The organism is Nocardioides sp. S-1144, assembly GCF_005954645.2.
Lineage (GTDB): Bacteria > Actinomycetota > Actinomycetes > Propionibacteriales > Nocardioidaceae > Nocardioides > Nocardioides dongxiaopingii.
Window position 1 is genome coordinate 966,186 of sequence record NZ_CP040695.2, and the last position, 53,956, is coordinate 1,020,141.

61 protein-coding genes and 4 tRNA genes (2 of these 65 only partly in view) are annotated in these 53,956 nt (G+C 73.9%); 44 read left to right on the plus strand and 21 right to left on the minus strand.

Translation table 11 applies throughout. The features are described 5' to 3' along the window. Window positions 1-285, minus strand: partial view of an Lrp/AsnC family transcriptional regulator gene (locus FE634_RS04625; protein ID WP_137292498.1) — the 5' portion only. 171 nt of this gene lie to the left of the window's left edge; the window shows 285 of its 456 coding nt (coding positions 1-285); its start codon is at window positions 283-285; the stop codon falls past the left edge of the window. A gap of 82 nt (window positions 286-367) precedes the next feature. On the opposite strand from FE634_RS04625, the gene hppD reads away from it, so the two are divergent. From hppD to FE634_RS04655, 6 genes are all read left to right on the plus strand, one after another. Then, window positions 368-1,561, plus strand: coding sequence for a 4-hydroxyphenylpyruvate dioxygenase (hppD, locus tag FE634_RS04630; RefSeq protein ID WP_148240384.1), 1,194 nt, complete (start codon window positions 368-370; stop codon window positions 1,559-1,561). Between the two features lie 195 nt (window positions 1,562-1,756). Continuing rightward, complete coding sequence (locus FE634_RS04635) at window positions 1,757-3,676, plus strand: S9 family peptidase (protein ID WP_148240385.1); 1,920 nt, start codon at window positions 1,757-1,759, stop codon at window positions 3,674-3,676. 31 nt (window positions 3,677-3,707) lie between these two features. Beyond that, window positions 3,708-4,511: an ABC transporter ATP-binding protein gene (locus FE634_RS04640; RefSeq protein ID WP_137292501.1), complete on the plus strand. Its 804-nt coding sequence runs from the start codon at window positions 3,708-3,710 to the stop codon at window positions 4,509-4,511. Window positions 4,512-4,519: 8 nt separating this feature from the next. Further along, window positions 4,520-5,563, plus strand: a complete 1,044-nt coding sequence (locus FE634_RS04645) for an iron-siderophore ABC transporter substrate-binding protein (protein WP_137292502.1) — start codon at window positions 4,520-4,522, stop codon at window positions 5,561-5,563. Between the two features lie 91 nt (window positions 5,564-5,654). Beyond that, the gene (locus tag FE634_RS04650; RefSeq protein ID WP_148240386.1) at window positions 5,655-7,751 is read left to right on the plus strand and encodes an iron ABC transporter permease; all 2,097 of its coding nucleotides are present in this window, start codon (window positions 5,655-5,657) and stop codon (window positions 7,749-7,751) included. Between the two features lie 115 nt (window positions 7,752-7,866). Then, window positions 7,867-8,388, plus strand: coding sequence for a DUF1697 domain-containing protein (locus FE634_RS04655; RefSeq protein WP_138875235.1), 522 nt, complete (start codon window positions 7,867-7,869; stop codon window positions 8,386-8,388). On the opposite strand, the gene FE634_RS04660 is transcribed toward FE634_RS04655, so the two are convergent. Continuing rightward, window positions 8,351-9,598, minus strand: a complete 1,248-nt coding sequence (locus tag FE634_RS04660; protein WP_262347576.1) for an MFS transporter — start codon at window positions 9,596-9,598, stop codon at window positions 8,351-8,353. The two genes, FE634_RS04655 and FE634_RS04660, sit on opposite strands and share 38 nt — an antisense overlap. Next, window positions 9,595-10,173 (minus strand): ArsR/SmtB family transcription factor, encoded by a 579-nt coding sequence (locus FE634_RS04665; protein WP_148240387.1) that lies wholly within the window; start codon window positions 10,171-10,173, stop codon window positions 9,595-9,597. The genes FE634_RS04660 and FE634_RS04665 overlap by 4 nt, the downstream gene beginning before the upstream one ends. A 160-nt stretch (window positions 10,174-10,333) precedes the next feature. Between FE634_RS04665 and FE634_RS04670 the strand changes: the two genes are divergently transcribed. After that, entirely contained in the window at window positions 10,334-10,885 is a 552-nt protein-coding gene (locus FE634_RS04670) for a hypothetical protein (protein ID WP_148240388.1), read from the plus strand. Window positions 10,886-10,911: 26 nt separating this feature from the next. Here the strand turns inward: FE634_RS04670 and FE634_RS04675 are convergent, their stop codons facing one another. Continuing rightward, a complete protein-coding gene (locus tag FE634_RS04675) occupies window positions 10,912-11,682 on the minus strand; it encodes an enoyl-CoA hydratase-related protein (RefSeq protein ID WP_137292507.1) in 771 nt (256 codons plus the stop codon). Window positions 11,683-11,708: 26 nt separating this feature from the next. On the opposite strand from FE634_RS04675, the gene clpS reads away from it, so the two are divergent. The 3 genes from clpS to FE634_RS04690 are packed head-to-tail and all read left to right on the plus strand — an operon-like array spanning window position 11,709 to window position 13,180. Further along, the gene (clpS, locus tag FE634_RS04680; protein WP_137292508.1) at window positions 11,709-12,017 is read left to right on the plus strand and encodes an ATP-dependent Clp protease adapter ClpS; all 309 of its coding nucleotides are present in this window, start codon (window positions 11,709-11,711) and stop codon (window positions 12,015-12,017) included. Window positions 12,018-12,024: 7 nt separating this feature from the next. Further along, complete coding sequence (locus FE634_RS04685; RefSeq protein WP_137292509.1) at window positions 12,025-12,627, plus strand: DUF2017 domain-containing protein; 603 nt, start codon at window positions 12,025-12,027, stop codon at window positions 12,625-12,627. Between the two features lie 31 nt (window positions 12,628-12,658). Continuing rightward, entirely contained in the window at window positions 12,659-13,180 is a 522-nt protein-coding gene (locus FE634_RS04690; protein WP_138875237.1) for a hypothetical protein, read from the plus strand. Window positions 13,181-13,197: 17 nt separating this feature from the next. Here the strand turns inward: FE634_RS04690 and FE634_RS04695 are convergent, their stop codons facing one another. From FE634_RS04695 to FE634_RS04710, 4 genes are read right to left on the minus strand one after another with little or no spacing between them, the layout of a single operon-like run. Further along, window positions 13,198-13,584: a universal stress protein gene (locus tag FE634_RS04695; RefSeq protein ID WP_137292511.1), complete on the minus strand. Its 387-nt coding sequence runs from the start codon at window positions 13,582-13,584 to the stop codon at window positions 13,198-13,200. Then, window positions 13,581-15,134, minus strand: coding sequence for a tripartite tricarboxylate transporter permease (locus FE634_RS04700; protein ID WP_137292512.1), 1,554 nt, complete (start codon window positions 15,132-15,134; stop codon window positions 13,581-13,583). Before FE634_RS04700 ends, FE634_RS04695 begins: the two co-directional genes overlap by 4 nt. After that, window positions 15,134-15,655: a tripartite tricarboxylate transporter TctB family protein gene (locus FE634_RS04705; RefSeq protein ID WP_137292513.1), complete on the minus strand. Its 522-nt coding sequence runs from the start codon at window positions 15,653-15,655 to the stop codon at window positions 15,134-15,136. The genes FE634_RS04700 and FE634_RS04705 overlap by 1 nt, the downstream gene beginning before the upstream one ends. After that, a complete protein-coding gene (locus FE634_RS04710) occupies window positions 15,652-16,692 on the minus strand; it encodes a Bug family tripartite tricarboxylate transporter substrate binding protein (RefSeq protein WP_137292514.1) in 1,041 nt (346 codons plus the stop codon). Before FE634_RS04710 ends, FE634_RS04705 begins: the two co-directional genes overlap by 4 nt. A 56-nt stretch (window positions 16,693-16,748) precedes the next feature. On the opposite strand from FE634_RS04710, the gene FE634_RS04715 reads away from it, so the two are divergent. Genes FE634_RS04715 through FE634_RS04740 form a run of 6 tightly spaced genes read left to right on the plus strand, consistent with a single transcriptional unit; the run spans window position 16,749 to window position 21,256 of the window. Then, window positions 16,749-18,458, plus strand: coding sequence for a sensor histidine kinase (locus tag FE634_RS04715; protein ID WP_222847670.1), 1,710 nt, complete (start codon window positions 16,749-16,751; stop codon window positions 18,456-18,458). A 5-nt stretch (window positions 18,459-18,463) separates the two neighbouring features. Continuing rightward, window positions 18,464-19,141, plus strand: coding sequence for a response regulator (locus FE634_RS04720; RefSeq protein WP_262347577.1), 678 nt, complete (start codon window positions 18,464-18,466; stop codon window positions 19,139-19,141). 28 nt (window positions 19,142-19,169) lie between these two features. Next, complete coding sequence (locus FE634_RS04725; protein WP_137292517.1) at window positions 19,170-19,625, plus strand: M67 family metallopeptidase; 456 nt, start codon at window positions 19,170-19,172, stop codon at window positions 19,623-19,625. 14 nt (window positions 19,626-19,639) lie between these two features. After that, window positions 19,640-19,924 (plus strand): MoaD/ThiS family protein, encoded by a 285-nt coding sequence (locus tag FE634_RS04730; protein WP_137292518.1) that lies wholly within the window; start codon window positions 19,640-19,642, stop codon window positions 19,922-19,924. Between the two features lie 13 nt (window positions 19,925-19,937). Next, complete coding sequence (locus FE634_RS04735; RefSeq protein WP_138875240.1) at window positions 19,938-20,495, plus strand: NYN domain-containing protein; 558 nt, start codon at window positions 19,938-19,940, stop codon at window positions 20,493-20,495. Then, a complete protein-coding gene (locus tag FE634_RS04740; protein WP_137292520.1) occupies window positions 20,495-21,256 on the plus strand; it encodes a GTPase domain-containing protein in 762 nt (253 codons plus the stop codon). Before FE634_RS04735 ends, FE634_RS04740 begins: the two co-directional genes overlap by 1 nt. 151 nt (window positions 21,257-21,407) lie before the next feature. On the opposite strand, the gene FE634_RS04745 is transcribed toward FE634_RS04740, so the two are convergent. Further along, the gene (locus FE634_RS04745) at window positions 21,408-22,232 is read right to left on the minus strand and encodes a class I SAM-dependent methyltransferase (RefSeq protein WP_138875241.1); all 825 of its coding nucleotides are present in this window, start codon (window positions 22,230-22,232) and stop codon (window positions 21,408-21,410) included. Between the two features lie 122 nt (window positions 22,233-22,354). Here FE634_RS04745 and FE634_RS04750 point away from each other — a divergent pair, with 122 nt between their 5' ends. The 8 genes from FE634_RS04750 to FE634_RS04785 all read left to right on the plus strand — a co-directional run bounded on the left by FE634_RS04750 (window position 22,355) and on the right by FE634_RS04785 (window position 30,963). Continuing rightward, window positions 22,355-23,983: a LuxR C-terminal-related transcriptional regulator gene (locus tag FE634_RS04750; protein WP_148240389.1), complete on the plus strand. Its 1,629-nt coding sequence runs from the start codon at window positions 22,355-22,357 to the stop codon at window positions 23,981-23,983. A gap of 137 nt (window positions 23,984-24,120) precedes the next feature. Then, complete coding sequence (locus FE634_RS04755) at window positions 24,121-25,068, plus strand: PLP-dependent cysteine synthase family protein (RefSeq protein ID WP_137292523.1); 948 nt, start codon at window positions 24,121-24,123, stop codon at window positions 25,066-25,068. Between the two features lie 54 nt (window positions 25,069-25,122). Further along, window positions 25,123-26,244: a DUF3152 domain-containing protein gene (locus FE634_RS04760; protein WP_187366823.1), complete on the plus strand. Its 1,122-nt coding sequence runs from the start codon at window positions 25,123-25,125 to the stop codon at window positions 26,242-26,244. A gap of 99 nt (window positions 26,245-26,343) precedes the next feature. Continuing rightward, complete coding sequence (locus FE634_RS04765; RefSeq protein WP_138875243.1) at window positions 26,344-27,330, plus strand: ribose-phosphate diphosphokinase; 987 nt, start codon at window positions 26,344-26,346, stop codon at window positions 27,328-27,330. 61 nt (window positions 27,331-27,391) lie between these two features. Then, complete coding sequence (murI, locus tag FE634_RS04770; RefSeq protein WP_262347578.1) at window positions 27,392-28,237, plus strand: glutamate racemase; 846 nt, start codon at window positions 27,392-27,394, stop codon at window positions 28,235-28,237. Next, the gene (locus FE634_RS04775) at window positions 28,234-29,010 is read left to right on the plus strand and encodes an MBL fold metallo-hydrolase (protein ID WP_138875244.1); all 777 of its coding nucleotides are present in this window, start codon (window positions 28,234-28,236) and stop codon (window positions 29,008-29,010) included. The genes murI and FE634_RS04775 overlap by 4 nt, the downstream gene beginning before the upstream one ends. A gap of 88 nt (window positions 29,011-29,098) precedes the next feature. After that, entirely contained in the window at window positions 29,099-30,130 is a 1,032-nt protein-coding gene (locus FE634_RS04780) for an ABC transporter ATP-binding protein (RefSeq protein ID WP_187366824.1), read from the plus strand. A 77-nt stretch (window positions 30,131-30,207) separates the two neighbouring features. Further along, entirely contained in the window at window positions 30,208-30,963 is a 756-nt protein-coding gene (locus FE634_RS04785; protein ID WP_137292528.1) for an ABC transporter permease subunit, read from the plus strand. A 48-nt stretch (window positions 30,964-31,011) separates the two neighbouring features. Here FE634_RS04785 and FE634_RS04790 read toward each other — a convergent pair whose 3' ends face one another. Both FE634_RS04790 and FE634_RS04795 read right to left on the minus strand, forming a co-directional pair. After that, on the minus strand, window positions 31,012-31,668 hold the full coding sequence (locus FE634_RS04790) for a response regulator (protein ID WP_137292529.1): 657 nt from the start codon (window positions 31,666-31,668) through the stop codon (window positions 31,012-31,014). Continuing rightward, a complete protein-coding gene (locus FE634_RS04795; RefSeq protein WP_262347579.1) occupies window positions 31,665-32,825 on the minus strand; it encodes a sensor histidine kinase in 1,161 nt (386 codons plus the stop codon). Before FE634_RS04795 ends, FE634_RS04790 begins: the two co-directional genes overlap by 4 nt. A gap of 127 nt (window positions 32,826-32,952) precedes the next feature. On the opposite strand from FE634_RS04795, the gene FE634_RS04800 reads away from it, so the two are divergent. From FE634_RS04800 to FE634_RS04815, 4 genes are all read left to right on the plus strand, one after another. After that, window positions 32,953-33,903, plus strand: a complete 951-nt coding sequence (locus FE634_RS04800) for an ABC transporter ATP-binding protein (protein ID WP_137292530.1) — start codon at window positions 32,953-32,955, stop codon at window positions 33,901-33,903. Next, on the plus strand, window positions 33,900-34,715 hold the full coding sequence (locus FE634_RS04805) for an ABC-2 transporter permease (protein ID WP_137292531.1): 816 nt from the start codon (window positions 33,900-33,902) through the stop codon (window positions 34,713-34,715). The genes FE634_RS04800 and FE634_RS04805 overlap by 4 nt, the downstream gene beginning before the upstream one ends. An 83-nt stretch (window positions 34,716-34,798) precedes the next feature. Continuing rightward, the gene (rph, locus tag FE634_RS04810; protein ID WP_137292532.1) at window positions 34,799-35,515 is read left to right on the plus strand and encodes a ribonuclease PH; all 717 of its coding nucleotides are present in this window, start codon (window positions 34,799-34,801) and stop codon (window positions 35,513-35,515) included. A 49-nt stretch (window positions 35,516-35,564) separates the two neighbouring features. Further along, window positions 35,565-36,137 (plus strand): non-canonical purine NTP pyrophosphatase, encoded by a 573-nt coding sequence (locus FE634_RS04815; protein ID WP_148240962.1) that lies wholly within the window; start codon window positions 35,565-35,567, stop codon window positions 36,135-36,137. 23 nt (window positions 36,138-36,160) lie between these two features. On the opposite strand, the gene FE634_RS04820 is transcribed toward FE634_RS04815, so the two are convergent. The 3 genes from FE634_RS04820 to bcp form a co-directional block, all read right to left on the minus strand. After that, the gene (locus FE634_RS04820; protein ID WP_138875247.1) at window positions 36,161-36,910 is read right to left on the minus strand and encodes a hypothetical protein; all 750 of its coding nucleotides are present in this window, start codon (window positions 36,908-36,910) and stop codon (window positions 36,161-36,163) included. A 39-nt stretch (window positions 36,911-36,949) separates the two neighbouring features. Further along, a tRNA-Leu gene (locus FE634_RS04825) sits at window positions 36,950-37,030 on the minus strand. Between the two features lie 19 nt (window positions 37,031-37,049). Then, window positions 37,050-37,526 carry a thioredoxin-dependent thiol peroxidase gene (bcp, locus tag FE634_RS04830; protein ID WP_148240390.1) on the minus strand — a complete coding sequence of 159 codons (477 nt, stop codon included), beginning with the start codon at window positions 37,524-37,526 and terminating at the stop codon, window positions 37,050-37,052. A 161-nt stretch (window positions 37,527-37,687) separates the two neighbouring features. On the opposite strand from bcp, the gene FE634_RS20905 reads away from it, so the two are divergent. The 8 genes from FE634_RS20905 to FE634_RS04865 all read left to right on the plus strand — a co-directional run bounded on the left by FE634_RS20905 (window position 37,688) and on the right by FE634_RS04865 (window position 42,258). Beyond that, window positions 37,688-38,380 (plus strand): energy-coupling factor ABC transporter permease, encoded by a 693-nt coding sequence (locus tag FE634_RS20905; RefSeq protein WP_187366825.1) that lies wholly within the window; start codon window positions 37,688-37,690, stop codon window positions 38,378-38,380. Beyond that, window positions 38,377-38,796 carry a PDGLE domain-containing protein gene (locus FE634_RS20910; protein WP_187366826.1) on the plus strand — a complete coding sequence of 140 codons (420 nt, stop codon included), beginning with the start codon at window positions 38,377-38,379 and terminating at the stop codon, window positions 38,794-38,796. The genes FE634_RS20905 and FE634_RS20910 overlap by 4 nt, the downstream gene beginning before the upstream one ends. Further along, window positions 38,796-39,464: a cobalt ECF transporter T component CbiQ gene (gene cbiQ, locus FE634_RS04840; protein WP_138875248.1), complete on the plus strand. Its 669-nt coding sequence runs from the start codon at window positions 38,796-38,798 to the stop codon at window positions 39,462-39,464. Before FE634_RS20910 ends, cbiQ begins: the two co-directional genes overlap by 1 nt. Further along, window positions 39,461-40,216: an energy-coupling factor ABC transporter ATP-binding protein gene (locus FE634_RS04845; protein ID WP_137292536.1), complete on the plus strand. Its 756-nt coding sequence runs from the start codon at window positions 39,461-39,463 to the stop codon at window positions 40,214-40,216. The genes cbiQ and FE634_RS04845 overlap by 4 nt, the downstream gene beginning before the upstream one ends. Next, on the plus strand, window positions 40,213-40,461 hold the full coding sequence (locus FE634_RS04850) for a DUF3618 domain-containing protein (RefSeq protein WP_137292537.1): 249 nt from the start codon (window positions 40,213-40,215) through the stop codon (window positions 40,459-40,461). The genes FE634_RS04845 and FE634_RS04850 overlap by 4 nt, the downstream gene beginning before the upstream one ends. Before the next feature lie 4 nt (window positions 40,462-40,465). Beyond that, complete coding sequence (locus FE634_RS04855) at window positions 40,466-40,801, plus strand: GroES family chaperonin (RefSeq protein ID WP_138875249.1); 336 nt, start codon at window positions 40,466-40,468, stop codon at window positions 40,799-40,801. 147 nt (window positions 40,802-40,948) lie between these two features. After that, on the plus strand, window positions 40,949-41,947 hold the full coding sequence (locus FE634_RS04860) for a hypothetical protein (RefSeq protein ID WP_138875250.1): 999 nt from the start codon (window positions 40,949-40,951) through the stop codon (window positions 41,945-41,947). Between the two features lie 29 nt (window positions 41,948-41,976). Next, complete coding sequence (locus tag FE634_RS04865) at window positions 41,977-42,258, plus strand: hypothetical protein (RefSeq protein WP_137292540.1); 282 nt, start codon at window positions 41,977-41,979, stop codon at window positions 42,256-42,258. Between the two features lie 64 nt (window positions 42,259-42,322). Here the strand turns inward: FE634_RS04865 and FE634_RS04870 are convergent. Beyond that, window positions 42,323-42,395, minus strand: a tRNA-Lys gene (locus tag FE634_RS04870). Window positions 42,396-42,465: 70 nt separating this feature from the next. After that, window positions 42,466-44,058, minus strand: a complete 1,593-nt coding sequence (locus tag FE634_RS04875; RefSeq protein WP_148240391.1) for a phytoene desaturase family protein — start codon at window positions 44,056-44,058, stop codon at window positions 42,466-42,468. A 63-nt stretch (window positions 44,059-44,121) separates the two neighbouring features. Between FE634_RS04875 and FE634_RS04880 the strand changes: the two genes are divergently transcribed. Then, the gene (locus FE634_RS04880; RefSeq protein WP_138875251.1) at window positions 44,122-46,005 is read left to right on the plus strand and encodes a penicillin acylase family protein; all 1,884 of its coding nucleotides are present in this window, start codon (window positions 44,122-44,124) and stop codon (window positions 46,003-46,005) included. 8 nt (window positions 46,006-46,013) lie between these two features. Here the strand turns inward: FE634_RS04880 and FE634_RS04885 are convergent, their stop codons facing one another. The 3 genes from FE634_RS04885 to orn form a co-directional block, all read right to left on the minus strand. Next, a complete protein-coding gene (locus tag FE634_RS04885; protein WP_262347580.1) occupies window positions 46,014-46,886 on the minus strand; it encodes a bifunctional helix-turn-helix transcriptional regulator/GNAT family N-acetyltransferase in 873 nt (290 codons plus the stop codon). A 117-nt stretch (window positions 46,887-47,003) separates the two neighbouring features. Further along, window positions 47,004-47,079, minus strand: a tRNA-His gene (locus FE634_RS04890). Between the two features lie 42 nt (window positions 47,080-47,121). Continuing rightward, complete coding sequence (gene orn / locus FE634_RS04895) at window positions 47,122-47,736, minus strand: oligoribonuclease (RefSeq protein WP_246060552.1); 615 nt, start codon at window positions 47,734-47,736, stop codon at window positions 47,122-47,124. A gap of 104 nt (window positions 47,737-47,840) precedes the next feature. Here orn and FE634_RS04900 point away from each other — a divergent pair, with 104 nt between their 5' ends. The 4 genes from FE634_RS04900 to FE634_RS04915 all read left to right on the plus strand — a co-directional run bounded on the left by FE634_RS04900 (window position 47,841) and on the right by FE634_RS04915 (window position 51,050). After that, on the plus strand, window positions 47,841-48,332 hold the full coding sequence (locus tag FE634_RS04900; protein WP_148240392.1) for a DoxX family protein: 492 nt from the start codon (window positions 47,841-47,843) through the stop codon (window positions 48,330-48,332). Next, window positions 48,333-49,052, plus strand: a complete 720-nt coding sequence (locus FE634_RS04905; RefSeq protein WP_138875253.1) for a DsbA family protein — start codon at window positions 48,333-48,335, stop codon at window positions 49,050-49,052. It begins immediately after the preceding gene. A 34-nt stretch (window positions 49,053-49,086) separates the two neighbouring features. Next, window positions 49,087-50,106 (plus strand): adenosine deaminase, encoded by a 1,020-nt coding sequence (locus tag FE634_RS04910; protein WP_222847671.1) that lies wholly within the window; start codon window positions 49,087-49,089, stop codon window positions 50,104-50,106. Between the two features lie 377 nt (window positions 50,107-50,483). Further along, window positions 50,484-51,050, plus strand: a complete 567-nt coding sequence (locus tag FE634_RS04915; RefSeq protein WP_137292547.1) for a manganese efflux pump MntP — start codon at window positions 50,484-50,486, stop codon at window positions 51,048-51,050. 37 nt (window positions 51,051-51,087) lie between these two features. On the opposite strand, the gene FE634_RS04920 is transcribed toward FE634_RS04915, so the two are convergent. Beyond that, window positions 51,088-51,161 (minus strand) — tRNA-Arg (locus FE634_RS04920). 110 nt (window positions 51,162-51,271) lie between these two features. Here FE634_RS04920 and FE634_RS04925 point away from each other — a divergent pair. Together FE634_RS04925 and FE634_RS04930 are read left to right on the plus strand one after the other, a co-directional pair. Beyond that, window positions 51,272-51,682 carry a hypothetical protein gene (locus FE634_RS04925; RefSeq protein ID WP_138875254.1) on the plus strand — a complete coding sequence of 137 codons (411 nt, stop codon included), beginning with the start codon at window positions 51,272-51,274 and terminating at the stop codon, window positions 51,680-51,682. Between the two features lie 58 nt (window positions 51,683-51,740). Continuing rightward, entirely contained in the window at window positions 51,741-52,340 is a 600-nt protein-coding gene (locus FE634_RS04930; RefSeq protein WP_138875255.1) for a hypothetical protein, read from the plus strand. Window positions 52,341-52,410: 70 nt separating this feature from the next. Here FE634_RS04930 and FE634_RS04935 read toward each other — a convergent pair whose 3' ends face one another. Further along, window positions 52,411-53,835 carry an aminopeptidase P family protein gene (locus FE634_RS04935; RefSeq protein WP_262347581.1) on the minus strand — a complete coding sequence of 475 codons (1,425 nt, stop codon included), beginning with the start codon at window positions 53,833-53,835 and terminating at the stop codon, window positions 52,411-52,413. 69 nt (window positions 53,836-53,904) lie between these two features. Between FE634_RS04935 and FE634_RS04940 the strand changes: the two genes are divergently transcribed. After that, on the plus strand, window positions 53,905-53,956 hold the 5' portion of the coding sequence (locus tag FE634_RS04940) for a PrsW family intramembrane metalloprotease (RefSeq protein ID WP_138875256.1). It continues 1,070 nt past the right edge of the window; the window shows 52 of its 1,122 coding nt (coding positions 1-52); the start codon lies at window positions 53,905-53,907; the stop codon falls past the right edge of the window.

Here is a 53,956-nt window from a genome sequence, read left to right on the forward strand (position 1 = left end):
CGTGTAGGCCTCCAGGACCTCGGGGATCGAGGCCAGGTGGCCGGCGGCCGCCTCGTGGCCGGCCGACTGGCTGATCTCGAGGGTGAGGAAGGCCGTCACCGGGAAGCCGAGCGCCTCCGGCGAGAGGTCCGGGCCCCAGCCGGTGACGACGCCCGAGGCGACGAGCCGGTCCAGGCGGGCCTGCACGGTCCCGCGGGCCACGCCGAGGCGGCGCGACGCCTCGAGGACGCCGACCCGCGGCTCGGCGGCGAACAGGTTGATCAGGGTGCGGTCGAGATCGTCCACGGGCGGGCCTCCGACTGGTCAGGTTGTCCAACGTGCTGGCGCACTGTTGCACAGATTGTCGAGACCGGTGACGCTGACGGGCATGACGCTGACCCCGGACGAGCTCAAGGCAGACCTCACCCTCGACCAGCTCAAGGAGCTCGTCGGCCTCGTCGAGTACGACGCCAGCCGCGACCCCTTCCCCGTGACCGCGATGGACGCCGTCTGCTTCGTCGTCGGCAACGCCACCCAGACCGCGACCTTCTACCAGCTCGCGCTCGGGATGGAGCTCGAGGCCTACCGCGGCCCCGAGACCGGCGTGCGCGACTCGAAGTCCTACGTGCTGCGCAGCGGCAGCGCCCGGTTCGTCTTCACCGGCGGCGTGCTGCCCGACAGCCCGCTGCACGACCACCACCGCAAGCACGGCGACGGCGTCGTCGACCTCGCCCTGGAGGTGCCCGACGTCGACAAGTGCATCGACCACGCGCGCGCCGTCGGGGCGAACGTCCTCGTCGAGCCGCACGACGTCACCGACGAGCACGGCACGGTGCGGATCGCCGCCATCGCGACGTACGGCGAGACCCGGCACACCCTCATCGACCGCAGCCGCTACTCCGGTCCCTACCTGCCCGGCTACGAGACGCGCACCACGACCGTGACGCGCCAGCAGGGGCACCCCAGGCGGCTCTTCCAGGCCGTCGACCACTGCGTCGGCAACGTGGAGCTCGGCCGGATGGACGAGTGGGTCACCTTCTACAACAAGGTCATGGGCTTCACGAACATGGCCGAGTTCATCGGCGACGACATCGCCACCGACTACTCCGCCCTGATGAGCAAGGTCGTCGCGAGCGGCAACCACCGGGTGAAGTTCCCCCTCAACGAGCCCGCGGTGGCGAAGAAGAAGTCGCAGATCGACGAGTACCTCGAGTTCTACGACGGCGCCGGCTGCCAGCACATCGCCCTGGCGACCAACGACATCCTGCGCAGCGTCGACATCCTGCGCGCCAACGGCATCGAGTTCCTCGACACCCCCGACTCCTACTACGACGACCCCGAGCTCCGCGCCCGGATCGGCGAGGTGCGGGTCCCGATCGAGGAGCTGAAGAAGCGCAAGATCCTCGTCGACCGCGACGAGGACGGCTACCTGCTCCAGATCTTCACCAAGCCGATGGGCGACCGGCCGACGGTCTTCTACGAGTTCATCGAGCGGCACGGCTCGCTCGGGTTCGGCAAGGGCAACTTCAAGGCGCTCTTCGAGGCCATCGAGCGCGAGCAGGACCTGCGCGGCAACCTCTGACCGACCCGCGCGCGTGGGTGTGACGCCGGCCGGTCCGGTGTCACACCCACGTCGTCGTGGGGGACCGGTTTCGTGGGGGATCCGCGGCGTCGGGCGTCCCGGTCGTCGGGGATCCCGGTCGTGTGGGATCCCGGTCGTGGGGAACCCCCGACGTCCGGACCCCCGACCCTGGTCGGTTCCTCCTAGGGTGCCGGGATGAGCCACGCACTCGAGCCCGAGACGATCTCGTCCCTCTGGTGGCCCTCCGAGCCACGGCTCTCGCCGGACGGCCGGCGGGTCGTGTGGACGGCGGCGCCCCTCGGTCGCGCGGGCGAGCACGCCGAGCGCAGCCTCTGGGTCGCCGAGGTCGGCGGTGACGGCGCCGGCCGGCGCTGGACCCGGGGGTTCGAGGACTCCGGCCCGCAGTGGTCACCCGACGGCACGCGGATCGCGTTCCTTTCCGACCGGGCCGAGCGGGGCACGGCCGGCCTGCACGTGCTCGACGCCACCGGGGGCGAGTCCCGGCCGGTCGCGGTCCGCAAGCGCGACGTCGCGGGGTTCGCGTGGTCCCCGGACGGTGCCCGCCTCGCGTTCCTCGCGCCCGACGAGCCCACCCCGGACGACGAGCGCCGCGCCGAGGAGCGCGACGACGCCGACGAGCACGGCGTGGGGTGGCGCCACCACCGGCTCTGGGTGGTGCCGGCCGACGGTGGCGAGCCGGTCCGGCTCTGGGCGCCGGAACGGCACCTGGGCGACCTGGCCTGGTCGCCGGACGGCCGGCGGATCGCACTCCTCGCGCAGCGCACCCCACTGACCGAGCACCAGCTCGGCACCGACGTGTGGGTCTTCGTCGTCGGGGCGGGCGACGGCGTCCGGCTCGCCGCGGCCCACTCCGGCAGCAGCGTCGGCTGGGCCGGCGACGACACCGTCGTGTGGGCCGGCGACCACGAGCCGGAGCCGCAGTGCAGCGGCACGGCCTGGGCGGTGGCCGCGAGCGGCGGCGCGCTCCGGGTCGTCGGCACGCGGCTCGACGAGGAGCGCTGCACGATCGGCGTCCACCACGCGCCCGACGGGACCCGCACCCTGGCGACGGTCGCCGACGGCCTCGACACCCGGCTCAAGTGGCTGGACGCCGCGAGCGGGGTGCGCCGGGTCGCCGTCACCCTCGGCGGCGAGGTGAGCGGGGCCGCGGTCGTCTCGACGCCCGACGGGCCGGTCGTCGCGGTCGCGGTGCTCGACGGGGGGCTCGCCGGGCGCGTCCTCGCCGGTCGGCCCGACGCCCTGCGCACCGTCTCCGACCACCACGTCCACCCTGGCGCCGACGGGGCCGCCGTCGTGCTCGGCGACGTCGAGACCCTGGTGTGCACCGCGGCCGACGGCACCCGGCTCGACGCCGTCGTGATCCGCCCACCCGGTGGTGGCCGCGGACCGTGGCCGACCGCCGTCCTGGTGCACGGTGGGCCGTACGGCCGGTCGGGGCGCTGGGCGCACGCCCACCCGCTGGACTGGGGCCAGCTCCTCGCCACCCGGGGCTACGCGGTGGTGATGCCCAACTACCGCGGCAGCCTCGGCCGCGGCATCGCCTTCGCGACGGCGGCCCGCGGCACGATGGGCAGCATCGAGTGGGACGACGTCCTGACGACGGTCGATGCGGCGGTCGCGGCCGGGATCGCCGACCCCGACCGGCTCGGCATCGGCGGGTGGAGCCAGGGCGGCTTCCTCACCGCCTGGGCGGTCACCGCCACCGACCGGTTCAAGGTCGGGGTCATGGGCGCGGGCGTGAGCGACTGGGGCTGGATGGCCGCGACCAGCGACCTGCCCGACTTCGAGGCGGTGCTGGCCGGGAGCCGGCCGTGGGACGGGCCCGGACCGCACCACGCGGCCCTCGGCTCGCCGCTCTCCCACGCCGCCCGCCGCACGACGCCGCTGCTGATCCTGCACGGCAAGGAGGACCTGCGGGTGCCCTACAGCCAGGCGGTCGCCCTCCACCGCGCCCTGGTCGACCAGCCGGCGCCGGTGGCCCTGGTCGGCTACCCCCGCGAACCGCACGGCATCCGGGAGCGGGCCCACCAGGTGGACCTGCAGCGGCGCGTCGTCGCGTGGTTCGACCGGCACGTGAGGGGGCTCACTTCTTAGGCAAGCCTTGCCTGCGTTAGAGTCGTCGCCCGTGACCACCGGACCGGCCCTGCGCGGCGACGACCTCGTCCTCGGCTACCAGCGCCACGTGGTCGTCCACGGGGTCTCGGTCGAGCTGGCCCCCGGCCAGGTCACCGTCCTGCTCGGGCCCAACGGCAGTGGCAAGTCGACCCTGCTGCGCGCGTTGGCGCGGCTGCACGGCGTCACCTCCGGGAGCGTCTCCCTCGACGGGGAGGACGCCGCCCCCCTCAACGCCAAGGCGTTCGCCCGCCGGGTCACCCTGCTCTCGCAGTCGCGCCCGCAGCCGTCGGGGCTCGACGTCCGCGACGTCGTCGCCTTCGGCCGGCACCCGCACCGCGGTCGACTCGCGCCGCTCGGTGCGGCCGACCGGGCCGCGATCGACCGGGCCCTCGAGATCACCGGCACCGCCGTGATGGCCGGCCGTCCGGTCGACGCCCTGTCGGGCGGGGAGCTGCAGCGGGTCTGGCTGGCGTCCTGCCTGGCGCAGGAGACCGGCGTCCTGCTTCTCGACGAGCCGACCAACCACCTCGACCTGCGCTACCAGGTCGAGATCCTCGACCTCGTCCGCGACCTCGCCGACGAGCACGGGACGGCGCTCGGCGTCGTCCTCCACGACCTCGACCAGGCGGCCTCCGTGGCCGACCGGGTCGTGCTGCTGCAGGACGGCCGCGTCCGTTCCTCCGGCACCCCCGAGGAGGTGCTCGACGCCGACGTCCTCTCCGACGTCTACGGGCTGCCTCTCAGGACGCGTCGCGACCCCGACACCGGGCTCGTGCGCGTCGAACCACTCACTCGAAGGAAGCGACACCGATGACCCTGGCGATGCCCCGCCCGAAGCCCCGCCCCCGCGGCCCCCTCCTCGGAGCCACCGTGGCCCTCGTCCTGGCCGGCACCCTCGCCGCCTGCGGCACCACCGAGGAGCCGGGGGAGGACGCCGCCGAGCCGGCCGCCGTCGAGACCGAGGAGTGCAGCGACGACGTCGCCACCTCCACCGGCCCGGTCAGCCTCACCGACTCCTTCGACCGGACCGTCGAGCTCGACCAGCCGGCCGCGCGCGTCGCGGTCCTCGAGTGGCAGCAGATCGAGGACGTCCTCTCGCTGTGCCTGACGCCGGTCGCCGTGGCCGACGCCGAGGGCTACGGCACCTGGGACACCGCCGAGGCGCTCCCGGACGGCGTCGAGGACGTCGGCGTCCGCGGCGAGCCGAACCTGGACGCCCTGTTCCGCACCGACCCCGACCTGGTGATCATCGAGGCCTACGCCCCGGACGACGCGATCATCAAGCAGCTCGAGAAGTACGACGTCCCGGTGCTGGCCACCAAGGGCGCCGACGGTGCCGACCCGATCGCCCAGATGAAGGCCACCTTCAACCTGATCGCCGAGGCCACCGGCCGCGAGGAGCGCGCCGAGGACGTCCTCGACGAGTTCGACGCCCACCTCGAGGAGGCCAAGGCGACCGTGGCCGACGCCGACGTGTCCGTGACCGACTTCGTCTACTTCGACGGCTACGTCGACGGCGGCAACGTGACCCTGCGTCCCTTCGGCCAGGGCTCCTACGTCGGTGAGCTGGGCGAGGAGCTCGGTCTGACCAACGCCTGGACCGGCGAGGTCGACCCCGCCTACGGGCTCGGCCAGACCGACATCGAGGGGATGACCGCCGCCGGCGACGCGTCGCTGTTCTACACCGGCACCGTCGACCCCGCGGGCGACGTGTTCGCCGAGCTCGAGAAGAACCCGGTCTGGGCGACCCTCCCCGCCGTCGAGGACGGCCGGGTCAGCGCGTTCCCCGAGGGCATCTGGACCTTCGGTGGCCCGCGGTCGGGCATGCAGGTCGTCGACGCCTACGTCGACCTGGTCACCGACTGACCCGGATCCCCGACGACCGGGATCCCGGACGACCGGGATCCCGGACGACCCGGATCCCCGACGACACCGATCCCCGACGAAACGGACCACGATGGTCGACACCGCCGCCCCGACGAGCACGACGGGCACCCCGGTCGCGCCCGCACCGCTCGACACCCGCCGGGTGGTCGGGGCGACCGCGGTCCTGGTCGCGCTGACCGCGACCCTGGTCGTGCTCGCGGGGTGGCACCTGACCCAGGGCACGTCCCGGGTCGGCGTCGGTGACCTGCTCGACCTGCTGCCGGGTCGCGAGGGCCAGGACGCCGCGCGCGACGTGCTCGTCGGCTCCCGGCTGCCCCGGCTGGCGGCCGGGCTGGCCGTCGGCTTCGCGCTCGGCGTCGCCGGGGCGCTGTTCCAGTCGGTGGCGCGCAACGCGCTGGCCTCGCCCGACACCCTCGCCGTCACCGCGGGCGCGTTCCTCGCCGTCACCCTGGTCACGGCGTTCGGCCTGAGCCTCCCGCTGTGGGCCTCGGGCGCGACGGCGTTCGTGGGCGGGCTCGCGGCGGCCGCGCTCGTGATGGGGCTCGCCGGCGGGCTCGGGACGTCGACCACCCGGCTCGTGCTGGCCGGCTCCGCGGTGGCGCTCGCGCTGAGCGCGGCGACCGCCATGCTGCTGATCCTCTTCGACGAGGAGACGACCGGGCTGTTCGCGTGGGGGAGCGGGTCGCTGAACCAGCTCGGCCTGCGTGCCTTCCAGCAGGCCGGGCCGCTCATCGCGCTGGCCACCGTGGGCGCCGTCCTGCTCTCGCGCCGGCTCGACCTGCTCGGGCTCGGCGACGAGGCCGCCTCCGTGCTCGGCGTGCCGGTGCGCAGCACCCGCTTCGCCGGGGTCGTCGTCGCCGTCCTGCTGACCGCCTCCGCCGTGACCCTCGCGGGACCGATCGGCTTCGTCGGCCTGGCCGCCCCCGCCATCGTCCGGCTCCTCGGCGTCCTGGTGCCCGGGCTGCTCCGGCACGTCGTGCTGCTGCCGGCGGCGGGGCTGATGGGTGCCGTCGTCGTCGTCGGCGCTGACGCGACGGTCCGCGCGGTCATCGGTCCGGAGGAGGCGCTCGCGGTCCCGACCGGTGTCGCCACGACGCTGCTCGGCGCCCTCGTCCTGGTCCTCCTCGCGCGTCGGCTGCGCGACTCCGGCCCCACCCGGCAGCCGGCCGGCACCGGGATGGGCAGCCGCAGCCGCCGCCGCTTCCTGGTCACCGTGACGGTGGTCGGCGTCGCCACCGTCGGCGTCGTCCTCCTCGGCCTGCTGGCCGGCTACACCTGGCTCAAGGTCGGCGACCTGTCGCTGTGGTTCGGCGGCGACGCGCCCGCGTTCGTCAGCTTCGCCCTCGACGAGCGGGCTCCCCGCGTCGCGGCCGCCGTCCTCGCCGGGGGCGGGCTCGCGCTCGCCGGCACCCTGGTCCAGGCGACCTGCCGCAACCCGCTCGCCGAGCCGGGCATCCTCGGCATCACCGGCGGCGCCGGCGTCGGCGCCGTCCTGGTGGTGACCTCCGACCACAACAGCACCACCGCCATGCTCCTCGCCGCGACGGCCGGTGCCCTGGTCACCTTCGGGCTCGTCTACGCCCTCGCCTGGCGCAACGGGCTCGACTCCGACCGGCTCGTCCTGGTCGGCATCGGCGTCTCCGCGGGCGCCACCGCGCTGACCACCTACCTGCTCGTGCGCTCCAACCCCTTCGACACCCCGCGGGTGTTCACCTGGCTGAGCGGGACGACGTACGGTCGCAGCTGGTCGCAGGTCGTGCCGGTGCTCGTCGTGCTGGTGGTCGTGCTGCCGCTGGCCTGGCTGCTGCGGCGCGAGCTCGACCTGCTCGCCCTCGACGAGGACACCCCGCGCCTGGCCGGGCTGCCGCTGGAGCGCACCCGCCTGGTCGTCCTCGGCGTCTCGGCCCTGCTCTCGGCGGCCTGCGTCTCGGCCGTCGGGGTGGTCGGGTTCGTGGGTCTGGTCGCGCCGCACGCCGCCCGGGCGCTGGTCGGTGGCCGGCACGCGCGGGTCCTGCCGGTCGCGGTGATGCTGGGTGCGGTCCTGCTGGGGCTGGCCGACGCGCTCGGGCGCACCGTCATCGCCCCCGCCCAGGTGCCGGCCGGGCTGGTGGTCGCCCTGCTCGGTGCGCCGTACTTCGTCTACCTGCTGGCCCGCTCGCGCGCCTGACCCGGGCCGCCACCCATCCGATCCGGCGGCGGCGGCGAACCACTCCGGACCGGGGTCGGGCCAGCATGGGGCCGGTCCGGCCCCGGTCACCGCCGTGCGGTGTGAGGATGCAGCCATGCCGACCTACGTCGCCTTCCTGCGGGCCATCAACCTGGGCGCGACCCGGAAGTTCCCGAAGGAGGCCATCGTCGCCGCCACCGGGGCGGCCGGCTTCGACGACGTCGCGACCCACATCAACACCGGCAACGTGCGGCTCTCGACCCGGATGCGGTCGCGGACCCGGGTCGAGGACGCCCTCGAGCGGGCCTACGCCGCCGACCGCGGCTTCGAGGTGCCGACGATCGCCTACCGGACCGACGAGCTGCGCGCCGTCGTGGCCGACGCCGACGGCTTCGGCCACGACGCCCAGCACTACGTGTGGCTGCTCAAGCAGGAGCCGAGCGCCGCGCTCCGGGAGCAGCTCGAGGCCCTGTCCACCGCCGACGAGCGGGTCGGGGTGTCCGAGCGCGCGGTGCACCTGATGGTCGCGTCCGGCTTCCTCGACGCCCGGCTGCTTCGGCCGATCGAGAAGGCGGTCGGCGTCGCGACCAACCGCAACGTCACGGTGCTGCGGGCTCTGGTGCAGAAGTGGTGCTGACCCGCGGCAGCCGGCGCACGGCGGGGGAGAGCAGCACCAGCAGGCAGGTGAGGACGTACATCGCGCCGCTGACCATCAGCACGTTGCCGGACCCGAACGCGATCGCGAGCGGGCCGACGGCGATCTGGCCGACCGGCATCGCGACGAACGAGCCGAGCATGTCGTAGGAGTAGACCCGCGAGAGCATCTCGTCGGGCACGTTCTCCTGCATCGCGAGGTTCCACCCCATGCTGAAGACCTCGGTGCCGGCCCCGGCCACGAAGGCGACGACGACCAGCAGGAGCAGCGAGGGGTGCGCCCCGAAGACGAAGATCGGGACGCCGAGCAGCGAGACGCCGAGCGTCCCCCACAGCAGCGGTCGCTGCAGCGGGACCCGCAGCATCACCAGCGTCATCGCCAGCAGGCCGACGGCCTCGGCCGAGAGCACCAGGCCCCAGCCCTCCTCGCCGATCGTGTCCTTCGCGTGCAGCGGTCCGAGGGTGGACCACGGCCCGGCGTGGATCGCGTTGAGGACGCCGAAGGCCAGCACCACGACCCACAGCCACTGCGTGGAGCGCACGTAGGTCCAGCCCTCGCGCAGCTCGCTCCAGGTGCTGGCGCCGGTCTCCCTCGGCTCGCGGGCCGGCAGGTCGACGAAGCCGAGCAGGACCGCACTGACCAGCCACGTGACGGCGTCGATCGCCAGCCCCCAGCCGGCCCCCACCCCGACCACGAGCAGCGCGCTCACGGTGGGTCCCACGATGACCAGGCCGGAGCGGACCAGCGACATCAGCGCGTTGGCGCGCTGCAGCTCCTCGCGCGGCACCAGTGACGGCAGGATGCCGGCCATCGCGGGCATCCCGGCGGCGGAGACCACGCCGTGCACGGCGCTCAGCGCGATCAGCATCCACAGCTCGGCGGCGCCGGTGATGACGAGGAACGCGATCGCGCCCTGGCTGGCGGCCGAGGTCAGGTTGGAGACCTGGAGCACCAGCGTGCGCGGCAGCCGGTCGGCGAGCACCCCGCCCCACAGCAGCAGCACGACCATCGGCACCGTGTGCGCCGCCAGCACCAGGCCGAGCGCGGCCGGGTCGTCGTCGGTGACCTCGAGGACGGCGAAGGCCAGCGCCACCGAGGCCATCGAGCTGCCCAGGGTGTTGGCGAACCGCGAGGCGAAGTAGAACCGGAAGTTGCGGCCCCGCAGCGGCGCCATCGAGTCGGCCCAGGTCACGAGGACACCTCGTCGGGTCCCTCGTCGGTCCCCTCGTCGGGGATCCCGGTCATCTCGAAGGCGACCGCGGTGAGGCTGACGTGGAGCGTGCCGGTGGTGCGCGGGGGACGGTTGGCCTCGTGCAGGAGCATCGAGGCCTCCTGGACCAGGGCCAGCGCCCGGGCCCACGTGGCCTCGTCGACCCAGCCCTCCAGGTCGCTCATCTGCTGGGGCCGCTGCGGACGGCGCTGCAGCACCCGCCGCTCGATCTCCTGGCCCACGGCGCGGACGTAGAGGACGCGGTCCTCGGGCCGGGGGTCACCGGGTCGCGGGTGCTCGCCGCGTCGCTCGTGCGGGTAGCGGTAGCGCTTGGCCACCCCGCCGCGGATCCTCTCCTCACCGGCGACGACGAGCTCGTCGGCGTCGACCAGCTGGCGCAGGTGGTACGACGCGTTCGCGTGGGTGAGGTCGAGCTCGCGCGCCACCTCGGCCGCGCTCATCGGGGTGCCGGTCAGCAGCGACAGGATCCGCAGCCGCACCGGGTGGGCCACCGCCCGCAGCGCGCTCACGTCGGCCCGGCCGTCGTCCTCGCCCATCCGACCCCCCACCAGTTGTTGGACGGTCAGTGTCACCGGTCGGCCCGACGACTGTCAAGCGACTCTTGGGGGGTCGGTCGCGTCAGCGGGGAACGGACACCGGCGGCGCGCGCACGTGGCGACCCGGTTCACCCCGGCCCGGACGGGGGAGGCTCCCGACGTGTCGCACCCACCCCGCACGCCCGGCGTCCCAGCGCTCCCGCGGTCCCGTCCCCAGGCGGGGTCCACCAAGGTCGTCGTCGCGGTGGTCGCCGGCGTCGTGCTGGTCTGCGCCGGCCTGGTCACCGTCGTGGTCAGGGTCGCCGTCGACATCGGCGCGACCGTCGACGAGGGCCTCCAGCCGGACCGGCCCGCGACCACCCTCGAGGTCGAGGAGGGCGACGCGTTCGCCTTCGAGGACTTCCGGTTCGACGCGGGGTGGGCCCTCTCGGGCCGGGCGGTCACCGCCGACACCCCGGGCCGGAGGGCGGTCCGGGGTCTCCGGGTCACCCACACCGGGGGCCCCAGCGGCTCCGGTGTCGTCACCACGCCCCACATCTCGATCACCCTCGAGGACGACGGCGAGGTCGTCGCGGAGGTCGGGTGCACCGTGCCCGAGCACCTGGCCCCGGGCGACAGCGCCGCCCCGACCTGCCTGGTCACCAGCGGTCGCCTGCCGCAGGACCACGACCGCCTGACGGTGCACGAGGAGTTCGTCCGCGACGGCGCCTGACCAGGGTCCGTCGCGCCGGGCCCGGCCTACTCGCCGCGGAAGACCGGCCGCCGCCGCTCGGAGAACGCCCGCATCCCCTCGGCGACGTCGGCGGTGCGCATGAGCAGGGTCTGGCCGCTGCGCTCGCGGTCCAGGGCCGCGTCGAGGTGGGCGAGGGTGGCGGCGTTGATCGCGCGCTTCGTCGCGGCCTGCGCGAGGGGGGCGCCCGCGGCCAGGCGGCGCACCAGCGTGGCGACCACGTCGTCGTACTCCGCCGCCGGCGCCACGTGGGTGACCAGGCCGGCGTCGTGCGCCTCCTGCGCGGAGAGCGGCTCGGCCAGCAGGCCCATCCGCATCGCGCGGGCCCGTCCGACCGCGGCGGCCACCGTGGCCGAGGCGCCGCCGTCGACCATGAAGCCGATCCGCGCGAACGGCAGCAGGAACGCGGCGCTGTCGCGCGCGACGATCACGTCGCAGGCCAGCGCCAGGGAGCAGGACACCCCGGCGGCGATCCCGTTGACCGCCGCGAGCACCGGGGTGTCGCTGGCCACGATGCCGCGCACCATCCGGGCCGCGACGTCCATCGCGTCGGAGCCGAACCGCTCGTGCGCCTCGTCGCCGCCGATGTCGGCGCCGGTCGAGAACGCCTCGCCCGCCCCGGTCAGCACGACGACCCGGACGTCGTCGCGCGCGTTCACGCCCTCGAGCGCCTCGGCGAGCGCGAGCGACATCTCGCCGGTCAGGGCGTTGAGGACGTCGGGGCGGTTCAGCGTCAGGCGCAGGACGGAGTCGGTCAGGTCGACGTCGAGGTCGGGCATGGCGGCGAGTGTGCCACCATGAACGCGTGTCCGCCGCTAGTCCTGTCGAGGTCGACCCGGGGCTCGAGACCACTCCGGAACACGACGACATCACCGTCCTGGCCACCCCCTGGGTGACCATCGTGTGGAACGACCCGGTCAACCTCATGTCCTACGTCACCTACGTGTTCCAGAAGCACTTCGGCTACGCCAGGAAGAAGGCGGAGAAGCTGATGATGGAGGTCCACGAGGACGGCCGGTCGGTGGTCAGCACGGGCACCCGCGAGGAGATGGAGCGCGACGTCCAGGCCATGCACGAGTACGGCCTGTGGGCCACGCTCTCCAAGGCCGAGTGAGCCGGCGATGAGCACGGGATTCACCCGGCACCGGCGCAGCGGCCGGGTCATCGCGGCCTTCACCGGCTTCGAGGCCGACCTGCTGCGCTCCCTGACCGGTCAGCTCGTCGAGCTGCTGCGCAACGAGTCCGCGGTCGTCGACGACGAGCGCGACCCGTTCGAGGCGCTCATGGACTTCTCCGGGCCGACCGCCGAGCCCGAGGACCCGGTCCTGCTGCGGCTCTTCCCGACGGCCTACGCCGACGACGACGAGGCCGCCTCGGAGTTCCGCCGCTTCACCGAGGGCGGCCTGCGCGACGGCAAGGCCCGCGCGGCGTCCCTGGTCATCGACACCCTCGAGGAGGCCGGCCTGCCGCCGCTGCTCGAGGAGGACGGGCTGATGATCGACGTCGAGCTCGACCCCCCGGCCGCGGAGACGTGGCTGCGCTCCTTCACCGACGTCCGGCTCGCCCTCGCGACCCGGCTCGGCATCGAGGACGGCGACGAGCAGTACTGGTACGACCTCCCCGAGGAGGACCCCCGCTCGCAGGCGCACGACATCTACGAGTGGGTCGGCTACCTGCAGGAGACCCTCGTGCAGGCCCTCACCGACCGATCGGGACCCCGCTGAGGGGTACGGACGTCGTGAGACGATCCGCCGCGTGACGACGCTCCGTCCGGCCGCCCTGGCCGCGCTCGCCCTGGTCCTGCCCGTGCTCGTCGCGTGCGGTGCGGACGACGCCGTGGAGCCGACGGCGCCGGTCGGCGCGAGCGACCGGACCGAGACCCCGGACGGGCCCGACGGCGACCCGGGCGAGGCCGGTGGTTCGTCGCCGGACGCCCTCGAGGGCGAGCCGTGCCGCGCCGAGGTCACCGTCACCGGCGCCGTCGAGGCGTCGTGGGGGTCGGAGGGCACGGTGGCCCCCGCCGAGTCGATCGCCCCGGTGACCTACGAGTCGGCCGACGGCGACGACGTCGTGACCGTGTACGGCGCCGGCAAGGGTTTCAAGCTGCCGAGCCTGATCTTCCGCACCGGGGCGACGGTCTACGGCACGGAGGCCGACGCCACCGGAATCGAGGTGGACCGCGACGGCGGGGGTGCCGACGTCGACGCGGACCTGGTGGGGTTCAGCGGTGGGGCCGGCGACTCCGGGGTGCACGTCACCGCCACGTTCAGCTGCTGACCACGGCCCGACCGGGGTCAGGGCTTGACGGCCAGCACCGGGCAGTCGGCGTCGAGGATGACCCGCTGCGCCACGCTGCCCATGATCAGCTTGCCGACCGGCGTCCGCTTGCGGATCCCCACGACGACCAGCCGGGCGCCGCTCTCGCGCGCGGCGGCGAGGACGGCGTCCGCGACGTCGGCGACGACGTCGTGGCGGATCTCCACCTCGAGGCCCTGCGCCTCGAGGCCGGCGGTGAGGGTGCGGATCTCCTCGTCCGGGGCGAACCGGGAGTCGACGAGCTTCTGGCCGGTCGAGGCGTTGACCACGACGAGCAGCTCCTTCTGGGCGAGGGCCTCGCGGGCGCCGTGCTCGACGGCCGCGTGGCCGAACTGGTCGGCGCTGTAGGCCACGACGACGGTCATCGGGGCACCTCCTGCTTGTCGGTGTCGGACGGGTCGGACGAGTCGGACGCTACCGCCGGCTCGGGGTCGGTCGGTGCGGCGGTGGCCGGCGGCTTGCGCAGCCCGGCCAGCACCATCAGCAGCAGCAGCACCGCCATCAGGGCGTAGACGACGATCGCCACCGGCTCGCTCCACAGGGTGCTCACGTCGCCCTGGGAGATGGTCAGGGCGGTGGTGACCTGCTCCTCGAGCTCCGGGCCGAGGATGACCCCGATGATGAGCGGCAGCACGGGCAGCGCGAAGCGGCGCATCGTGAGGCCGAGCAGCCCGAAGACGAGCAGCAGCCCGAGGTCGAAGGCCTCGAAGTTCACGCTGTAGGCGCCGAGCGAGGCGAAGAACAGGATGCCCGCGTACAGGTAGGGGCGCGGGATCTGGAGCAGCTTGGCCCAGATCGGCGCCATCGGCAGGTTGATGACGAGCAGCAGCGCGTTCGCCACGAACAGGCTCGCGATCAGGGTCCACACCAGCTCGGGCTCGGCGTCGAAGAGCTGCGGGCCGGGCTGCAGGCCGTAGCCCCGCAGCGCCAGGAGCATCACTGCGGCGGTCGCCGTGGTCGGCAGCCCGATCGCGAGCAGGGCGGTCAGGGTGCCGGCGGCCGAGGCGTTGTTGGCGGCCTCCGGGCCGGCGACGCCCTCGATCGCCCCCTTGCCGAACTCCTCCGGGTGCTTCGAGAGCTTCCGCTCGGTGATGTAGGACAGGAACGTCGGCGTTTCCGCGCCGCCGGCCGGGACCGCGCCGAGCGGGTAGCCCAGCGCGGTGCCGCGCAGCCAGGGCTTCCAGGACCGTCCCCAGTCGGCCTTGCTCATCCAGGGCTGGCCGACCGGGATGACCTCGAGCGGCTTGCGCCGCAGGTGGGCCGCGACCCACAGCGCCTCGCCGATCGCGAAGATCGCGACCGCGACGACCACGACGTCGATGCCGTCGGCGAGCAGCGGCTGGTCGAAGGTCAGGCGGGCCTGGCCGGTGGCGGTGCCGACGATCGCGATGGTCAGGCCGAGGAAGAGCGAGATGAAGCCGCGCAGCTTCGAGGCGCCGAGCACGGCGGTGACCATGAACAGGGCCAGCAGCATGATCGCGAAGTACGACGGGGCGCCGAGCTTGACCACGACGTCGGCGACGGTGGGGGCCAGGAGGGCGAGCAGCGCGGTGCCGATCGTCCCGGCCACGAAGGAGCCGATCGCCGCGGTCGCGAGGGCCTGCGCCGCCCGCCCCCGCTTGGCCATCTTGTTGCCCTCGATCGCGGTGACGACCGAGGAGGACTCACCGGGTGTGTTCAGCAGGATCGAGGTCGTCGAGCCGCCGTACATGCCGCCGTAGTAGATGCCGGCGAACATGATGATCGCGCTGTCGACACCGACGCTGTAGGTCACCGGCAGGAGCATGGCCACGGTCATCGCGGGCCCGATGCCGGGCAGGACGCCGACCGACGTGCCGAGCAGCACCCCGATCACGGCGAAGAGCAGGTTGGTCGGCGTCAGCGCAGACTGGAAGCCCTCGAGCAGCAGCTCCATCAGAGGACCCCGTCCAGGATGCCGGCCGGGATCGGGATGCCGAGACCGGAGTAGAAGCCGTACCAGGTGCCGACCGACAGGGCGGCGCCGATCGCGACGTCGCGCACGTGGGTGCGGCTGCCGAGCACGCCGGCACCGCCGGCGAAGAGCAGCGCCCCGGTGATCGCCCAGCCGAGCCAGTCGATGAGCAGGATGTTGAGCACGAAGACGCCGACGAGCAGGGCCACGGTGCGCCAGTCGGCGCCCCCCGTGAGGTCGACGTCCTCGCCGTCCTCGGCCTGCGGGACGTCGCCGCGCGCGGTGGCCACGGCGAGCAGCACCCCGAGCAGGGTGAGCACGGCGCCGACGACGTACGGGACGGCGTAGGGCTGCACGGGCTGGTCGGCGAAGCCGTCGTCGAGCGTGACGGCGTCGACGAGCACGCAGGCCCCGACGACGACGAGGAACGCCGCGAGGCCGTACTGCGCCTTGTCGACGGGACGGGTCGTGGTCCCGGCCGTGGGCGGTGCGGTGGTGGTCATGCGATTCCCAGCTCCTTCAGGGTGTCCTCGACGCGGGCGTCCTGCTCCTCCAGGAACGTGGCGAACTCGTCGCCGGTCGCGAAGTTGTCCGACCAGCCGTTGCGGGCCAGCGCGTCCTGCCACTCGTCGGTGGCGTGCAGCTCGGTGAAGAGGTCGGTGAGGTACTCGCGCTGCTCCTCGGAGATGTCCGGGGGCGCCAGCACGCCGCGCCAGTTGGTGAAGACCATGTCGATGCCCTCCTCGGTGAGGGTCGGGGCGTCCACGGTGTCGAGGCGCTCGGCGCCGGAGACCGCCAGCACCCGCAGCGAGCCGTCGGCGATCTGGCCCTCGAACTCGCCGAGGCCGGAGGTGCCGACGTCGATCTTCTCGCCGAGCAGCGCGGTGGTGAGCGGGCCGCCGCCGTCGTAGGGGACGTAGGTCACCTCGCGCGGGTCGATCCCGAGCTCGGCGGCGAGCTGGTGGGGGAAGAGGTGGTCGGGCCCGCCCGGCGAGGAACCGCCGCCGACGACGACGCTGCCGGGGTCGGCCCGCCACGCCTCGACCAGGTCGCCGACGTCCTGGAACGGCGAGTCGGCCGGCACCAGGATGCCCTCCTGCTCCTCGACTACGCGCGCGATCGGCGTCATGTCGGAGACCCGGGCGTCGGACTTGTTGGTGTAGACCGCGCCGACGACGCCCAGGCCCATCGTCATCACCAGGTCGTCGGCCCCGGCGGAGTTGGCCAGGCGCTGCATCGCGACGGTGCCGCTGGCGCCGAGGACGTTGGTGATCTCGAAGCGGCCGGTGAGGTCGTTGTCCTCGAGCGCCTTCGCGGCGGCCCGGCCGGTGAGGTCGTAGCCACCGCCGGGGCTGTTCGGGATCATCATCTGCAGCCGGCGGTTCGAGGGGTCGTCGGAGCCGCGGGTGACCCCGCAGCCGGCGAGGGCGGTCACGGCGCAGAGCGCGGCGACGACGGCGACGAGCGGCCGCGCCCGGCGCGGGCGGACCCGGCGCGGGGGCGGGTGGTGGTGTGATGTGGGCGACACGTGGACGAGCATGGAGCCGCGGTGTGGCGCTCGTCACCCTTGCGGTGGCAAAGGAGGTTGTGGTCGTTGTGGTCACGCGCCGGAGGGGCCTCGGCCCGCGCGGTGGCCCGGGGAGTCGTGGACCCACGCTCGCCGGGCAGTTCCTCGCGCTCCAGCTCGTCGTGGTGGCGGTGCTGCTCACCGCCGTCGGCGTGTTCGGGGTCCGGCAGTCCGACGCCCAGTTCCAGGCCGAGCGCGGCCCGGCGATGCGCTCGATGGCCGAGGACGTCGCCGGGCTCGACCCGGTCCGCTCGGCGCTGGACGCCGCCTCGGGCAGCGCCCCGGACGGCGCCCCGGACGGCACCCCGGGCGGCACCCCGGTCGACGCCGACGAGCTGGCCCGCCGGCTCGCGCCGTCGGCGGTGCGGGGGCGGGCCTTCTCCGGTGCCACCGACGTGCTGGTCGTGGGGCTCGACGGCACCGTGGTGGGCGCCGCCGACCCCTCCCGCGTCGGCGAGCGGGCCGCGCTCGGCGCCAGTGACGCCCTCCAGGGACGCGGCTGGCTCGGCGAGGTGGAGGTCGACGGTCGCCGCACCGTCGCCGCGCACGCGCCGATCTACGCCGAGGACGCCCGGTTCCTCGGCATCGTCGTGGCCGAGCAGACCTACCCCGCGCTCGGCGACCGGCTCACCGGCGCGACGTCCGACCTCGCGCTCTACCTCGGGCTCGGGGCGCTGCTCGGCGTCGGCGGCTCGTACGCCGTCTCGGTGCTGCTGCGCCGGCGCACCCGCGGTCTCGGGGCCCGCGAGATCGACACGCTGGCCGACCACCGCGAGGCGCTGCTCCACAGCATCCGCGAGGGCGTGGTCGCGGTCGGCACCGACGACCGGGTCACGATGATCAACGACGCCGCGCGGCTCACCCTCGGGGTCACCGGTGAGGCCGTCGGCCGCGGGGTCGACGAGCTCGGTCTCGACCCCCACGTCGTCGCGCTCCTCGCCGGGCGGGACGCCGTCGACGTCCAGGACGCCGTCGCGCTGGTCGGCGACCGGGTCGTGGTGTTCAACCGGCGCCGGGCGTCGTCGCAGGGGCGGGGGATCGGGAGCGTGACGACGCTGCGCGACCGCACCGAGCTGCTCTCGCTGCAGAGCCAGCTCAGCTCGAACCTGTCGATCACCGACACCCTGCGGGCCCAGACCCACGAGTTCGACAACCGGCTCCACACCATCTCGGGGCTGGTCCAGCTCGGTGAGTACGACGAGGTGCGCACCCTCGTCGGCACGCTCACCCGCCGCCGCTCCGAGGTCGGCGCCTTCGTGTCCTCGCGCATCGACGACCCCGCGGTCGCCGCGCTCCTCCTGGCCAAGGACGCCGTCGCCGACGAGCGCGGCGTCGAGCTGGTGCTCGACCCCGGCTCCCGGCTGCCCACGCTGCCGGCCGACGTCTCCGCCGACCTGACCACCGTGGTCGGCAACCTCGTCGACAACGCCGTCGACGCCTGCTCGGGCCGCGAGGCGCCGACGGTCGAGCTGTGGCTGACGGTGGTCGACGGCGTCGTCCACGTGCGGGTCCGCGACAACGGCCCCGGCGTGCCCGCCGAGCTGCGCGAGGCCATCTTCGTGCGTGGGTTCAGCACCAAGCCCGACGTCCTCGGGGGCCGGGGGATCGGGCTGCCGCTCGTGCAGCTGATCTGCGCCCGCCGCGGCGGGCGGGTCGAGGCCGACCGGGCCGCGGAGGAGGGCGGGGCGGAGTTCCTGGTCGTGCTGCCCCTCGCGGTACGGCAGGGTGAGGTCTCGTGATCCGGGTGCTGGTGGTCGATGACGACTTCATGGTCGCGCGCATCCACACCCGCTTCGTGGAGCAGACCGACGGCTTCGAGGTCGTCGGCACCGCCCACACCGGCGCCGACGCGCTGCGCCTGGTCGAGGAGCTCACCCCCGACCTGCTGCTCCTCGACGTGCACCTGCCCGACCAGAGCGGGCTCGACGTGCTCTCCCGGCTCCGCGCCGCCGGGCACCGGGTCGCGGTGGTGATGGTGACCGCCGAGCGGGGCGCCGACGCCGTCCGCGCGGCCCTGCACGGCGGCGCGATGCAGTACCTCGTGAAGCCCTTCGAGCAGGCCGACCTCGCCGACCGGCTGCACCACGTGGCCGCCGCGCTCGGGGTCCTCGGTGCGCTCGGCGGCCTCGACGAGGGCCAGGCCGACCAGGCGGTGATCGACCAGGCGTTCGGCGCGGTGGCGGGGCGCGGTGCCCCGGCCGCGGCGCTGCCGAAGGGGCTGAGCCGCGAGACCGCCGAGCTGGTGCTGAGCGCGATGCGCGAGCGGACGGAGATCTCGGCCTCCGAGGCCGGCGAGCTCGTCGGGCTGTCGCGCGTCACCGCCCGTCGCTACCTCGAGCACTTCGTCGACACCGCGGCGGCCGAGGTGCGGCTGCAGTACGGCACCGCGGGGCGTCCCGCGCGCCGGTACCGCGCGCGCTGAGCCGGTCGCCCCGCTCTAGGCTGGTGCGGTGCTGACCATCGACCAGGCGACCTACGACGCCATCGTGGCCCACGCCCGGCGTGACCACCCCGTGGAGGCCTGCGGCATCGTCGCCGGCCCCGAGGGCAGCGACCGGCCCGAGCGGCTGGTCGAGATGGTCAACGCCGCCGGCAGCCCGACGTTCTACGAGTTCGACTCCACCGAGCTGCTCGCGCTGTACAAGCAGATGTGGGCCGCCGACGAGGAGCCCGTCGTCGTCTACCACTCCCACACCGCCACCGAGGCCTACCCGAGCGTCACCGACATCGGCCTGGCCAGCGAGCCCGCGGCCCACTACGTGCTGGTCAGCACGCGCGAGCACGGGAATAACGACGGCCCCGCGGAGTTCAGGTCGTACAGCATCATCGACGGCGTCGTGACCGAGGAAGAGGTCACCGTCGTCCCCGCGCTTCCCCCGATCGACGCACCGTCCGCCAGCAGCTGAGGAGCACCACCCACATGGCCATCGAGGTCCGGATCCCGACCATCCTGCGCACCTACACCGGAGGCGAGAAGGCCGTCGACGGCACGGGCGCCACGCTCACCGCGCTCATCGACGACCTCGAGGCCAACCACCCCGGCATCAAGGACCGCCTGGTCGAGACCAAGAACGACAAGGTCGAGCTGCGCCGGTTCGTCAACATCTACGTCAACGACGAGGACGTCCGCTTCATCGGGAGCCTCGAGGCCACGCTGAACGACGGCGACCAGGTCGTCGTGCTCCCCGCCGTCGCCGGAGGGTGACAGACTCACCCGCATGACCGGCCGCCGCACCTTCGTCCTCGTCGACGGCGAGAACATCGACGCCACCCTCGGCAACTCGGTGCTCGGACGTCGTCCGCTGCCCGAGGAGCGGCCCCGCTGGGAGCGGGTGAAGTCGTTCGTCGAGGGGCAGTGGGGCCAGCCGGTCACCGGGCTGTTCTTCCTCAACGCCAGCAACGGCAGCCTGCCGTCGAGCTTCGTGCAGGCGCTGCTGGCCATGGAGTACCGGCCGGTGCCGCTGTCGGGTCGCTCCGACGAGAAGGTCGTCGACATCGGCATCCTCCGCACCCTGGAGGCGCTGCTCGAGCGCGAGGACGCCGACGTCGTCCTCGGCAGCCACGACGCCGACTTCGCCGAGCACCTGACCCGGCTCCTCGGGGGCGACCGGAAGGTCGGCGTCCTCGGGTTCCGCGAGTTCACCAGCACCCAGCTGGCCGTCGACGGCGTCACGCACTTCGACCTCGAGTACGACGTCCGCGCCTTCAACGCCGAGCTCCCGCGGGTCCGCATCATCCCGCTCGAGGAGTTCGACCCGACCTACTTCCTGCGTTGATGGCGCGCCCCGTCCCGAGCCCGCGACGCGGCGTCCGCGCCGTCCCCGGCGCGCTCGCCCGCGGCCGCGAGCGGGTCACCGGCGTCTTCCAGCACCGCTACCCGACGGTCGCGGTCACCGGCATGACCGGCGTCGGCAAGACCGAGCTCGTCGACCACCTGTGTGGCCGGGCCGACCCCGAGGGCACCTCCGAGTCCGGCTCGGCGGTGATGGAGCGCCGGGTTCGCCGTGACCGCCGGCTGCGCGGCTTCCGGTTCCGGGTCGTGCCGGGCGAGAACGCCGCCACCCGGCTCGGCGCCCTCGACGAGGTCTTCCACGACGAGCCCGTCGACGGCGTCCTGCACGTGGTCGCCAACGGCCTCGCCACCGGACGTCGTCCGGCCGGCACCACCGGCCCCGCGCTCGTCGACCGCGAGGAGCAGCTGGCCCGCGAGCTCGAGGACTGGACGGTCACCGCGCACCGGATCGCCTCGATGGCCGTGCGCCGCCCGCACCCGACCTGGTTGGTCATCGTCGTCACGAAGGTCGACCTCTACGCCGACGACGTCGACGCCGTCGTGCGGTCCTACTCGCCGCTCAGCGGGACTCCGTTCGGCGACCGGCTCGACGAGCTGCGCGCGCTGGCCGGCGCGGCGAAGCTGTCGATCGACGTCCTCCCGGCGTGCAGCCACCTCGACGGCGACGCCGTCTCCTCCGAGCGCCGCGACGCCTACCTGGCCGCGCTCGAGGCCCGGATGGCGCAGCTGTCCGGCCACGTCTGAGACGGATCCCGCCCGTCGGGGTCCGTGACGTCGGGGGTCCGTCATGTCCGGGATCGGTCACGTCCGGGATCGGTCACGTCGGGGGTCGGTCACGTCGGGGATCGGTCACGTCCGGGATCGGTCACGTCCGGGATCCCGGTCGTGCGCGTGCTCAGACCCTGGTCCCCACGCTGAGCAGGTACTCCATCTCGAACCGGGCCGCGCCCGGCGCGCCCAGGTCCCAGCGGTCGCAGAACTCGTCCAGGGCGGCGTCCAGGTCGGCGGCGACCCCGTTCCTGTCGGCGTTGGCGCGAGCCGCGATGGTCGGCCCGTAGTGGGCCTTGAAGTGCCCGCCGAAGTCGCGGGCCCGCGGGAAGGCGGTCACCTCGAGGGTCGAGCGCCGGCTCGTGCCGGGCTGGACCCGGCCGCCGAGGAGGCCGGCCAGGTGCTCCTCGCTGCCCCACAGCGGCGGCGGCGAGACGCCGGGGGGCGGCGGCGGCAGGAACGCCTTCATCATCGCGAACAGGGCCCCGATCATGCCCTCCGGCGTCCAGCTCAGGACGCCGATCGTCCCGCCCGGCCGGCACACGCGCACCAGCTCGTCGGCGGCCGCCTGGTGGTGGGGCGCGAACATGACGCCGATCGACGACATCACCACGTCGAACTCGCCGTCGGCGAACGGCAGGTCCTCGGCGTCCGCCGGGACCCAGGTCAGGTCGAGCCCCGCGGCCTCGGGGCGCCGCGCGCCGACGTCGAGGAGCTCGGGGGTCAGGTCGCTGGCGGTCACGGCGGCGCCCCGCTGGGCGGCCGGGATGGAGCTGTTGCCGGTGCCGGCGCCGACGTCGAGCACGCGCTGCCCGGCCGTGACGCCGCAGGCCTCGACGAGGCGCGGTCCGAGCGGGAGCAGGAACGTCTCGACCATGTGCGGGTAGTCGCCCGAGGCCCACATGGCGCGGTGTCGCGCCTTGAGCTCGGGGTCGGTGACCTGGATCGTCATGGGTCCTCCAAGGATCGTCTGGTTGGTCCGACGAGCCTGGCGCGGGACGTGGGATCCCCGCATCGGGCGAAATCCCCATCACGCGACGTCCCGGGAGCCGCGGACGGACCTAGGATCAGGTCATGGACGCCCGTGGCGTCGCTCTCGCGGAGGGGTTGCGCGCCGTGCAGGAGGCTCGCTGGGCCGAGGCCCGCGAGCGGCTGGAGGCCGCCCTCGCCGACGGGCCGCCGGTGGCGGCGGGTCTCGACGGACTCGCCCAGGCGCTGTGGTTCCTCGGCGACGGACCCGGGGCGATCGCTGCGCGGGCGCGCGCCTTCGACGCCCATCTCGACGACGGCGACCCGGGCGGCGCCGCGACGTCCGCGGTCTGGATCTCCCACCAGCACTCGGTCCGGGGACGGCGCTCGGCCGCCAGCGGTTGGCTCGCGCGGGCCGAGACGGTGCTGGACGGCGTCCCCGAGTGCCCCGGTTCCGGGTGGGTCGCCGTCGAGCGCGCCCGGCGCGCGCCCGTCGGGGTGGAGCAGGCCCGGTGCGCGCGGGAGGCCGTGGCGATCGCGCGTCGCACGCGCGACACCGACCTCGAGGTCTTCGCCACCAGCCTGCTCGGGCGGGCCGAGGTGGCGGCCGGCCACCCGGTCCGTGGCATGGCGCTGCTGGAGGAGGCGATGGTCGCCGCGACGTCGGGCCGCGTCCGCAACACCCACACCCTGGGGGAGGCCTACTGCAACCTCGTGATGGCCTGCGCCGACGCGGGCGACTGGGAGAGGGCCACCGAGTGGTGCGAGCACGTCGACGCCTTCGCCCGCACCGTCGGTGCCGCCCCGCTCGTGGGTGCCTGCCGCGCCGTCCACGCCGACGTCCTCCTCACCACCGGGCACTGGTCCGAGGCCGAGGCGGCCCTCGAGTCCGCGCTCGACGTCCACGCCCACGCCATCCCCGAGCTCGGGGACCCGGCGGCCGCGCTGCTCGCCGAGCTGCGGGTCCGGCAGGGTCGTCTCACCGAGGCCGCCGCGCTGCTCGCCGACCGCGCCGAGACGCCGTCCTCCCTGCGGGCCCTCGCGCTGCTGCGCCTGGCCCAGGACCGGGCGGGCGAGGCCGTCGCCCTGCTCGAGCGCGGTCTGCGCGGCAGCGCCGGCGACACCCTGCGCACCAGCCGCCTGCTGGCCACCCTCGTCGACGCCGAGCTCGCCTCCGGGGCGCTGGCCGCGGCGGCCGACGCCGCCCACCGCCTCGGTGAGGCGGCCACCGACGGGCTCCGGCTGACCGCGGCCCTCTCCGGGCTCGCCTCGGCCCGCGTCGCCCACGCCGCCGGTCGCCCGGACGACGCCGCGGAGCCGTCCCGGCGGGCCCTGGCGGAGTTCCTCGTCCTGGCCATGCCCCTCGACGCCGCCTCGGCGCGCCTCGAGCTGGCCCGGGCCCTGGCGCCCTCCGCCCGCGAAACCGCGGCCGACGAGGCGCGGGTGGCGAGGTCGGTGTTCGACGGGCTCGGGGCGACCGCGTCCCGCGCCGCCGCGGAGCGGCTGCTGGCCTCGCTCGCGGCGGTCCGCGCCCCGCGCGGGCTCGGCGCGCTCACCGACCGCGAGCGGGAGGTGCTCGACCTCGTCGCCCGCGGGCTGACCAACGCCAGGATCGCCCAGGCCCTCGTGATCACGGAGAAGACCGCCGGGCACCACGTCAGCAACATCCTGGCCAAGCTCGGCGTCCGCAACCGCACCGAGGCGGCCGCCCGCCTCGTGGCGTCCCGGTCTTAGCCGGTCCGCGTCGTCGGGGATCCCCGACGTGCGGGATCCCCGTCGTGCGGGATCCCCGTCGTGCGGGATCCGCGACGTCCGGGGTCGACGGCGACGGGGATCGGGGACAACCGATCGGTGGATGTCATGCTGGACGGGTGCGGTACGACAACCTCCTGGCCTCCGTTGGCAACACCCCGCTCGTCGGGCTGCCCCGGCTCTCACCGAGCCCCGACGTCCGGCTCTGGGCCAAGCTCGAGGACCGCAACCCGACCGGCTCGGTCAAGGACCGCCCGGCCCTGATGATGATCGAGGAGGCGGAGAAGCAGGGTCTGCTCCGTCCCGGCTGCACGATCCTCGAGCCGACCTCCGGCAACACCGGCATCTCGCTGGCGATGGCGGCCAAGCTCAAGGGCTACCGGATCGTCTGCGTGATGCCCGAGAACACCTCGGCCGAGCGTCGTCAGCTGCTGCTGATGTGGGGTGCCGAGATCATCTCCAGCCCGGCCGCCGGCGGCTCCAACGAAGCCGTCCGCGTCGCCAAGCAGGTCGCCGCCGAGCACCCCGACTGGGTGATGCTCTACCAGTACGGCAACGCCGCCAACGCGCTCGCCCACGAGCGCGGCACCGGCCCCGAGGTGCTCGCCGACCTGCCGTCGGTCACCCACTTCGTCGCCGGCCTCGGCACCACCGGGACGCTCATGGGCGTCTCCCGGTTCTTCCGCCGGGCCAAGCCCGAGGTGCGCATCGTGGCCGCCGAGCCGCGCTACGGCGAGCTCGTCTACGGGCTGCGCAACCTCGACGAGGGATTCGTCCCCGAGCTCTACGACGCCGACCTGATCGACGCCCGGTTCTCGGTCGGCCCCCGCGACGCCGTCCGCCGCGTGCGCGAGCTGCTCGAGCTGGAGGGCATCTTCGCGGGCATCTCCACCGGGGCGATCCTGCACGCCGCGCTGGGCCAGGCGGCCAAGGCCGTCAAGGCCGGCGAGAGCGCCGACATCGCCTTCGTCGTCTGCGACGGCGGCTGGAAGTACCTCTCGACCGGGGCCTACGAGGGCACGGTCGAGGAGGCCGAGGAGCGGCTCGAGGGCCAGCTCTGGGCCTGACCTCCGGGCCCGACGCCTGGGCCTGACCGGTCCGTCGCCCCTACCGTGGACGCCGTGCGCCCGCTCCTCCTCGTCCTGACCGCCGTCGCCTCGCTGGTCGTCCCGGTCACCGTCGCGGTCCCGACCGGGGCCGCCGGCGCGGCCGGACCGGCCGCCGTCGTCAGCACCAGCCCGCCCACGGTCACCGGCGACCCGGTCTTCGGCCAGCCCCTGCGGGCCGACCCCGGCACGTGGGACCCGGCCGACGTCACGCCGGCCTACCGCTGGCTGCGCGACGGCCAGCCCGTCCGGGGCGCGCGCGAGCGGACCTACCGGCCGCGGCTCGCCGACCTCGGACACCGGCTGAGCGTGCGGGTGGTCGCGACGAGCGCCGACGGCAGCCGGGGGACCGCGGAGTCCGCGCGCACCACCCGGGTCCGCCGGGCCGAGCTGGTGAACCGGCGCCCGCCCTCGGTGTCGGGGGACGCCCGCTTCGGCCGCACGCTCACGGCCCGCCCCGGACGCTGGTCGACGACGCCGACCCGGCTCACCCACGAGTGGCTGCGCGGCCGGACGCCGATCGCCGGCGCGACCGGTGAGCGGCACGAGGTCGCCCCCGACGACGTCGGGCGCAGGCTGCGGGTCCGGGTGACGGCGTCCGCGCCGGGCTACCGGCCGAGCACGGCCGTCTCGGACGCCGTGCTGGGGCAGCACCGCCTCGACGTCCGACGCACGGTGACCTACACCGTGCGGACCCGCGGCCGGATCACCGCGAGCCTCGCGGAGTTCCGGCGCCAGGCGCAGGAGACCTTCACCGACCCGCGCGGCTGGCGCGGGCGGGGCGTGCGGTTCCGGCCGGTGGCCGACGGCGGCTCCTTCACCCTCGTGCTGGCCGAGGCGAGCACGGTGCCGTCGTTCTCGAGCGCGTGCAGCGTCGAGTGGAGCTGCCGGGTCGGGCGCTACGTGATCATCAACCAGACCCGCTGGCGGACCGCGTCGCCGGCGTGGAACCGGTCCCGGCTGTCGCGCCGCGACTACCGGCACATGGTCGTCAACCACGAGACCGGGCACTGGCTCGGCCGGGGACACGCGTCGTGCCCGCGGCCGGGCGCGCTGGCGCCGGTGATGATGCAGCAGTCGAAGGGCACCGGTGGCTGCCGCTTCAACCCGTGGCCCACGGAGTCCGAGCTGCGCTGAGGCGCCCCGGACCGCTCCGGCCCGCTCCGCCGCGCTCGAGTCCGCTCGGGCCCGCTCCGGCTGGTTCGCGCGCCGTCCCCGACGCCGTAGGGTGACCGCGTGCGCGAGATCGTGGTCTTCAGCGGCAGCGCGCACCGTGCGCTCGCCTCCGGCATCTGCGAGCGGCTGGGGGTGCCGCTCTCCCCGGTCGAGCTGACCCGGTTCAGCAACGACTGCCTGCAGGCCCAGCTCCAGGCCAACTGCCGTCAGCGCGACGTCTACCTCGTGCAGCCGCTGGTGCCGCCGACGCAGGAGCACCTGATGGAGCTGCTGCTGATGGTGGACGCCGCCCGCGGGGCCTCGGCCGACAAGATCACCGCCGTCATCCCGTACTACGCCTACGCGCGCTCGGACAAGAAGGACGCCTCGCGGCTCTCGATCGGCGGCCGCCTGGTCGCCGACATGCTCGCGACCGCGGGCGTCGACCGGGTCATCACCATGACCCTGCACGCGCCGCAGGTGCACGCTTTCTTCTCGGTGCCGGTCGACCACCTGACCGCCCTGGGGGTCCTGGCCGACCACTTCCTCGGGCAGGACCTCACCAACGCCGTCGTCGTCTCACCCGACTTCGGCAACGCCAAGACCGCCACCCAGTTCGCCCGGCTCCTCGGCCTGCCCGTGGCCGCCGGCAGCAAGAAGCGCCTGGCCGACGACCGGGTCGTCATCGACGCGATCGTCGGCGACGTCGCGGGCCGGCGGGCGATCGTGCTCGACGACGAGATCGCCACCGGCGGGTCGATCCTGGAGCTGCTCGACCGCCTGGGCGACCAGGGCTGCGTCGAGGCCGCGGTGGCCTGCACGCACGGGCTCTTCGTCGGCAAGGCCGTCGAGCGGCTGCGCGGGCACCCGATGATCAGCGAGGTCGTCACCACCGACACCGTGCCGCCGCCGGCGGTCGCCGCGGACTGGCCTGAGCTGCGCGTGCTGTCGGTCGCCGGGCTCCTCGCCGAGGCCGTGGCGCGGGTGCACGCGGGGGAGTCGGTCGCCAGCCTGTTCGACGACGTCGACCCCACCCTCGGCACGCCGCAGCCGCGACTGTTCGACTGAGCGGCAGATCACGGCGGCACCGCCTGCGGCCGTGGGCCCGGACGCCGTACCGTTACGTCTTGTGCCCGCCCCGACCGCGCCCCGGTGGCCCAGCAGCCCCGCGCTGCGCGAGGCCCCGATCGGCATCTTCGACTCCGGCTTCGGCGGCCTGACGGTCGCGCGGTCGGTCATCGACCAGCTGCCGCACGAGTCGATCCTCTACGTCGGGGACACCGCACGTCAGCCCTACGGCCCCAAGCCGATCAGCGAGGTGCGCGAGTACGCCCTGGAGTGCCTCGACCACCTGGTGCACCAGGGCGTGAAGGCGCTCGTCATCGCCTGCAACTCCGCGAGCGCGGCGATGCTGCGCGACGCGCGCGAGCGCTACGACGTGCCCGTCGTCGAGGTGATCTACCCCGCGACCCGACGCGCGGTCGCCGCGACGCGCTCCGGCCGGATCGGCGTCATCTGCACCGCGGCGACCGCGGAGTCGATGGCCTACGACGACGCCTTCGCGGCCGCGCCGCAGGTCGAGCTCAGCACCCGCTCCTGCCCGCGCTTCGTCGACTTCGTCGAGGCCGGGGTGACGGCCGGCGACGAGCTGATCGCCGCCGCCCACGAGTACCTCGACCCGCTGAGCGCCGCCGGCGTCGACACCCTCATCCTCGGCTGCACCCACTACCCGCTGCTGACCGGTGTGATCTCCTACGTGATGGGCGACGACGTGACCCTCGTCAGCAGCGCCGAGGAGTGTGCGAAGGACGTGTACCGGATGCTGGCCGACACCGACCTGATGCGCGAGACCGGCGAGCCCTCCTACCGGTTCGTCACCACCGGCTCGCCGGAGGAGTTCGAGAGCATCGGACGCCGGTTCCTCGGACCCGAGATGGTCGGGGCCAGCCAGTTCGCCGGCGGGCTCGCCCGGTGAGGCTCACCGTGGTCGGCTGCTCCGGCTCCTACCCGGGACCGGAGTCGACGGCGAGCTGCTACCTCGTCGAGGTCGAGGGTCCCGACGGGGACGACGGCCAGGGATCGCGCACGTGGCGGATCCTGCTCGACCTGGGCAACGGGTCGCTCGGGGCGCTGCAGCGCTACGCCGACGCGCTCGCCATCGACGCGGTGCTGGTCAGCCACCTGCACGCCGACCACTGTCTCGACCTCTGCGGCTACTACGTGATGCGCAAGTACCACCCCGACGGCGCCCCGCCGCGGATCCCCGTCTACGGCCCGAGCGGCATCGCCGCGCGGATGGCGCAGGCCTACGACCTGCCGACCGACCCCGGGATGAGCGAGGAGTTCGACTTCGTCGAGTACGACGGGGCCTTCTCGGTCGGGCCGTTCTCCGTCGAGCCGGTCCCGGTCGAGCACCCGGTCGAGGCGTACGGGATCCGGATCACCGCGAACGGGACCACGCTCGGCTACAGCGGTGACACCGCGCTGTGCGACGGCGTCGACCGGGTTGCCGCCGACACCGCCCTCTTCCTGTGCGAGGCGTCGTTCCGTGCCGGCGACGACAACCCGCCGGGGGTCCACCTCACCGGGGCCGACGCCGGGTCGGTCGCCGCGCGCGCCGGCGCGCAGCGGCTCCTGCTCACCCACATCCCGCCCTGGTTCGACCGCGACGCGATGCTGGTCGAGGCCCGCTCGACCTACGCCGGCCCGGTCGAGCTGGCGTCGGTGGGCGGGGTCCACGAGCTGTAGGACGCCGCGGGCAGGTCGGGGACGGTCGCGGTCCGCGCCGGTGCGTCGCACCGCCGATCGCCGGTGAGCATCGGGCAGAGTGGCGGCCATGATCAGCGTCGAGGGACTGACCCGCGCCTACGGGAGCTTCGTCGCCGTCGACGACGTCACCTTCGCCTGCCGGCCGGGCCGGGTCACCGGCTTCCTCGGCCCCAACGGTGCCGGCAAGACCACCACGATGCGGGTCCTCGTCGGACTGACCCCGCCCTCGCGCGGCCGGGCGACGATCGGCGGCCTGGAGTACCGCGACATCCAGAACCCCGGACGCCACGTCGGGGTCCTGCTCGACGCCGGCGCGCAGCACGGCGGACGCACCGGTCGCGAGATCCTCACCCTCGGCGCGCTCGCCATGGGCCTTCCCACCTCCCGGGTCGACGACATGCTGCGCCTGGTCGCGCTCACCCCCGACGAGGCGTCGAGGCGGCTGCGGCACTACTCGCTGGGCATGAAGCAGCGTCTCGGCATCGCCCACGCGCTCCTGGGTGACCCCCAGGTCCTGATCCTCGACGAGCCGGCCAACGGCCTCGACCCGGCCGGCATCCGCTGGATGCGCGGCCTGCTGAAGGGCTACGCCGACCGCGGCGGCACCGTGCTGCTCTCGAGCCACCTGCTGCACGAGGTGGAGCAGATCGCCGACGAGATGATCCTCATCGGCCGCGGCCGGATCGTGGCCCGCGGCGACAAGAAGACCCTCCTCGAGTCGAACCGCGGCACCCGCACCGCGACGACGACCGTCGTGTCCCTCGACAACGCCCGGCTCGCCGAGGTCCTGGCCGAGCGGGGGCTCGCCGTCACCCCCGGCCCGGCCGCCCTGACCGTCGCGGCCGAGGCGGTCGACGTCGGTCGTGCCGCGGCCGAGCACCAGATCGTGCTGACCGACCTCCGGTCGGTGGAGAGCGGGCTCGAGGACCTGTTCCTCGAGCTCACCTCCGCCACCCAGCGCGACGGCCGGCCGCCCGGGGCGCCGGGGCCGCCGTTCCCCGGCCGGCCCCCGCAGGGCTACCCGGCCCCGCCGGGCTACCCGCCCCCGCCAGGTCCGCCGTCCGGCCACGCGCCGCAACAGCCAGGAGCTCCCCGATGACCGACCTCGGCCGGCCCCCCGGTAGGCCGCACCAGCCGCCGCACCAGTCGCCGAAGCCCCCGACCGGGTCGGCGAGCGTGCCGTTCACCCGGTGGGTCCACCTCGAGCTCCGCAAGTCGGTCGACACGCTCGCCGGGTTCTGGCTGCTGGTGGTCATCGCGGTCCTCCTCATCATGATCGAGGGGTTCTTCCTGCTCGTGGGACTGACCTCCGACGACGCCGGGCTCTCCTTCACGATCTTCACCCGGCCGATGGCCTACGTGCTGCAACCGATGGTCGCGACCCTCACCATCATGCTGGTCACCAGCGAGTGGGGGCAGCGCACGGCGATGGTCACCTTCGCGCTCGAGCCGCGGCGCTCCCGCGTGCTGCTCGCGAAGCTCGTCGCCGCCTTCACGCTGACCCTTGCCCTGATCGTGGTCCTCCTCGTGGTCGCGACCGTCTGCGCGGCGATGCTCGGGGCCGTCGACGGCAGCAGCTTCGAGTGGGACCTGGGTCCCGGTGACGTCGTCGGCCTGGTCCTGTTCGAGGCGATCGCGGTCCTGGTCGGCTTCGGGCTCGCGACGTCGATCCTCAACACCCCCGGCGCGATCGGGGCCTTCCCGGTGATCGCGTACGCGATCCCGTCCGGCCTCGGCCTCGTCGGGCTCTTCTGGGAGGACTTCCGGAGCGTCGGCCGCTTCCTGAACCTGCAGAGCTCGACCAACCCGGTGCTCACCTGGTCGGTCGACTCCGGGGAGGACTGGGCCCGGCTGGTCGTCGTGCTGCTCGTCTGGGCGGCGGTCCCGCTCGTGCTCGGTCAGCTCCGGGTCAAGCACGCCGAGGTGAAGTGACACCCGGCCCGACGACCGGGACCCCGGACGACGCGTCCGGGATCCCGGTCAGTCGACCAGCCCCGCGTCGTGGACGCAGATCGCGATCTGGACCCGGTTGGTGACCCCCAGCTTGTCGAAGACCCGCGACACGTGGGCCTTCACCGTCGGGACCGACAGGTAGAGCGACGCCGCGATCTCGGCGTTCGCCAGTCCGCGGCCGATCGCCATGGCGACGTCCCGCTCGCGCTCGGTGAGGGCGGCCAGGCGGCGCTCGGCCGCCTGGCTGCGGTCGTCGCCACCGTCGTGGCGGACCCGGTCGATGAGGGTCCGGGTGACCGAGGGCGACAGCATCGGGTCCCCGTCGGCCACCTTGTGGATCGCCGCGACGATGTCGCCGGGCGGGGTGTCCTTGAGCAGGAACCCGTCCGCGCCGACCGCGAGCGCCTCCAGCACGTGGTCGTCGGCGTCGAACGTCGTCAGCACGATCACCCGCGGCGGGGCGGGACGCTCCAGCAGGATCCGGGTGGCCTCGATCCCGTTCAGCCTCGGCATCCGGATGTCCATGAGCACGACGTCGGGGAGCAGCTCGGCGGCCCGCTGCAGCCCGTCCTGGCCGTCGACGGCCTCGCCGACCACCTCCAGGTCGTCCTGGCCGCCGAGCATCAGCCGGAGCGCGGACCGGACCAGCGGGTCGTCGTCGACCACGAGAACCTTGGTGCTCATGCCGCCCACGGTATCCACCCCCGCAGGACGAACTCGCCGTGCTCGGTGCCGTGCACCACGTGCCCGCCGCGCAGGCTGGCCCGCTCGGCGAGCCCGATCAGCCCGAGCCCCGACCCGGGCGTGGCCGAGGGTCCGAACCCGAGCGGGTTGCGCAGGCTCACGCCGATCCCGTCGTCGGGGGTGCCCGAGACCGCGATGCTCAGCGACGCGCTCGGGGCGTGCTTGCGGGCGTTGGTGATGCCCTCCTGCACGATGCGGTAGAGCGTCCGCCCGGCGACGTCCGGGACGGCGACGTCGGCGCCCAGGGCGTCGGTGAAGTCGATCCGCATCCCGGAGCGACGCGCCTCCGCGACGAGGTCGTCGAGGTCGGCGTAGGTCGGCTGGGGGGTGTGCAGCGGGCCGCCGTCGCCGTCGCGCAGGACGCCGAGGACGCCGCGCAGGTCGGTGAGCGCCTGGTGCGCCGTCTCCCGGATCACCCCGACGCCGTCGCGCAGCTCGTCGGCGCTGAGGTCCTCGCGGTAGCTGAGCGCGCCGGCCCGCATCGAGATCTGCGAGATCCGGTGGGCCAGCACGTCGTGCATCTCGCGGGCGATCCGGCCGCGCTCCTCGAGCCGCGACTGGTTGGCCATCAGCTCCTGCTCGGCCTCGGCGCGCTCGGCGCGGGCGCGCAGCGTCCACAGCAGCTCGCGTCGCGAGCCGATGTACATGCCCCACCCCAGGACCGCCGACAGGAAGGCGATGTTGGAGAGCAGGGTGACCCACCAGGCCTCGGTCTGGGTCGGCGGGTTGACCTCGGTGAAGGCGTAGGCCGAGACGACCGACAGGACGCCGATGCCCACGACCTGCACCCACCGCCGGCGGGTCGCCAGGGAGACCGCGGCCAGCGTGGCCGGCCCCGCGGCCAGCGAGGAGACCGTGCCGAGCAGCGCCGTCGCGAAGGCGACCGGGACGGGCCAGCGGCGCCGGAAGAAGACCAGCACCAGGGCGGGGACGCCGCACAGGATGTCGATCACGAACCGGGTGTCGGTCTGCAGGTCGGCGATGCTGATCCACACGACGCCGCTGATCAGCAGCGAGACGGCGATCCGCCAGGCGTGGCTCCACCACCCCAGCGGCGGTTGGTACTCCTCCGGCCGCGGCCGCCGCACGTCTGGCACCGGCCCAGCCTAGGGACCCAGGGCCCGGCCGGCATCGTCCCGCGGGAGTCGGGAGCCCCTACTTTGGTCGCGGGGGTCGATCCGCGCGTCCGATGTGCCGCGCCGCCACCCCGGGGAGGATGACGCCATGATCGAAGTAAGCGGACTCACCCGCACCTACGGCGGGTTCACCGCCGTCGACGACGTCAGCTTCAGCTGTGCCCCCGGCCGGGTCACCGGCTTCCTGGGGCCGAACGGTGCCGGCAAGACCACCACGATGCGGATCATGGTCGGCCTGACGCCGCCCAGCAGCGGCCGCGTCACCATCGGCGGGCACCTCTACCGCGACATCCCGAACCCCGGGCGCCACGTGGGGGTCCTGCTCGACGCCGGCGCCCAGCACGCCGGCCGCTCGGGTCGCGAGATCCTCACGATCGGCGCCCGGACGATGGGCCTGCCCGACAGCCGGGTCGACGAGATGCTCGCCATGGTCTCCCTCAGCGACGAGGAGGCCGGGCGCCGGCTGCGCAACTACTCGCTCGGCATGAAGCAGCGCCTCGGCATCGCCCACGCCCTGCTGGGCGACCCCGAGGTGCTGATCCTCGACGAGCCGGCCAACGGTCTCGACCCCGCCGGCATCCGGTGGATGCGCGACCTGCTCAAGGGCTACGCCCACCGCGGCGGCACCGTGCTGCTGTCGAGCCACCTGCTCAACGAGGTCGAGCTCGTCGCCGACGAGCTGATCCTCATCGGCCGCGGCAAGATCGTCGCGCAGGGCGACAAGAAGAGCCTCGGAGCGCTCGACGCCCAGGTGAGCTCGCTGGTCACCGCGCTCGACCCCGCCGCGCTGGTCCGCGGCCTCGAGGCCGAGGGCTACCGCGTCGCGCCCGAGGGCGAGGGCTTCCGCGTCAACGCCAGCACCGCCGACGTCGGCCGTGCCGCACTCGAGCACCTGATCGTGCTCACCGACCTCCGGGACGGCGCCGCCGGGCTCGAGGACCTCTTCCTCGAGCTCACCGCCGACACCCAGCGCGAGGTCGCCCCGGGCGCCCCCGCCGCCCCCGCCGCCCCCGCCGCCCCGGAAGGAGCCCACCGATGACCACCAACGCCCCCGAGCGCCGCACGATCGACATCTCGCGCACCGAGGCCATCCCGTTCAGCCGCCTGGTGAAGGTCGAGTGGCGCAAGATGCTCGACACCCGGGGCGGGTTCTGGCTGCTCGCGATCACCGGGGTGCTGCTGGTCTTCGCCGTGGCGATCGTGCTGCTCGTCATCGGCCTCGACGACGGGGTGCGGGTCGGTGCCTTCGACTGGTCCACCATCCTCACCATCCCGCTCTCGCTGCTCCTCCCGGTCTTCGCGATCCAGAGCGTCACGAGCGAGTGGAGCCAGCGCACGGGCCTGGTCACCTTCTCCCTCGAGCCGCACCGGATCCGGGTCCTGCTGGCGAAGGTGTCCGCGGTGATCCTGCTGGTGCTGAGCACGATCGTCGTGGCCATCGCGCTCGGCGCGGTCGCGAACGTGGTCGGCGCCCAGATCGGCGGCTACGACGCCCGCTGGAACCTCGAGGTCTCCACCCTGGCCGCGACCGTCTTCGTGCAGCTCGTCTACTTCCTGATGGCCTTCGGCATCGGCATGGTCCTGCTCAGCACCCCCGCCGCGATCGCGATCTTCTACGTGGTGGCGCTGCTGCTGCCGTTCATGGTCTACGGCACCCTCTACGCTCTCTTCGACTGGGCGCAGGACTTCATCCCGTGGATCGACCTGCAGTTCGCGACGGCGCCGCTGCTCGACCCGAGCGACTCGGTCTCGACCACCAACGTCGCCCAGATGGTCGTGGCCTGCACGATCTGGGTCGTGGTGCCGCTCGTGCTGGGCTCGCGCCGCGTGCTGAGCTCCGAGCCGAAGTAGCCCCACCCGCACCGTCACCCACGGGATCCCGGTCGTCGCGACCGGGATCCCGTTCGTGTCCGCGAGCCCTCTAGGGTCGAGCCATGACGATCACCCCCCGCGAGGACGGCCGCGCCGACGACCAGCTGCGCCCGATCAAGATCACCCGCAACTGGCTCGACCACGCCGCCGGGTCCGTGCTCGTCGAGTTCGGGAAGACCCGTGTGCTCTGCGTGGCCTCGGCGTCCGAGGGCGTGCCGCGCTGGCGCAAGGGGTCCGGCCTGGGCTGGGTCACCGCCGAGTACGCCATGCTCCCCGGCTCGACCCACACCCGTTCCGACCGTGAGTCGGTCAAGGGCCGCGTCGGCGGACGCACCCACGAGATCAGCCGTCTCGTCGGACGCTCGCTGCGCGCCGTCATCGACTACCAGGCCATGGGCGAGAACACGATCCAGCTCGACTGCGACGTTCTTCAGGCCGACGGCGGGACCCGGACAGCCGCGATCACCGGCGCCTACGTCGCCCTCGCCGACGCCTGCGCGTCGCTCGGCGTGATGGAGACGCTCACCGGCTCGGTGGCGGCGGTCTCGGTCGGGATCATCGACGGCGTCCCGCGACTCGACCTGCCCTACGTCGAGGACGTCCGGGCCGAGACCGACATGAACGTCGTGATGACCGGCGCCGGCAGCTACGTCGAGGTGCAGGGCACCGCCGAGGGTGCCGCCTTCGACCGCCGCGAGCTGGACGCGCTGCTCACCCTGGCCGAGCAGGGATGCGCGGACCTCACGCGCCTGCAGCGGGAGGCGCTCGCCGGTGGCTGAGTCGAACCGGATCCACCTGGCCTCCCGCAACGCGAAGAAGATCGCCGAGATGGAGCGGATTCTTGCCGAGCACGTCCCCGACGTGACGGTGCTCGGGCTCGACGACGTGGTGGCCTACGCCGAGCCGGTCGAGGACGCCCCGACGTTCGCGGGCAACGCGCTGCTCAAGGCCCGCGCGGGTGCCGCGGCGACCGGCCTGCCGACCGTCGCCGACGACAGCGGGCTCTGCGTCGACGCCCTCAACGGGATGCCCGGCGTCCTGTCCGCGCGGTGGTCCGGCCCGCCGAAGGACGACGCCCGCAACAACCGGCTGCTGCTCGACCAGCTCAGCGACGTCCCCGACGAGCGTCGCGGCGCCCACTTCCGGTGCGCGGTCGCCGTCGTGGTCCCTGGCGGACCCGAGGTGGTGGTGGAGGGTCGGATGGACGGCCGCGTCGTCCGCGAGGTGCGGGGGGCCGGTGGGTTCGGCTACGACGTCCTCTTCGTCGCCGACGAGGCGCCCGGTCTCACCACCGCCGAGCTCGACGTCGCGGGCAAGGACGCGATCTCGCACCGGGGCAAGGCGCTGCGCGAGCTCGCGCCGCGGCTCCCCGGGCTGCTCGGCGCCGCCGACCCCGGCTGACGCCGGCCCACGCTAGTGGGGGGTCAGTCGGTCCAGGACCAGCTCGCGAGCAGCTGCTCGAAGTCCGTCTCGGAGACCGCGTCGCCGCTGTGCGGGAAGGTCAGGGCGATCGAGTACTGGGTCCCGCCGTGCAGGGCCAGGTAGGCCACCTGGGTGAACTCGAGACCCTCGCCGTTGGTCCGCTGCGGGATGCGGACGCCGATCGCCCGCTGCCCGTCGATCTCGATGTCGTCGACGTCGTCGATCTCGGCGCCGTCACTGCCGCCGAGGTTGCTCTTCCACAGGCTCTCGAGGTCGTCCGGGTCGGTCGCCGACCCTGCCGGGATGGCCTCGACGAGGACGTTGCTCTGCGCCGCCTCGACCGACGAGCCGAGGACGACCAGCGCGTCGATCCCGTCGCCGCCCTCGAGGCCGGCGGCCTCGGCCGTGGCGTCCTCCCACGCGTCGGGGAGGTGGAAGGCGTACCCGGTGCCGGCGACGACGGCGCCGTCGGCCGGCTCGACGGGGCTCGTGGTCGCGGTGCCGGTCGTCGCGCTCGGGTTCCCGGTCGTCGCGGGGTCGGTCCGGGCCGGCCCCGGGTCGTCGCCGCCGCGGACCACGACGAGGGTCACCACGAGCGCCACCACCAGCACGAGCACGGTCCCGCCCACGGCGAGCAGGGCCGTGGTGGGGCGACGCCGGCGCCGGGGTGCGGCCCGGCGACCGGGTGCCGGGGCGGGGGAGCCCGACGGACGGTGCGCCGTCGGCGGTCCCCCCGGGCTCTGCTGGCTCACGTCGTCAGTATGAGGGGTGCCGCGTGGCGGGCCCGCGGGTGCCGGAGGGGGGACTCGAACCCCCACGCCCTAGGGCACAGGTACCTAAAACCTGCGTGTCTGCCATTCCACCACTCCGGCCGGAGCACCGAGCAGTCTGTCAGGCCAGCCCGAGGTCACGCCGCAGCTTCGCGACGTGACCGGTCGCCTTGACGTTGTACTGCGCGACCTCGATCCTGCCGTCCTCACCCACGACGAAGGTGGAGCGGATCACGCCCTGCACCGTCTTGCCGTACATGGTCTTCTCGCCGAACGCCGACCAGGCCTTCATCGTCTCCCTGTCCGGGTCGGAGAGCAGCCGGATGCCGAGGTCCTCCTTGGCGCGGAACTTCGCGAGCTTCTCGGGCTTGTCGGGGGAGATCCCGACCACCTCGTACCCGGCGCTGCGCAACGAGCCCAGGGACTCGGTGAAGTCGCAGGCCTGCTTGGTGCAGCCCGGGGTCATCGCGGCCGGGTAGAAGTAGACGACGACCTTGGTGCCGAGGAGGTCGCCGAGCGCGACCTGGTCGCCAGCGTCGTCGGTGAGGGTGAACGGCGGTGCGTCGTCGCCGGGCACGAGGCGGTCGGGGTGGCTCAAGGGGGTGGCTCCTGTCCGGGTGGGTGCGGTGACCCGCACCGACGGGGTGGTCCCTGTGGTCCGAGACCGGTGGTTGTTGCAATATGTTTGCAGCAACGCACTGAGGTCGAGAGCAGGTGGATCCAACCTACTCAGCAGCCACCCAGGCGAAGGAGAGCCCCATGCACGTGCCCGACGGATTCCTCGACGCGCCGACGTCGGTCGCGACCGGCGTCGTGGCGGCAGGGGTGGTCGCGGTCTCCCTGCGCAAGGCCCGCGCCGAGCTCGACGACCGCACCGCCCCGCTCGCGGGTCTCGTGGCGGCGTTCATCTTCGCCACCCAGATGCTCAACTTCCCGGTCGCGGGCGGCACCAGCGGGCACCTCATGGGTGGTGCGATCGCCGCCGTCCTGGTCGGTCCCTGGACCGGGTTGCTGGCGACGGCGGTCGTCTTCCTGGTCCAGTGCCTGCTCTTCGCCGACGGCGGCATCACCGCGCTCGGCACGAACGTGCTCCTGATGGGCGTGGTGACCGTGGCCGTCGGGTGGGGCGTGTTCCGCGCCGTCCAGACCGTCCTGCCCAAGACCACCGCCATGGTGCCGATCGCGGCCGGCATCGGCGCGTTCGTGAGCGTCCCGGTCGCGTCGGTGGCCTTCGTCGGTCTCTACGCCGTCGGCGGCACCGCCGACATCCCGCTGGACAACCTGACCACCGCCATGGTCGGCGTGCACCTGCTCATCGGGGTCGGCGAGGGGATCATCACCTTCCTCGCGGTCGGCAGCGTGATCGCGGTCCGGCCCGACCTGGTCCACGGCGCGCGGCGCGTGCTCGCGGCCCGCGAGCTCGAGGTCCGCACGACACGAGCCGCGGCATGAGCGCCACGCCGGGAACCACGTCGCCGCGCCCCAGGGTCTCCACCCGCGCGGTCGTGGCCGGCATCTTCGTCGTCGCAGTGGTGCTGGCCGGTGTCGTCAGCTTCTACGCCGCCAGCACCCCCGACGGTCTGACCAAGGTCTCCCAGGACGAGGGCTTCGCCGACACCGAGACCGAGCACGGCGCCGGCGACGGACCGTTCGCCGGGTACGGCAGCAGCTTCATCGACGACGAGAGACTCAGCGGCGGGGTCGCCGGCGTCGTCGGGGTGGTCGTCGTCCTGGCGCTGGCGGGTGGGTTGACGCTCGTCCTGCGCCGGCGCGACCCCGACTCCGGTGAGGAACCCGGGTCCGGTGACGGGTCCGCGTCCCTCGACGGGCCGGCGTCCGATCACGACGCCGAGTCGACGTCGCCCTGATGGGCGGGCCGCACGGCCACCAGCTCCACTTCCACGGCCACTCCCGGGTGCACCGGGCGCCGGCCCACCTGAAGATCCTGGCGCTCCTGGCCTTCATGCTCGTGGTGGTTGCGACCCCACGCGGCTGGTACCCGTTGTACGGGGGTCACCTCGCGGCGCTGGTCACCGTGGTCCTGCTCAGCCGGGTCCCGCCGGTGTACCTGCTCAAGCGCATGGTGGTCGAGGTCCCGTTCGTGTTCTTCGCGATCCTGCTCCCGTTCGTCGCGACCGGGCCGCGCACCGAGTTCCTCGGCCTCACGGTGAGCGAGTCGGGGCTGCACGCCGGCGCGGCGCTGCTGGCCAAGGCCACCCTCGGGGTGCTGGCGAGCCTCACCCTGGCCGCGACCACGGAGCCCCAGGACCTGCTCGCCGGACTGGCGCGGCTGCGGATGCCGGTCCTCCTGGTCCAGATCATGGGGTTCATGGTCCGCTACCTCGAGGTCGTCACCGACGAGCTGCGCCGGATGCGGATCGCCCGGGAGTCGCGCGGCTTCACCGCGCGCAACCCCCGACACTGGCCGGTCCTCGCCCGGTCGTTCGGTGCCCTGTTCATCCGCAGCTTCGAGCGCGGTGAGCGGGTGCACCTGGCGATGCTCTCGCGCGGCTACACCGGCAAGATGCCCACATGAGTGTCCCCGTGCTCGACGTCCGCGGCCTCGCTTACGCCTACCCCGACGGGCACCAGGCGCTGTTCGGCGTCGACCTGCACGTCCACGCGGGGGAGCGCGTCGCCCTGCTCGGCCCGAACGGTGCCGGCAAGACCACGCTCGTCCTGCACCTGAACGGGATCCTCAAGGCGGGGGCCGGCACGGTCGAGGTGAGCGGGCTCCCGGTCGACAAGGAGCACCTCCAGGAGATCCGACGCCGGGTCGGGATCGTCTTCCAGGACCCCGACGACCAGCTGTTCATGGGCACGGTCCGTGCCGACGTCGGCTTCGGTCCGGCGAACCTCGGGCTCAAGGGGGCGGCGCTGGAGACCCGCGTGATGGCGGCGCTCGAGCAGGTCGGCATGGCGGACTTCGCGTCGAGGCCACCGCACCACCTGTCGTTCGGGCAGCGCCGGCGGGTCGCCGTGGCGACCGTGCTGGCGATGGAACCCGAGATCCTGGTGCTCGACGAGCCGTCGTCGAACCTCGACCCGGCGTCGCGGCGCGAGCTCGCCGACATCCTCAGGTCCCTGGACGTGACGGTCCTGATGGTCACCCACGACCTCCCGTACGCGCTGGAGCTGTGCCCCCGCGCGGTGGTGCTCAGCGACGGTCACGTCGTCGCGGACGGTCGCACCTACGACGTCCTCACCGACGACGAGCTGATGCGCGCGAACCGCCTGGAGCTGCCGTTCGGGTTCGACCCGCGGCGCATTGATAGCCTTCCGGGGTGAGCGACGAACTCTCCGAGCTGGAGCGCGAGATCCAGGAGACGCGCGAGCGTCTCGCCACCACCATCGACCAGCTGCTGTACCGCTCGCACCCGAAGACGATCGTGGGCCGCGAGGTCGCGACCATCAAGGGCCACTACGTCGACGCCGGCACCGGTGAGCCCCGCACCGACAACATCCTTCGGACCGTCGGCGTGGTGGTCGGGACGATCGTGGTCTTCGCCGTGCTCCGCCGCGTCACCCGCTGATCCGATGGATCCGACGACCGCCGACAAGCAGCCCATCAAGATGCTGCACGACCGGGTGCTCTGCGAGCTCGACCCGGAGGTGGGCGAGCGCCGCTCCTCCGGCGGCATCGTCATCCCGGCGACGGCCGCGATGGGCGCCCGGCGCCTGGCGTGGGCCGTCGTGGCCGCCGTCGGTCCCCACGCCCGTGCGGTCGAGGTCGGCGACCGGGTCCTCTTCGACCCCGAGGACAAGGCGGAGGTCGAGGTGCACGGTGACACCTACGTCGTGATGCGCGAGCGCGACGTCCACGCGGTCGCCGCCGGCCGGCTGGCCGACGCCTCCGCCGGCCTGTACCTCTGACGCGTCCGCTCCCCGACCCGCCGGCGAACGTCTCGGGCGACATCGAGATGACCACGAACCGTCCACAGGTCCCGTGGTCGGGGGAGTTCTCCACAGCGGGCTGCTGAGCGGCCGCAGCCGGTCACCGCGCGGTGTTGAGGTGGGCTCATGACCTCGACCTCCTCCGCCCGACCCGTTGCCCGCATCGGGGGCCCCGCCCGCCCGATCCACGACGCGGTGGCCTCCGCGCGCTCCGCGGTGGGTGCCGCCGTCGACGCGACGGCCGAGGTGCTCGACGACGAGGAGTGCCGGGCGCTCCTGGTCGAGCTGACCAAGTTGTCCAGCCAGGTCGCCGAGCTCGAGCTCCGGGTGCTCGCGCGGGCCGACGGGGTGCGCGCCGGGCAGCAGGCCGGCGCCAGCTCGACCGCCACCTGGCTCGCCCTGGAGACCGGCCAGAGCACGAAGGCGACCCACGCCAGGGCGCGCCTCGCGCGGGCGGTCACCACCGGGAGCCCGCAGGTGCGGGGGGCGCTGGCCGCGGGGGAGATCCTGCCGGCGCACGCCCGGGCGATCCTCGAGGAGACCGCCGGGCTGCATCGCGGCCGCGAGGACGTCGTCGGCGCCCTCGTGCGGCGGGCGGCGGGCCTCGACGCCTCCGAGCTGCGGGTGCGCGCCCGCGAGGTCGCCCGGACGGCCGTCGCGGCCCACCGCGACGACAGCCCGCTGGCCCTCGTCGCCCCGGTCGCCGGACCCGGTGCCGTCGACGACCGCTCCGGTGACGGCGCGCCGCCGGGGGCGGCGTCGGAGCCGCCGCTCGCCGGGTCGGCCACCCCGGCGGCGGGTCCGTCAGGTCCAGCGCCGGTCCGGCCCTCCGCCACGGGCCAGAGCGAGGGCGGGACCGGGCACCCCACCGCCCGTGGGCGGCCACGAGCATCCCTCCGGCGCCGCGTGCAGGGGTGGTGGGGCCGTCAGCACGGCGCCCACCGCCGGAGCCGGGGCCCGTCGGCCCCCACCCGGCCCGCGCTCGACACCCTGGTCCGCGCGGCGCACGGTGCCTTCGGCTGGCACGTCCACCTGGCGGAGACCTGTCCGCACGAGGGCGGCGGACGGGCACGATCGGCTCGCTCACCCTCGCGCGTGAGCCGCGCCGCGACGACGCGGTGCTAGACACGTGGCACACCAACAGGAGGTTCCACATGTCGAAGCTCACGCTCGCGGTCGCCTTCGGCGCCGGATACGTCCTCGGCGCCCGTGCCGGCAGGGGCCGCTACGAGCAGATCCGTGCCAAGGCGCAGAAGGTGGCCGAGGACCCCCGGGTCCAGTCGGCCGCCGACTCGGCCAAGGTCAAGGCCGGGGAGGTGGCCGCCACCGTCGCCGACACCGCCAAGGTCAAGGCCGGCGAGGTCGCCTCCACCGTCGCGGAGACCGCGAAGGACAAGGTCGGCCGGCACACGTCCGACCAGGACTCGACGCCCTAGCGCGTCGTCGTCACCAACGACGAAGGCCCGGTCCGCCAGGGACCGGGCCTTCGTCTTGGTGCTGTACGCCATGTAGGACTTGAACCTACAACCCGCTGATTAAGAGTCAGCTGCTCTACCAATTGAGCTAATGGCGCATGCGTCGAACGCGAGACGGAACGTTACCAGCGCCGGGCTGCGCGGTGAAATCGGACCCGGTGCCGGACGTCAGATCGACGCCAGCACGGCCTGGGCCGCGTTGTGTCCACCGATCCCCGACACCGCGCCACCCCGGCGTGCGCCGGACCCGCAGAGCAGGACCGCGTCGCGGTCGGCCTGCACGCCCCACTGCTGGGCCGGGGTGTCGAGCCGGGCTCGCGACGGCGCCCACGGCCAGTCGAGGTCGCCGTGGAAGATGTGACCGCCGGGCATGGCGAGGTCGCGCTCGACGTCCTGGGGGATCTTGGCCTCGATGCACGGGTTCCCGGCCGCGTCGCGCGCGACGCAGGCCGACAACGGTTCGACCAGGTGCTGGTCGAGGGAGGCGATCGCCCGCTCCACCGCGAGCGCCTTGGCCCCCTCGGGGTCCCGGTCGAAGAGCGACGCGGGGGTGTGCAGGCCGAAGTAGGTGAGGGTGTGGGTCCCGTCCGGGACCTCGCCGAGGATCGTCGGGTCGGTGAGCGAGTGGCAGTAGACCTCGCCGGGTATCGTCGTCGGGACCCGTCCCGCGGCCGCGTCGGCGTAGGCCGCCTCGAGCTGGCTGTAGTCCTCCCCGAGGTGGAGGGTCCCGGAGAACGCCACGGCGGGGTCCACCCCGGACCGCAGCCGCGGGAGGCGGTCCAGCAGCAGGTTGATCTTGAGCTGGGCGCCCTCGGGCTTGCTGTCGGGCTCCTCGGTCTCGCCGAGCAGGATCCGCAGCACCCACGGGGCCACGTTGGCCAGCACGAACCGCGCCTCGGCGGTGCGGACGACGCCGTCCTCGTGCCAGCTGACCTCCGCCCCGCCGTCGGCGGACCGGTCGGTCTGGATGCCGCTGACGCCCGCGCCGGTCCGGATGGTGGCGCCGGCCTCCACCGCGGCGCGCAGCAGGGCGTCGGTGACCGCGCCCATGCCGCCGACCGGGACCCGCCACTCGCCCGAGCCGTTGCCGATGAGGTGGTACAGGAAGCACCGGTTCTGGATCAGCGACGGGTCGTGGAGCGAGGCGAAGGTGCCGATGAGGGCGTCGGTGGCGACCACGCCGCGGACCGTGTCGTCGGAGAAGCGCCGCTCGACCGCGGCGCCGAGGGGCTCGGTCACCAGGTCGCGCCAGGTGCCCGGGTCCACCTGGGCGCGCAGGTCGCGCTCGTGGGGCAGCGGCTGGAGGAGGGTCGGAGCGATCACGCGGGCGGCGTCGGCGACCTCGGCGTAGAAGGCGCGCCACGCCTCGTACTCCTCCTCGGAGCCGGTCAGGGCGGCGAACGAGCGTCGGGTGGCGTCGCGCTCGACGCGCTCGACGTGGAGCCCGCCGGGGTGGCCGTCGCGGATCGTCGGTGTGTACGAGGCCGTCGTGCGGGACTTCAGCGTGATCTCGAGCCCCAGGTCGGCCATCAGCGCCTCGGGCATCACCGACACCAGGTAGGAGTAGCGCGACAGGCGGGTCGGCCACCCCTGGAAGGCGGGCGCCGAGACGGCCGCGCCGCCGGTGTGGTCGAGTCGTTCGAGCACCAGCACCGAGACGCCGGCACGCGCCAGGTACGCGGCGGCGACGAGACCGTTGTGGCCGCCTCCGACGACCACGACGTCGTAGCGGCTGGCGGTCTGTCCGGCGTGGTCCGTCATCCCGTCACCGTAGCGACCTCGCACGCCAGTCGCGGTGAGCAGGATGGCCTAGGGTCACCGCACATGGCCCGGATCTACCGCGACGCCTACGGCATCCCGCACGTCCGAGGCTCCGACGTGCTCGACGTGGCCCACGGCCAGGGCTGGGCGGTCGCCACCGACCGGGCCTGGCAGCTCGAGTGGCTGCGGCGGCGGGCGACCGGGACGACGGCCGAGGTGCTCGGCGCCGACGCGGCGCCGTGGGACCGGTTCGCGTGGCGCGTCCACCTGGTCGACACCGCACGACGCGCCTTCGACGCGCTGTCCACCGGGTCGCAGGAGTTCGTGGCGGCCTACGTCGACGGCGTCAACGCCGGGCTGCACGACGACGTGCCGGAGCTCGAGGCGCTCGGCGCCACGGCCGAGCGGTGGCCGGTGTGGATGCCGCTGGCGACCTTCCACGCCCAACAGGTGCTGTTCGCCGACATCGGCGCGCACCTGTGGGGTCGGCGCGTCGCCGAGGTGCTGGGTGCGGACGGCGCGCTGCTGGCGCGGGAGGGGCCGCGGCCCGCCGGCAGCAACGCGTGGGCGGTGGGCGGGGCCCGGACGACGTCCGGGATGCCGCTGGTCGGCGGCGACCCGCACCGCACCTTCGAGTCGCCCGGGGTCTACCACCAGGTGCGGCTGTGCTCCGAGGACCCCGGGGACCGCTTCGACGTCGTCGGCTTCAGCTTCGCCGGCACCCCGGGGGTCCAGCACTTCGCCCACGCCGGCGACGTCGCCTGGGCGATCACCAATGCGATGGCGACCTACCAGGACCTCGACGACGTCGACGAGCCCGTCGACGAGCCCGTCGACGGGCCGAGCGTGCTGCCCGGGGTCGGGTTCCGCGGTCCGTCGACCGAGCTGGGCGACCTCGGGTTCGAGGCACTCCTCCCGCTGCTGCGGGCGCGCACCGTCGAGGACGTCGACGCGGCGCTGGACCACTGGGTCGAGCCGGTCAACAACGTCGTCGTCGCCGACCGCGGCGGTGCCGTGCGCTACCGCTGGGCCGGGCGCGTCCCCGTCCGCGACGAGGGCGGGCGGTGGACCGGGTGGCGCACCGATCCGCACCGCCTCGACGTCGACGCCGACGGCCAGGTCGTGACGGCCAACGAGCGGCGTGGACCGGAGAGCGCCGAGATCGGCGAGAGGTTCGCCCCGCCGTACCGCGCCCAGCGCATCGCCGCGCTCCTGGAGGGCCGCTCACGACTGGGCGCCGCCGACTTCGCGGCGATCCACGGCGACACCCTGCTCGGGGGAATCGAGGTGCTGCGCCCGCTGCTCCCCGAGCGGCTGCGTGACTGGGACGGGCGGATGGACGCCGACTCCCGGCGGGCGGGGGACTTCGCGACGTGGCGCTCGGCGTTCGTGCGCCTCATCGCCGCCGAGCCCGTCCTCGACGGCCTGCGCGCCCCCGCACCGGACCCGGTGTTCGCGCCGTACTTCGACGTGACGGTCGCGGTCGGCCTGGCGCTGACGACGCTCGTCGCCGCCGGGACGCCCTTCGGGATCGACCTGGCCCACCACGCCGAGCGCGCCGGTCGCGAGACCGGGACGGCGCCGGCGTGGGGGAGCGGGCACGTGTTCAGTCCGAGCCACCCGTTCGACCCGGTCGCGCACCTCGACGCCCCCGCGGTGCCACGGGTCCCGCTCGGCGGCGACCAGGACTGCGTGCGCTGCGTCGGCTCGTTGCCCGGGATCGACGACGCGGGCTACCGCGGTGCGGTCGCCCGCTACGTGTGGGACCTCGCCGACCGGACGGCCGGCGGCTGGGTCGTGCCGATGGGCGCGTCCGGGTCACCGCGGTCCGAGCACCACCTGGACCAGCTCCCGCTGTGGGCGAAGGGAGCGCTGGCGCCGATCGTCACCGACTGGGACCTCCTCGAGGAGGCGGACGGTCCGGGCCGAGGCGGATCCCCGTCGTGAGGGATCCCTCAGGACAGGTCCTTCTCGAAGAAGAGCTCGGCGTAGGGGTTGTCGTTGTAGCGCCCGATCGACCGGTACCCGCCTCGTTCGTACATCGCGATCGCCTCGGAGAGGGTCCCGTTCGTGTCGAGGCGGATCGTCGTCGCGGCCCGGCCCCGGGCCACGTCCTCGAGGTGCCGCAACAACCGTGACCCGAGTCCGGCTCCGCGCCACGACGGGTCGACCCACATCCGCTTGATCTCGTCGACGACCCTCGTCGCGTCGCCGGGGAGGCGCTGCAGCCCGCCGCAGGCGACCGGGACCCGGTCGCTCGTGGCGACGGTGAAGCAGTCGAGGGGCGAGGGCGTGCCGGGGTCGAAGCCGTCCGGGAACCGCTCGGCGAGCTCGGCGAAGTACCGGCCCATGCTCTCGGTCGCCGCGGGACCCGCCGGGTCGACCTCGCGCAGGACCACGGTGGCCGCGCGCACCAGGAGGTCGGCGGTCGCGAGCGCCTCGGTCAGCCGGCCGCGTTGACGCTCGGTCAGCGGCGCGACCAGACGCAGCGCGAGCTCGTCGGAGCGGGTCTCCAGCCGGGCCAGCAGCGCGCGCCCGTCGTCGGTCAGGGTGGCGTGGCGGCGACGGCGGTCTGCCGGGTCGGGCGCGGTGCCGGCCAGTCCCCGGGCCTCGAGGTCGCGCAGCAGCCGGCTCAGGTAGCCCGAGTCGAGGCCGAGGCGGTCGCGCAGGTCGCGCACCGCGGCGCCGGGGGCGCCGATCTCGAAGAGGAGCCGGGCCCCGCCGAGCGGCAGGCCCAGCCCGAGGAACGACTCCTCCAGGACCCCGATGCGCTGGGTGTAAGTCCGGTTGAACCGTCGCAGGGTCGCCGTCGCCAGGTCGGTGCTCACGTGCCTGACTCTAGTCAGACATCGGTTCGTCGGCGTCGGACCGACAGCCCGAGCAGCCGATGCCCGGACACGGATCGAGCCCCCGGCCGGTGGAGCGGGCCGGGGGCTCGATCGGGTTGGGGTGAGTAACGGGACTTGAACCCGCGACATCCGCCACCACAAGGCGGCGCTCTACCAGCTGAGCTATACCCACCATCGTCCCGACGTGGTCGGGACCGGTTGAAGTGTAGACGTATCAGGCGCCGGGTTCAGAATCGGATGCGTGTGCCGTCGGTCCGAGGCCGGTGAGGGCGCCGCCGTGACGGCGCGCGACCTCCTTGGCCGACGCCGAGTCGGGGCCGGGCGGAGCCACGAAGACGGTGTCGCGGTAGTAGCGCAGCTCCTCGATGCTCTCCTGGATGTCGGCCAGGGCCCGGTGGTTGCCCCGCTTGGTCGGGGCCGCGAAGTAGGCCCGCGGGAACCAGCGGCGCGACAGCTCCTTGATCGAGGAGACGTCGACGATCCGGTAGTGCAGGAACGCGTCGAGCTCGGACATGTCGCGCGCCAGGAACGCCCGGTCGGTGGCGACGGTGTTGCCCGCGAGCGGGGGCCGGCTGTCGTCGGCGCAGTGCTCACGCAGGTAGGCCATCACCTGCTCCTCGGCCTCGGCCAGGCTCACCCCGTGCTCGAGCTCCTCGAGCAGCCCGGAGGAGGTGTGCATCGTCCGGACGAACTCGATCATCTGCTCGAGGGCCTCGGCGGGCGGCTTGATGATGATGTCGACGCCGTCGCCGAGGACGTTCAGGTCGAAGTCGGTGACCAGGGCCGCGACCTCCACCAGCGCGTCGGCGCCGAGGTCGAGGCCGGTCATCTCACAGTCGATCCAGACCAGGCGTTCGTTCACGATCGCCCACCCTACGTGCCCGCCGGCCTTTCTCAGCGGCGGCTCAGTCCCAGCCACTACCGTCGTGCCCTGTGAAGCAGTGGGTCGCCGTTCTCGCCCGCCTCGTGGTGGGCGGTGTCTGGCTCTACGCCGGACTGGCGAAGCTGACCGACCCGCTCGGCAGCGTGAGCGCCGTCCAGGCCTACGAGCTCCTCCCGAGCGGTCTCGAGGAACCCGTCGGGTACGCCCTGCCGGCCGTCGAGGTCGTCGTCGGGCTCGCGCTCGTCCTGGGCCTGATGACGCGCGGGGCGGCGCTGATCTCCGCGGTCCTGTTCGTCGGCTTCGTCATCGGCATCGCCTCGGTGTGGGCGCGCGGCCTGGAGATCGACTGCGGCTGCTTCGGTGGCGGTGGTCACGACCCCGGCGCCTCCTCGAGCTACCCCTGGGAGGTCGCGCGCGACGCCGCCCTCGTGGCGGCCTCGGTGTTCCTGGTGTGGGCGGGCTCGCGACGGTGGTCGCTCGACTCCCTGCTGTTCCGCACGACGACTCGCGACGAGCGCGAGCACGACCTGGAAGGTGTGTAGATGGCTGGCAAGTCCAAGACCGAGGCGAGGGCGGAGCAGCGCGCCGCGCGCCTGGCCGAGATCAAGAAGGCCGAGCAGGCGGCGGCGCGCCGGCGCAACCTGATGGTCGGCGGTGTCGTCGCCCTCGTGCTGGTGCTGATCGCGGTCGTCATCTACTTCTTCAGCCGCTCCAACGACGTCGAGGCCGCGGCCCCCGGGTCCAGCGACTACGGCGTCACCATCGGCCCCGAGGACGCACCCCACACGCTGGTGATCTACGAGGACTTCCTCTGCCCGGCCTGCGGGGCGCTGGAGGCGGCGACCGGTGACCGGTTGGCCGAGCTGGCCGACGAGGGCCAGGTGTTCGTCGACTACCGCCCGTTCACCCTGCTCGACCGCCTCGGCACGTACTCCGCCCGGTCCGCGAGCGCCTTCGGCGTCGTGCTGGAGGAGTCCGGGCCCGAGGTCGCCAAGAAGTTCCACGACCTCCTCTACGCCGAGCAGCCCGAGGAGGGCGCCGAGCCGTACCCGGACGCCGACTGGCTGGTCGACAAGGCCGTCGAGGCCGGCGCCGACGAGGACGCCGTCCGCCCGGGCATCGAGGAGGGCGAGAACGACTTCGCGGAGGAAGCGACCCAGGAGGCCGTCGACGCCGGCGTCCAGGGCACCCCGACGGTGATCCTCGACGGTGAGACGTTCACCGGCGGCTACGACGAGCTGCTCGAGAAGATCGAGAACTAGCAGCGGGGGTGGGGCGACTGGCACGATCCCTCGGGTGAGCCAGTCGCCCCACGCCGCCTTCGTGGCCGGACTCCCCAAGGCCGAGCTGCACGTCCACCACGTCGGGTCCGCCTCGGTGCGGATCGTCTCCGAGCTGGCCGAGCGGCACCCCGGCACGGTGCCGGCCGACCCCGAGGCGCTGCGCGCGTTCTACGAGTTCCGCGACTTCGCCCACTTCATCGAGGTCTACCTCGCGGTCGTCGACCTGATCCGCACCCCCGACGACGTGCGCTACCTGACCTACGAGGTGGCCCGCGAGCTCGCGACCGGCCAGGCCGTGCGGTACGCCGAGCTCACCTGCACCCCGTACACCTCGGTGCTCCGGGGCATCGCGATCGAGGGCTACACCGAGGCCATCGAGGACGCGCGGGTCGCGGCCGAGCGCGACTTCGGGCTGGTGCTGCGCTGGATCTACGACATCCCCGGCGAGTCGGGCCTCCCCGCCGCCGACGCGACCCTCGGCTACGCCCTCGACCACCGGCCCGACGCCCTGGTCGGCTTCGGGCTCGGCGGGCCCGAGATCGGCGTCCCGCGCGCCCAGTTCGCGCCGCACTTCGAGGCCGCCCGCGCCGCCGGTCTCCACTCGGTGCCGCACGCGGGGGAGACCACCGGCCCCGAGACGATCTGGGACTCGCTGCGGCTGCTCGGCGCCGAGCGCATCGGCCACGGGACGTCGGCCGCCGCCGACCCCGACCTGCTCACCCACCTCGCCGACCGGGCGATCCCGCTCGAGGTCTGCCCGTCGTCCAACATCGCCACCCGCGCCGTCGCCACCCTGGCCGACCACCCGCTCAAGACGTTCGTGGACGCCGGCGTCGTGGTCACCGTGAACTCCGACGACCCGCCGATGTTCGGCACCACGCTCAACCGCGAGTACGAGATCGCCGCCGACCTGCTCGGGCTCGACGAGCACGGCCTCGCCGACCTCGCCCGGGCCGGGGTGACGTCGTCCTTCGCTCCCGACGACGTGAAGGCCCGCGTGCTCGCCGAGATCGCCGACCACGACCGGGCCTGACCCGACGGGAGGCCGGATGGACGTCGGCGGGAGCCGACGTGAGGGCCCCGCGGTCTCATACACCGCGGGGCCGGCCCCAGCCTGGCGCGGCGCGTCGGCCGCCCGTCGGAGGCGCGCCGCGGCACGCGGGGCGGCGGACGGATTCGCGGGAGCGGCCCCGTCCTGAGAGGATGGGCCCGCATCGAAGGGGAGTAGTTCCCGCGCCCCCCCCTGGTGGGGAGCGGAGGTACGTCGACATACCGGTGGGTCCGCCCACCCGGCGTACCGCTCGGCCCGGCCCACCCCGGCAGGCCCGAGTGAGCGAGACCTTCGGCACGATCCGTGCCGAAGCGACCCCCCCAGGGCCTCCGGCGTCCACACGAGAGGCACCTGCACCCATGTCGTTCCTCACCCTGCTCCTCGTCGCGCTGGGGGTCTCCGCCGACGCCTTCGCCGTGGCCATCGGCAAGGGCCTGCAGATGCGCCGGCTCCGCGTCACCGACGCGGTCCTGCTCGCGCTGACCTTCGGCGTCTTCCAGGCCGCGATGCCGGCGATCGGCTGGCTCCTCGGCACCGGGTTCGCCGACCGCGTGACGGCGATCGACCACTGGATCGCGTTCGGGCTGCTGGCCGCCATCGGCGCGAAGATGATCTGGGAGGCGTTCCACGCCGACCCCGACCAGGACGCCGACGACGGCCGGATCCCGGTCAGGGAGATGCTGGTGCTCGGCCTGGCCACCAGCATCGACGCCCTCGCGGTCGGCGTCGGGTTCGCGTTCCTCGACGTCTCGATCCTCGGCGCGGCGGTCCTGATCGGCGTGACCACGTTCGTGATCTCGCTGGGCGGCGTCGCCCTGGGCCACCGGGCCGGCACCCGGTTCCGGGGCCCGGCCGAGGTCGTCGGCGGGCTGATCCTCATCGGGATCGGCCTGCGCATCCTGCTCGACCACACCGGCGTCCTCTGACACCGGCGTCCACCGGTGCCCGAGGAACCGGTCCGGGCGCCCCCGGCAGGACTCGAACCTGCGACCGGCGGATTAGAAGGCCGCTGCTCTATCCAGCTGAGCTACGGAGGCGGAGGGCCGCGTCCGAGGACGCCGACCCGCGGGCGAGTCTATGTCCTCGGCCCGGGAGGTCGAGTGGGCGTACTCAGGCGCGGGGCGCGCGCGACCGCGAGGCTGGTGCGATGACCACCTCGCGCCGGACCACCGCCCACTCCCTCCTCCTCGCCGTCGCGACCGCCGCGGCCGCGGCCGCCTGCTGGTGGGCGTCGATGGGGTGGGACCACGAGTACTACACCGACCCGGCCACGGGGTACGCCGCCGGCCCCTACCGCCCCTGGCAGGTCGCGGTGTGCGTGCTCGGGCTGCTGGCGGTGGCCGCGGTGGCGTTCTGGCTGCTGCACCCCGTCGTCGCCGGGCTGGCGATGACGCTGGGCTTCACGGTCTCCTTCGCCTCGAGCGCGCTGCCGAACGACGACACCGGGCTGGCCATGGTCGGCGTCGTCATGGTGCTGTTCGCGATGGCGCTCGCCTCGGTCCTGGTGGGCCTGGTCGCCACGGCCGCGCGCGGCCGCCGGCACCCGGCGGGCGGCTGAGCCGACCCCGGACGGCGCCGCCGGGTTTGGCAGGCGTCACCGCGGGCAGGGGCCGCAGATGTCGTGGATCGAGCGCTCGGTGCTGACCGACCCGGGCCTGCGCGGCGCCGTACCCGACGGCGAGGTGCCGCGCGCCTGGTCGCCGGCCGGTCAGGTCTCGCCGGGAGCCGAGCGGGTCACGCCGCACGGCGTGACCCGGGAGGTCGACGAGTCGCACGGCCTGCTCGACCTCGTCACCGGTTCGTGGCTGCCGCGGTGGGCCCGCGGTGACCGGATCGACCGGCTGTTCGGCGGCGTCGCCCGGTGGGGGCTGCCCGGGTCGCGCGCCGCAGGCCTGCACCTCGCCCTGGCGGACGCCGACGGGATCCTCGTCACCGACGCCCACCTGGTGGTCCTGGTCGGCGGCTCGCCCACGACGGCCGACGACCCGGCACGACCGGGTCGCCAGGTGTCCAGCCGTCCCTACCGGTCGGCGTGGACGTGCCCTCGCGGGGCCGTGGTGGCCGCGCGACGCCGGGCGCGCCTCACCGGGCGCGGGCGGGTGGAGCTCTACTTCGACGACCGGTCGATGTGCGCCGTCATGACGGGTCTGGTCGGTACGTCGGGCGCGCGCCGGCTGCTCGCCGCCCTCGACGTCGGTCCCGAGCCGCCGCGCTGAGCCGCCGCGCTGAGCCCGAGCCGGGCCGCCCCCGTCGAGCCACCGCACCGGGGGAGCGGCAGGCGGGGCCTCAGCGCCGCTGCGCCGCCATCCACGCCTCGACGTCGGCCGCGGTGCGCGGCAGCGAGGCGGAGAGGTTGGTCGCGCCGTCGGCGGTGACGAGCAGGTCGTCCTCGATCCGGATGCCGATGCCGCGCAGCTCCTCGGGCACCAGCAGGTCGTCGTCCTGGAAGTACAGGCCGGGCTCGACGGTGAGGACCATGCCGGGCTCGAGGAGCGCACCCTTGTAGGACTCCGGCGCGGCCTGGCCGCAGTCGTGCACGTCGAGGCCGAGCATGTGGCTGGTGCCGTGCAGCGTCCAGCGGCTGTAGACCTTCGACTCCGGGTCGAGGGCCTGTTCGGCGGGCACCGGCAGCAGCCCCATGGCGTCGAGCCCGTGGGCCAGCACGGTCATCGCGGCCTCGTGGGTGCCGGCGAAGGGCGACCCGGGACGGCAGGCCGCGATGCCGGCGTCCTGGGCCTGGAGCACGAGGTCGTACAGGTCGCGCTGGAGCGCGGTGTAGCGGCCGTCGACCGGCAGCGTGCGGGTGACGTCGGCGGTGTACAGGCTGCGTGCCTCGACGCCCATGTCGAGCAGCACCAGGCTGCCCGGCGTGATCGGGCCGTCGTTGTCGATCCAGTGCAGGGTCGTGGCGTGCGAGCCCCCGCCGACGATCGAGTCGTAGCCGATGTCGTTGCCCATCGCGCGGGCGCGCCGGAAGAAGGTGCCCTCGATCCAGCGCTCCCCGAACTCCAGGACCCGGTCCCACTCGGCGACCGAGTCGGCGAAGCCCAGCGCGGTGATGTCGCACGCCTCCTGCAGCTGGGCGACCTCCCAGTCGTCCTTGACCAGCCGCATCTCCGACATCACCCGGGCGAGCTCGTCGTCGCGGGTGCGGTCGACGGGCACCGAGCGGTCGACCTGGAGCGAGACGCCGCGGTGCACCCGGGTCTTGCCCGAGCCCGAGAGGGCGTCCTGGAGGTGGTCGACGTGGCGCACCGGCAGCCCGAGCGAGGCCGACAGCTCGCTCAGCGAGGGCCGCTTGCCCACCCACAGCTGGCCGTACTGGCGGTCGCGGAAGAACTCGTCGGTGTCGCGGCCCGAGCGCGGACGGGCGTAGAGCACGGCCTCGCCGTCGTCGATGACCAGGACGGCGTCCGAGGTCTGGTTGCCGGTGAAGTAGACGTGGGCGGTGTCGGCCCGGAACCGGTAGTCGGTGTCGTAGGAGCGCACCTTGTAGCCGCCGGCCGGCAGCACCAGCCGCTCGCCCGGGAACAGCGCGGCCAGCCGGGCGCGGCGCGCGGCGGCCTGGTCGGCGCCGGAGCGGCGCGGGACGTCGGCGTCCTGGTCGCCCCATCCCTGCCGCATGAACGCGGAGTAGGCCTCCGGGACCGCGGGGTCGTGAGACTCGGTGTGGAACTGGCCCTGGTCGTCTGCTGTGCTCTGGTCGCTCACGCCGCCGACTCTACGCCCGGCGGGTCCGCCGAACGTGGGTCGACCGGCCCCTGCCGATAGGCTTGCCCCATGCCCGGCCGCCGTCACGAGAGCCTCACGTTCACGCTGGTCGTGAGCGTGA

What these genes read in the sequence shown, in the direction of transcription:
- FE634_RS04925 (WP_138875254.1), top strand. Translation starts at nt 51,272, where the DNA reads ATGACCACCTCGCGCCGGACCACCGCCCACTCCCTCCTCCTCGCCGTC.
- FE634_RS04880 (WP_138875251.1), top strand. Translation starts at nt 44,122, where the DNA reads ATGGCCCGGATCTACCGCGACGCCTACGGCATCCCGCACGTCCGAGGC.
- FE634_RS04865 (WP_137292540.1), top strand. Translation starts at nt 41,977, where the DNA reads ATGTCGAAGCTCACGCTCGCGGTCGCCTTCGGCGCCGGATACGTCCTC.
- FE634_RS04655 (WP_138875235.1), top strand. Translation starts at nt 7,867, where the DNA reads ATGCCGACCTACGTCGCCTTCCTGCGGGCCATCAACCTGGGCGCGACC.
- FE634_RS04875 (WP_148240391.1), bottom strand. Translation starts at nt 44,058, where the DNA reads ATGACGGACCACGCCGGACAGACCGCCAGCCGCTACGACGTCGTGGTC.
- FE634_RS04710 (WP_137292514.1), bottom strand. Translation starts at nt 16,692, where the DNA reads ATGCTCGTCCACGTGTCGCCCACATCACACCACCACCCGCCCCCGCGC.
- FE634_RS04780 (WP_187366824.1), top strand. Translation starts at nt 29,099, where the DNA reads ATGATCAGCGTCGAGGGACTGACCCGCGCCTACGGGAGCTTCGTCGCC.
- rph (WP_137292532.1), top strand. Translation starts at nt 34,799, where the DNA reads ATGACGATCACCCCCCGCGAGGACGGCCGCGCCGACGACCAGCTGCGC.
- FE634_RS04905 (WP_138875253.1), top strand. Translation starts at nt 48,333, where the DNA reads ATGGCTGGCAAGTCCAAGACCGAGGCGAGGGCGGAGCAGCGCGCCGCG.
- FE634_RS04650 (WP_148240386.1), top strand. Translation starts at nt 5,655, where the DNA reads ATGGTCGACACCGCCGCCCCGACGAGCACGACGGGCACCCCGGTCGCG.
- FE634_RS04930 (WP_138875255.1), top strand. Translation starts at nt 51,741, where the DNA reads ATGTCGTGGATCGAGCGCTCGGTGCTGACCGACCCGGGCCTGCGCGGC.
- FE634_RS04860 (WP_138875250.1), top strand. Translation starts at nt 40,949, where the DNA reads ATGACCTCGACCTCCTCCGCCCGACCCGTTGCCCGCATCGGGGGCCCC.
- FE634_RS04665 (WP_148240387.1), bottom strand. Translation starts at nt 10,173, where the DNA reads ATGGGCGAGGACGACGGCCGGGCCGACGTGAGCGCGCTGCGGGCGGTG.
- FE634_RS04745 (WP_138875241.1), bottom strand. Translation starts at nt 22,232, where the DNA reads ATGACGATCCAGGTCACCGACCCCGAGCTCAAGGCGCGACACCGCGCC.
- FE634_RS04800 (WP_137292530.1), top strand. Translation starts at nt 32,953, where the DNA reads ATGATCGAAGTAAGCGGACTCACCCGCACCTACGGCGGGTTCACCGCC.
- FE634_RS04815 (WP_148240962.1), top strand. Translation starts at nt 35,565, where the DNA reads ATGGAGCGGATTCTTGCCGAGCACGTCCCCGACGTGACGGTGCTCGGG.
- FE634_RS04750 (WP_148240389.1), top strand. Translation starts at nt 22,355, where the DNA reads ATGGACGCCCGTGGCGTCGCTCTCGCGGAGGGGTTGCGCGCCGTGCAG.
- FE634_RS04740 (WP_137292520.1), top strand. Translation starts at nt 20,495, where the DNA reads ATGGCGCGCCCCGTCCCGAGCCCGCGACGCGGCGTCCGCGCCGTCCCC.
- FE634_RS20910 (WP_187366826.1), top strand. Translation starts at nt 38,377, where the DNA reads ATGAGCGCCACGCCGGGAACCACGTCGCCGCGCCCCAGGGTCTCCACC.
- FE634_RS04705 (WP_137292513.1), bottom strand. Translation starts at nt 15,655, where the DNA reads ATGACCACCACCGCACCGCCCACGGCCGGGACCACGACCCGTCCCGTC.
- FE634_RS04695 (WP_137292511.1), bottom strand. Translation starts at nt 13,584, where the DNA reads ATGACCGTCGTCGTGGCCTACAGCGCCGACCAGTTCGGCCACGCGGCC.
- FE634_RS04915 (WP_137292547.1), top strand. Translation starts at nt 50,484, where the DNA reads ATGTCGTTCCTCACCCTGCTCCTCGTCGCGCTGGGGGTCTCCGCCGAC.
- FE634_RS20905 (WP_187366825.1), top strand. Translation starts at nt 37,688, where the DNA reads ATGCACGTGCCCGACGGATTCCTCGACGCGCCGACGTCGGTCGCGACC.
- FE634_RS04645 (WP_137292502.1), top strand. Translation starts at nt 4,520, where the DNA reads ATGCCCCGCCCGAAGCCCCGCCCCCGCGGCCCCCTCCTCGGAGCCACC.
- FE634_RS04845 (WP_137292536.1), top strand. Translation starts at nt 39,461, where the DNA reads ATGAGTGTCCCCGTGCTCGACGTCCGCGGCCTCGCTTACGCCTACCCC.
- FE634_RS04730 (WP_137292518.1), top strand. Translation starts at nt 19,640, where the DNA reads ATGGCCATCGAGGTCCGGATCCCGACCATCCTGCGCACCTACACCGGA.
- FE634_RS04675 (WP_137292507.1), bottom strand. Translation starts at nt 11,682, where the DNA reads ATGCCCGACCTCGACGTCGACCTGACCGACTCCGTCCTGCGCCTGACG.
- FE634_RS04805 (WP_137292531.1), top strand. Translation starts at nt 33,900, where the DNA reads ATGACCACCAACGCCCCCGAGCGCCGCACGATCGACATCTCGCGCACC.
- FE634_RS04685 (WP_137292509.1), top strand. Translation starts at nt 12,025, where the DNA reads ATGAGCACGGGATTCACCCGGCACCGGCGCAGCGGCCGGGTCATCGCG.
- orn (WP_246060552.1), bottom strand. Translation starts at nt 47,736, where the DNA reads ATGACCGGCCTCGACCTCGGCGCCGACGCGCTGGTGGAGGTCGCGGCC.
- cbiQ (WP_138875248.1), top strand. Translation starts at nt 38,796, where the DNA reads ATGGGCGGGCCGCACGGCCACCAGCTCCACTTCCACGGCCACTCCCGG.
- FE634_RS04635 (WP_148240385.1), top strand. Translation starts at nt 1,757, where the DNA reads ATGAGCCACGCACTCGAGCCCGAGACGATCTCGTCCCTCTGGTGGCCC.
- FE634_RS04735 (WP_138875240.1), top strand. Translation starts at nt 19,938, where the DNA reads ATGACCGGCCGCCGCACCTTCGTCCTCGTCGACGGCGAGAACATCGAC.
- FE634_RS04700 (WP_137292512.1), bottom strand. Translation starts at nt 15,134, where the DNA reads ATGGAGCTGCTGCTCGAGGGCTTCCAGTCTGCGCTGACGCCGACCAAC.
- hppD (WP_148240384.1), top strand. Translation starts at nt 368, where the DNA reads ATGACGCTGACCCCGGACGAGCTCAAGGCAGACCTCACCCTCGACCAG.
- FE634_RS04855 (WP_138875249.1), top strand. Translation starts at nt 40,466, where the DNA reads ATGGATCCGACGACCGCCGACAAGCAGCCCATCAAGATGCTGCACGAC.
- FE634_RS04790 (WP_137292529.1), bottom strand. Translation starts at nt 31,668, where the DNA reads ATGAGCACCAAGGTTCTCGTGGTCGACGACGACCCGCTGGTCCGGTCC.